56 protein-coding genes and 2 tRNA genes (2 of these 58 running past the window's edge) are annotated in these 55991 nt (G+C 68.6%); 36 read left to right on the top strand and 22 right to left on the bottom strand.

Annotation, left to right across the window (positions count from 1 at the left end):
- The 3 genes in view from ACFYRH_RS34080 to ACFYRH_RS34070 are tightly spaced (at most 13 nt apart) and all read right to left on the bottom strand, a layout consistent with a single transcriptional unit that may run on beyond the window.
- Positions 1-332, bottom strand: partial view of an acetate--CoA ligase family protein gene (locus tag ACFYRH_RS34080; RefSeq protein ID WP_387783860.1) — the 5' end (the start) only. It extends 1816 nt beyond the left edge of the window; the window shows 332 of its 2148 coding nt (coding positions 1-332); the start codon lies at positions 330-332; its stop codon lies off the left edge, out of view.
- 13 nt (positions 333-345) lie between these two features.
- Positions 346-1572, bottom strand: a complete 1227-nt coding sequence (gene frc / locus ACFYRH_RS34075) for a formyl-CoA transferase (protein WP_387783858.1) — start codon at positions 1570-1572, stop codon at positions 346-348.
- Positions 1573-1583: 11 nt separating this feature from the next.
- Positions 1584-3293, bottom strand: coding sequence for a thiamine pyrophosphate-binding protein (locus ACFYRH_RS34070; RefSeq protein ID WP_387783856.1), 1710 nt, complete (start codon positions 3291-3293; stop codon positions 1584-1586).
- A gap of 123 nt (positions 3294-3416) precedes the next feature.
- Here ACFYRH_RS34070 and ACFYRH_RS34065 point away from each other — a divergent pair, with 123 nt between their 5' ends.
- The gene (locus ACFYRH_RS34065) at positions 3417-3686 is read left to right on the top strand and encodes a hypothetical protein (RefSeq protein WP_387783854.1); all 270 of its coding nucleotides are present in this window, start codon (positions 3417-3419) and stop codon (positions 3684-3686) included.
- Here the strand turns inward: ACFYRH_RS34065 and ACFYRH_RS34060 are convergent.
- Both ACFYRH_RS34060 and ACFYRH_RS34055 read right to left on the bottom strand, forming a co-directional pair.
- Entirely contained in the window at positions 3626-4168 is a 543-nt protein-coding gene (locus ACFYRH_RS34060) for a hypothetical protein (protein ID WP_387783853.1), read from the bottom strand. The two genes, ACFYRH_RS34065 and ACFYRH_RS34060, sit on opposite strands and share 61 nt — an antisense overlap.
- Positions 4169-4206: 38 nt before the next feature.
- Positions 4207-5556, bottom strand: a complete 1350-nt coding sequence (locus ACFYRH_RS34055; RefSeq protein WP_387783852.1) for an OFA family MFS transporter — start codon at positions 5554-5556, stop codon at positions 4207-4209.
- Positions 5557-5710: 154 nt separating this feature from the next.
- Between ACFYRH_RS34055 and sucC the strand changes: the two genes are divergently transcribed.
- Both sucC and sucD read left to right on the top strand, forming a co-directional pair.
- On the top strand, positions 5711-6856 hold the full coding sequence (gene sucC, locus ACFYRH_RS34050; RefSeq protein ID WP_387783851.1) for an ADP-forming succinate--CoA ligase subunit beta: 1146 nt from the start codon (positions 5711-5713) through the stop codon (positions 6854-6856).
- 2 nt (positions 6857-6858) lie between these two features.
- On the top strand, positions 6859-7758 hold the full coding sequence (gene sucD, locus ACFYRH_RS34045) for a succinate--CoA ligase subunit alpha (protein ID WP_387783849.1): 900 nt from the start codon (positions 6859-6861) through the stop codon (positions 7756-7758).
- On the opposite strand, the gene ACFYRH_RS34040 is transcribed toward sucD, so the two are convergent.
- Together ACFYRH_RS34040 and ACFYRH_RS34035 are read right to left on the bottom strand one after the other, a co-directional pair.
- Positions 7743-8732: a LacI family DNA-binding transcriptional regulator gene (locus tag ACFYRH_RS34040; RefSeq protein ID WP_387783847.1), complete on the bottom strand. Its 990-nt coding sequence runs from the start codon at positions 8730-8732 to the stop codon at positions 7743-7745. The two genes, sucD and ACFYRH_RS34040, sit on opposite strands and share 16 nt — an antisense overlap.
- A gap of 178 nt (positions 8733-8910) precedes the next feature.
- Positions 8911-9882 (bottom strand): 2-dehydropantoate 2-reductase, encoded by a 972-nt coding sequence (locus ACFYRH_RS34035; protein WP_387783846.1) that lies wholly within the window; start codon positions 9880-9882, stop codon positions 8911-8913.
- A gap of 188 nt (positions 9883-10070) precedes the next feature.
- Between ACFYRH_RS34035 and ACFYRH_RS34030 the strand changes: the two genes are divergently transcribed.
- The 3 genes from ACFYRH_RS34030 (at position 10071) to ACFYRH_RS34020 (ending at position 11745) form a co-directional block, all read left to right on the top strand.
- On the top strand, positions 10071-10625 hold the full coding sequence (locus tag ACFYRH_RS34030; protein ID WP_387783844.1) for a dihydrofolate reductase family protein: 555 nt from the start codon (positions 10071-10073) through the stop codon (positions 10623-10625).
- A gap of 14 nt (positions 10626-10639) precedes the next feature.
- Positions 10640-11446: a hypothetical protein gene (locus ACFYRH_RS34025; RefSeq protein ID WP_387783843.1), complete on the top strand. Its 807-nt coding sequence runs from the start codon at positions 10640-10642 to the stop codon at positions 11444-11446.
- Positions 11447-11541: 95 nt separating this feature from the next.
- Positions 11542-11745 carry a cold-shock protein gene (locus ACFYRH_RS34020; RefSeq protein WP_130381366.1) on the top strand — a complete coding sequence of 68 codons (204 nt, stop codon included), beginning with the start codon at positions 11542-11544 and terminating at the stop codon, positions 11743-11745.
- A 23-nt stretch (positions 11746-11768) separates the two neighbouring features.
- Here ACFYRH_RS34020 and ACFYRH_RS34015 read toward each other — a convergent pair whose 3' ends face one another.
- Positions 11769-12221 carry a GNAT family N-acetyltransferase gene (locus ACFYRH_RS34015; RefSeq protein WP_387783842.1) on the bottom strand — a complete coding sequence of 151 codons (453 nt, stop codon included), beginning with the start codon at positions 12219-12221 and terminating at the stop codon, positions 11769-11771.
- 101 nt (positions 12222-12322) lie between these two features.
- Here ACFYRH_RS34015 and ACFYRH_RS34010 point away from each other — a divergent pair, with 101 nt between their 5' ends.
- The 5 genes from ACFYRH_RS34010 to ACFYRH_RS33990 all read left to right on the top strand — a co-directional run bounded on the left by ACFYRH_RS34010 (position 12323) and on the right by ACFYRH_RS33990 (position 15919).
- The gene (locus tag ACFYRH_RS34010) at positions 12323-13213 is read left to right on the top strand and encodes a class I SAM-dependent methyltransferase (protein ID WP_387783840.1); all 891 of its coding nucleotides are present in this window, start codon (positions 12323-12325) and stop codon (positions 13211-13213) included.
- 50 nt (positions 13214-13263) lie between these two features.
- Positions 13264-13884 (top strand): oligoribonuclease, encoded by a 621-nt coding sequence (gene orn / locus ACFYRH_RS34005; protein ID WP_387783839.1) that lies wholly within the window; start codon positions 13264-13266, stop codon positions 13882-13884.
- Positions 13885-13963: 79 nt separating this feature from the next.
- A tRNA-His gene (locus ACFYRH_RS34000) sits at positions 13964-14036 on the top strand.
- A gap of 615 nt (positions 14037-14651) precedes the next feature.
- Positions 14652-15140 carry a SigE family RNA polymerase sigma factor gene (locus ACFYRH_RS33995; protein ID WP_387783838.1) on the top strand — a complete coding sequence of 163 codons (489 nt, stop codon included), beginning with the start codon at positions 14652-14654 and terminating at the stop codon, positions 15138-15140.
- A gap of 14 nt (positions 15141-15154) precedes the next feature.
- Complete coding sequence (locus ACFYRH_RS33990; protein ID WP_387783836.1) at positions 15155-15919, top strand: hypothetical protein; 765 nt, start codon at positions 15155-15157, stop codon at positions 15917-15919.
- 201 nt (positions 15920-16120) lie between these two features.
- Here ACFYRH_RS33990 and ACFYRH_RS33985 read toward each other — a convergent pair whose 3' ends face one another.
- A complete protein-coding gene (locus tag ACFYRH_RS33985; RefSeq protein ID WP_387783835.1) occupies positions 16121-16732 on the bottom strand; it encodes a MarC family protein in 612 nt (203 codons plus the stop codon).
- Positions 16733-16780: 48 nt separating this feature from the next.
- On the opposite strand from ACFYRH_RS33985, the gene ACFYRH_RS33980 reads away from it, so the two are divergent.
- Positions 16781-17131, top strand: a complete 351-nt coding sequence (locus tag ACFYRH_RS33980; RefSeq protein WP_387783834.1) for a thioesterase family protein — start codon at positions 16781-16783, stop codon at positions 17129-17131.
- A 71-nt stretch (positions 17132-17202) separates the two neighbouring features.
- On the opposite strand, the gene ACFYRH_RS33975 is transcribed toward ACFYRH_RS33980, so the two are convergent.
- Genes ACFYRH_RS33975 through ACFYRH_RS33965 form a run of 3 tightly spaced genes read right to left on the bottom strand, consistent with a single transcriptional unit; the run spans position 17203 to position 20006 of the window.
- A complete protein-coding gene (locus ACFYRH_RS33975; RefSeq protein ID WP_387783833.1) occupies positions 17203-18192 on the bottom strand; it encodes a cation diffusion facilitator family transporter in 990 nt (329 codons plus the stop codon).
- A gap of 9 nt (positions 18193-18201) precedes the next feature.
- On the bottom strand, positions 18202-18822 hold the full coding sequence (locus ACFYRH_RS33970; protein ID WP_387783832.1) for a response regulator: 621 nt from the start codon (positions 18820-18822) through the stop codon (positions 18202-18204).
- A complete protein-coding gene (locus tag ACFYRH_RS33965; RefSeq protein ID WP_387783831.1) occupies positions 18819-20006 on the bottom strand; it encodes a sensor histidine kinase in 1188 nt (395 codons plus the stop codon). The genes ACFYRH_RS33970 and ACFYRH_RS33965 overlap by 4 nt, the downstream gene beginning before the upstream one ends.
- 145 nt (positions 20007-20151) lie before the next feature.
- Between ACFYRH_RS33965 and ACFYRH_RS33960 the strand changes: the two genes are divergently transcribed.
- A complete protein-coding gene (locus ACFYRH_RS33960; RefSeq protein WP_387783830.1) occupies positions 20152-21120 on the top strand; it encodes an SMP-30/gluconolactonase/LRE family protein in 969 nt (322 codons plus the stop codon).
- Between the two features lie 164 nt (positions 21121-21284).
- Positions 21285-22382, top strand: coding sequence for an ankyrin repeat domain-containing protein (locus ACFYRH_RS33955; protein ID WP_387783829.1), 1098 nt, complete (start codon positions 21285-21287; stop codon positions 22380-22382).
- 59 nt (positions 22383-22441) lie between these two features.
- Here ACFYRH_RS33955 and ACFYRH_RS33950 read toward each other — a convergent pair whose 3' ends face one another.
- Together ACFYRH_RS33950 and ACFYRH_RS33945 are read right to left on the bottom strand one after the other, a co-directional pair.
- Positions 22442-23122, bottom strand: coding sequence for a DUF429 domain-containing protein (locus ACFYRH_RS33950; protein ID WP_387783828.1), 681 nt, complete (start codon positions 23120-23122; stop codon positions 22442-22444).
- Positions 23115-24860, bottom strand: coding sequence for an aminotransferase class V-fold PLP-dependent enzyme (locus ACFYRH_RS33945; protein ID WP_387783826.1), 1746 nt, complete (start codon positions 24858-24860; stop codon positions 23115-23117). The genes ACFYRH_RS33950 and ACFYRH_RS33945 overlap by 8 nt, the downstream gene beginning before the upstream one ends.
- 93 nt (positions 24861-24953) lie before the next feature.
- On the opposite strand from ACFYRH_RS33945, the gene tenA reads away from it, so the two are divergent.
- The 3 genes from tenA to ACFYRH_RS33930 all read left to right on the top strand — a co-directional run bounded on the left by tenA (position 24954) and on the right by ACFYRH_RS33930 (position 27293).
- A complete protein-coding gene (gene tenA / locus ACFYRH_RS33940; RefSeq protein WP_387783824.1) occupies positions 24954-25616 on the top strand; it encodes a thiaminase II in 663 nt (220 codons plus the stop codon).
- Entirely contained in the window at positions 25613-27160 is a 1548-nt protein-coding gene (locus ACFYRH_RS33935) for a phytoene desaturase family protein (RefSeq protein ID WP_387783822.1), read from the top strand. Before tenA ends, ACFYRH_RS33935 begins: the two co-directional genes overlap by 4 nt.
- A gap of 60 nt (positions 27161-27220) precedes the next feature.
- Positions 27221-27293 (top strand) — tRNA-Lys (locus tag ACFYRH_RS33930).
- Positions 27294-27367: 74 nt separating this feature from the next.
- Here the strand turns inward: ACFYRH_RS33930 and ACFYRH_RS33925 are convergent.
- Positions 27368-27616 (bottom strand): hypothetical protein, encoded by a 249-nt coding sequence (locus ACFYRH_RS33925; RefSeq protein ID WP_387783820.1) that lies wholly within the window; start codon positions 27614-27616, stop codon positions 27368-27370.
- 117 nt (positions 27617-27733) lie between these two features.
- Complete coding sequence (locus ACFYRH_RS33920; protein ID WP_387783818.1) at positions 27734-28729, bottom strand: helix-turn-helix domain-containing protein; 996 nt, start codon at positions 28727-28729, stop codon at positions 27734-27736.
- A gap of 146 nt (positions 28730-28875) precedes the next feature.
- On the opposite strand from ACFYRH_RS33920, the gene ACFYRH_RS33915 reads away from it, so the two are divergent.
- The 14 genes from ACFYRH_RS33915 (at position 28876) to ACFYRH_RS33850 (ending at position 44911) form a co-directional block, all read left to right on the top strand.
- A complete protein-coding gene (locus ACFYRH_RS33915; RefSeq protein WP_387783816.1) occupies positions 28876-32622 on the top strand; it encodes a S8 family serine peptidase in 3747 nt (1248 codons plus the stop codon).
- 291 nt (positions 32623-32913) lie between these two features.
- Complete coding sequence (locus ACFYRH_RS33910) at positions 32914-33126, top strand: hypothetical protein (RefSeq protein ID WP_387783814.1); 213 nt, start codon at positions 32914-32916, stop codon at positions 33124-33126.
- 684 nt (positions 33127-33810) lie between these two features.
- Positions 33811-34641: a GntR family transcriptional regulator gene (locus ACFYRH_RS33905; RefSeq protein ID WP_387783812.1), complete on the top strand. Its 831-nt coding sequence runs from the start codon at positions 33811-33813 to the stop codon at positions 34639-34641.
- Between the two features lie 46 nt (positions 34642-34687).
- On the top strand, positions 34688-35455 hold the full coding sequence (locus ACFYRH_RS33900) for a GntR family transcriptional regulator (RefSeq protein WP_387783810.1): 768 nt from the start codon (positions 34688-34690) through the stop codon (positions 35453-35455).
- Complete coding sequence (locus tag ACFYRH_RS33895) at positions 35452-36396, top strand: ABC transporter permease (RefSeq protein WP_387783808.1); 945 nt, start codon at positions 35452-35454, stop codon at positions 36394-36396. The genes ACFYRH_RS33900 and ACFYRH_RS33895 overlap by 4 nt, the downstream gene beginning before the upstream one ends.
- The gene (locus ACFYRH_RS33890) at positions 36393-37271 is read left to right on the top strand and encodes an ABC transporter permease (RefSeq protein WP_387783806.1); all 879 of its coding nucleotides are present in this window, start codon (positions 36393-36395) and stop codon (positions 37269-37271) included. Before ACFYRH_RS33895 ends, ACFYRH_RS33890 begins: the two co-directional genes overlap by 4 nt.
- Positions 37271-38254 carry an ABC transporter ATP-binding protein gene (locus ACFYRH_RS33885; RefSeq protein WP_387783804.1) on the top strand — a complete coding sequence of 328 codons (984 nt, stop codon included), beginning with the start codon at positions 37271-37273 and terminating at the stop codon, positions 38252-38254. Before ACFYRH_RS33890 ends, ACFYRH_RS33885 begins: the two co-directional genes overlap by 1 nt.
- Positions 38251-39270 (top strand): ABC transporter ATP-binding protein, encoded by a 1020-nt coding sequence (locus tag ACFYRH_RS33880; RefSeq protein WP_387783802.1) that lies wholly within the window; start codon positions 38251-38253, stop codon positions 39268-39270. Before ACFYRH_RS33885 ends, ACFYRH_RS33880 begins: the two co-directional genes overlap by 4 nt.
- 108 nt (positions 39271-39378) lie before the next feature.
- Positions 39379-40995, top strand: coding sequence for an ABC transporter substrate-binding protein (locus ACFYRH_RS33875; RefSeq protein WP_387783800.1), 1617 nt, complete (start codon positions 39379-39381; stop codon positions 40993-40995).
- 27 nt (positions 40996-41022) lie between these two features.
- Positions 41023-41217 (top strand): hypothetical protein, encoded by a 195-nt coding sequence (locus ACFYRH_RS33870; RefSeq protein ID WP_387783798.1) that lies wholly within the window; start codon positions 41023-41025, stop codon positions 41215-41217.
- Positions 41218-41225: 8 nt separating this feature from the next.
- On the top strand, positions 41226-42647 hold the full coding sequence (locus tag ACFYRH_RS33865; protein WP_387783796.1) for an amidase: 1422 nt from the start codon (positions 41226-41228) through the stop codon (positions 42645-42647).
- The gene (locus ACFYRH_RS33860) at positions 42644-44065 is read left to right on the top strand and encodes an amidase (RefSeq protein WP_387783794.1); all 1422 of its coding nucleotides are present in this window, start codon (positions 42644-42646) and stop codon (positions 44063-44065) included. The genes ACFYRH_RS33865 and ACFYRH_RS33860 overlap by 4 nt, the downstream gene beginning before the upstream one ends.
- Before the next feature lie 17 nt (positions 44066-44082).
- Positions 44083-44733: a cysteine hydrolase family protein gene (locus tag ACFYRH_RS33855; protein ID WP_387783793.1), complete on the top strand. Its 651-nt coding sequence runs from the start codon at positions 44083-44085 to the stop codon at positions 44731-44733.
- A gap of 31 nt (positions 44734-44764) precedes the next feature.
- Positions 44765-44911, top strand: a complete 147-nt coding sequence (locus tag ACFYRH_RS33850) for a hypothetical protein (protein WP_387783791.1) — start codon at positions 44765-44767, stop codon at positions 44909-44911.
- A gap of 9 nt (positions 44912-44920) precedes the next feature.
- Here the strand turns inward: ACFYRH_RS33850 and ACFYRH_RS33845 are convergent, their stop codons facing one another.
- Entirely contained in the window at positions 44921-45595 is a 675-nt protein-coding gene (locus ACFYRH_RS33845; RefSeq protein WP_387783789.1) for a GntR family transcriptional regulator, read from the bottom strand.
- Between the two features lie 154 nt (positions 45596-45749).
- On the opposite strand from ACFYRH_RS33845, the gene ACFYRH_RS33840 reads away from it, so the two are divergent.
- Together ACFYRH_RS33840 and ACFYRH_RS33835 are read left to right on the top strand one after the other, a co-directional pair.
- Complete coding sequence (locus ACFYRH_RS33840; protein ID WP_387783788.1) at positions 45750-46457, top strand: alpha/beta hydrolase; 708 nt, start codon at positions 45750-45752, stop codon at positions 46455-46457.
- 98 nt (positions 46458-46555) lie between these two features.
- Positions 46556-47233 carry a trimeric intracellular cation channel family protein gene (locus tag ACFYRH_RS33835; protein WP_387783786.1) on the top strand — a complete coding sequence of 226 codons (678 nt, stop codon included), beginning with the start codon at positions 46556-46558 and terminating at the stop codon, positions 47231-47233.
- Between the two features lie 36 nt (positions 47234-47269).
- Here ACFYRH_RS33835 and ACFYRH_RS33830 read toward each other — a convergent pair whose 3' ends face one another.
- On the bottom strand, positions 47270-51298 hold the full coding sequence (locus tag ACFYRH_RS33830; protein WP_387783784.1) for a glycoside hydrolase family 2 TIM barrel-domain containing protein: 4029 nt from the start codon (positions 51296-51298) through the stop codon (positions 47270-47272).
- A gap of 179 nt (positions 51299-51477) precedes the next feature.
- Between ACFYRH_RS33830 and ACFYRH_RS33825 the strand changes: the two genes are divergently transcribed.
- Positions 51478-52500, top strand: a complete 1023-nt coding sequence (locus ACFYRH_RS33825) for a LacI family DNA-binding transcriptional regulator (RefSeq protein ID WP_387783782.1) — start codon at positions 51478-51480, stop codon at positions 52498-52500.
- Positions 52501-52586: 86 nt separating this feature from the next.
- Here ACFYRH_RS33825 and ACFYRH_RS33820 read toward each other — a convergent pair whose 3' ends face one another.
- A complete protein-coding gene (locus ACFYRH_RS33820) occupies positions 52587-53060 on the bottom strand; it encodes a CinA family protein (RefSeq protein WP_387783781.1) in 474 nt (157 codons plus the stop codon).
- A gap of 260 nt (positions 53061-53320) precedes the next feature.
- On the opposite strand from ACFYRH_RS33820, the gene ACFYRH_RS33815 reads away from it, so the two are divergent.
- Complete coding sequence (locus ACFYRH_RS33815) at positions 53321-53698, top strand: VOC family protein (RefSeq protein ID WP_387783779.1); 378 nt, start codon at positions 53321-53323, stop codon at positions 53696-53698.
- 20 nt (positions 53699-53718) lie between these two features.
- On the opposite strand, the gene ACFYRH_RS33810 is transcribed toward ACFYRH_RS33815, so the two are convergent.
- The 3 genes from ACFYRH_RS33810 to ACFYRH_RS33800 all read right to left on the bottom strand — a co-directional run bounded on the left by ACFYRH_RS33810 (position 53719) and on the right by ACFYRH_RS33800 (position 55788).
- The gene (locus tag ACFYRH_RS33810) at positions 53719-54657 is read right to left on the bottom strand and encodes an acyl-CoA desaturase (protein WP_387783777.1); all 939 of its coding nucleotides are present in this window, start codon (positions 54655-54657) and stop codon (positions 53719-53721) included.
- Positions 54658-54735: 78 nt separating this feature from the next.
- Entirely contained in the window at positions 54736-55011 is a 276-nt protein-coding gene (locus ACFYRH_RS33805) for a GlsB/YeaQ/YmgE family stress response membrane protein (RefSeq protein WP_387783776.1), read from the bottom strand.
- A gap of 180 nt (positions 55012-55191) precedes the next feature.
- On the bottom strand, positions 55192-55788 hold the full coding sequence (locus tag ACFYRH_RS33800; protein WP_387783774.1) for a TetR/AcrR family transcriptional regulator: 597 nt from the start codon (positions 55786-55788) through the stop codon (positions 55192-55194).
- 55 nt (positions 55789-55843) lie between these two features.
- Here ACFYRH_RS33800 and ACFYRH_RS33795 point away from each other — a divergent pair, with 55 nt between their 5' ends.
- Positions 55844-55991: the beginning of an SDR family oxidoreductase gene (locus ACFYRH_RS33795; protein ID WP_387783772.1), read on the top strand. The gene runs 632 nt beyond the window's last position; the window shows 148 of its 780 coding nt (coding positions 1-148); it begins with the start codon at positions 55844-55846; the stop codon falls past the right edge of the window.

Here is a 55991-nt window from a genome sequence, read left to right as displayed (position 1 = left end):
GTGATCTCCGCCTCGGCCTTGTAGGTTCGCGCGTTGGCCAGGATCTTGTCGAACGCGTCGCGCGCGGCGTCCGCGCTGTCGACGCCGACCACCACACCGCCGGCGTCGGTCTTGTGCAGGATGTCCGGCGAGACGATCTTCAGGACGACGGGGAAGCCGATCCCAGCGGCGAGCTCCGCTGCGCGCTCGGCAGTCGTGGCCAGCCCCTCGCCCGGCGTCGGGATGCCGTACGCGTCGGCGACCAGCTTGGCCTCGGGTGCGCTCAGCGAGGTGCGGCCGTCCGCCAGAGCCTGGTCGAGGACGGTGCGGACTGCTGCCTTGTCGTAGCTCATCTGCTCTCCCACGTCAGATCACGCCGGCGGTCTTCAGGTCGTCGAGCTCGCCTTCGGAGATCCCGAGCGAGCCGTAGATGGCGGAGTTGTGTTCTCCGAGTCCGGGTGAGGTCCGCACCGTGACCGGCGAGTCGGACAGCCTGATCGGGCAGCCGACGGTCTTGAACGTTCCGCGCTGCGGGTGCTCGACCTCGACCACCGCGCCGAGGTCGGCGAGCGTCGAGTCCTCGATCAGCTCCCGGGTGGACATGATCGGCCCGCACGGCACGTTCAGCGCGTTGAGCTTGTCCATCACCTCGAACTTGGTGTGCTGCTCGGTCCATTGCTCGATCAGCGCGAACATCTTGTCGAGCTTGTCGAGCCGCGCGGCCGGTGTCGCCCAGTCCGGGTCCTCGGCCAGCTCCGGCTTGCCGATCAACTGAGCGATCGGCGCCCAGCCCGGCGGCTGCACGATCACGTAGATGTAGTCGTTCGGGCCGCCCGGCGCGCATCGCAGCGCCCAGCCGGGCTGACCGCCGCCGGACGCGTTGCCGGAGCGCGGGACCTCGTCGCCGAAGTTGTCGTTCGGGTACTCGCGCAGCGGTCCGTGGGTCAGCCGCTGCTGGTCACGCAGCTTGACCCGGGTGAGATTCAGGACGGCTTCCTGCATCGCCACGGTGACCCGTTGACCCTTACCGGTGTTCGTCCGCTGGAGCAGTGCGGCGAGGATGCCGGCCACCAGGTGGATCCCGGTGCCCGAGTCGCCGATCTGGGCCCCGGTCGCGGTCGGCGGTCCGTCCTCGAACCCCGTCGTACTCATCGCGCCGCCCATCGCCTGGGCGACCACCTCGTAGGCCTTGAAGTTCTCGTAGCGGCCGGGGCCGAAGCCCTTGATCGAGGCGAAGACCAGGCGCGGGTTGAGCTCCTGCAGGCGTTCCCAGGTGAAGCCCATCCGGTCGATCGCGCCGGGCGCGAAGTTCTCCACCAGGACGTCGGAGTTCTTGACCAGGTCGGTGAAGATCTCCTTGCCGCGGCCGGACTTCAGGTTCAGCGTGATGCTGCGCTTGTTGCAGTTCAGCATCGTGAAGTAGAGGCTGTCGACGTCGGGCAGGTCGCGCAGCTGCTGGCGGGTGATGTCGCCGGTCGGGGCCTCGAGCTTGATCACGTCGGCGCCGAGCCAGGCGAGGATCTGGGTGCAGGACGGTCCGGACTGCACGTGGGTCATGTCGAGAACACGGACACCTTCGAGGGCCTTGCTCATGCGGGTCCCCTTTACTTGTACATGGTCTGGTTCATGGTTCCGGGGGCGTAGGCGTCCGGGTCGACCCAGACGTTGATCAGCGACGGCAGCCCCGACTCGCGGGCCCGGAGCAGCGCCGGCCCGATGTCGGCGGGGTCGCGAACCTCCTCGCCGTACCCGCCGAGCATCCGGGCGAACTCGTCGTACTTGACGTCACCGAGGGTGTTGCCGACCCGGCCGCGGTCCTTGCCGTACTTCGCTTCCTGGCCGTAGCGGATCTGGTTCATCGACGAGTTGTTGCCGACGACACCGACGAACGGGAGGTTGTAGCGCACCAGCGTCTCGAAGTCCCACCCGGTCAGCGAGAACGCGCCGTCGCCGAACAGCGCGACCACTTCCTTGTCCGGTCGCGCGTACTTCGCCGCGAGCACGAACGGGATCCCGACGCCGAGCGTGCCGAGCGGTCCCGGGTCCATCCAGTGACCGGGCGACTTCGGCTGCACGACGCCGCCGGAGAACGTGACGATGTCGCCGCCGTCTCCGATGTAGATCGAGTCCTCGGTGAGGAACTCGTTGATCTCGTGCGCTAGCCGCAGCGGGTGGATCGGGTTCGCGTCCGAGAGCTGCCGCGGCAGCCGCTTCTGGTACGCCGCGTTCTCCTCGGCCCGCAGCTCGGCGAACCAGGCCTTGCGATCCGTCTTCTGCAACCGGCCGGACGCCGCCTGCGCGACCGCGGCGAGGATCGCCCCCGGATCGCCGACCAGACCGAGGTCGATGTCGCGGTTCTTCCCGACGGTGCGGTAGTCGAGATCGATCTGTACGACGGTGGCGCTCTTCGGGAGCCGGCGCCCGTACCCCATCCGGAAGTCGAACGGGGTGCCGACGATCAGGATCAGGTCGGCGTTGTTGAACCCGTACCGCCGCGACAGGTGGAAGTGGTGCGGGTCGCCGGGCGGCAGCGTGCCGCGGGCGGAACCGTTCATGAAGGCCGGGATGTCGAGGTCCCGGACGAAGTCGATCGCCGCCTGACTTCCGCGCGAGGTCCACACCTGCGACCCGAGCAGTACGACGGGCTTCTCGGCGCGGACGAGCAGATCGGCCAGCGCCTCCACGCTCGCGGGGTCGCCGATGCTCTTCGTCGACGCCCGGTAGTGGCCGGCCTCGGGGACCGTCGCGGACTCGACCGGCACCGAGTTGTCCAGGATGTCGCGCGGGATCTCCAGGAACGACGGGCCGGGCGCGCCGTTGTAGCACTCGCGGAACGCCATCGACACCATGTCGGCGGCGCGTGCGGTGTGCGGCACGGTCGCGGCGAACTTGGTGATCGGAGTCATCATGTCGACGTGCGGCAGGTCCTGCAGGGACCCCATCTTGTGCTGGTTCAACGCGCCCTGGCCGCCGATCAGCAGCATCGGGCTCTCGGCCCGGAACGCGTTCGCGACCCCGGTGACCGCATCCGTCGTACCGGGGCCGGCGGTGACGACCGCGCAGCCGGGCTTGCCGGTGACCCGCGCGTACCCGTCGGCCGCGTGCGCGGCGACCTGCTCGTGGCGGACGTCGACCACCGCGATGCCCTCGTCGACGCAGCCGTCGTAGATGTCGATGATGTGACCGCCACAGAGCGTGAAGATCACGTCGATTCCCTCGGCCTTCAAGGCCTTCGCGACGAGATGCCCACCTGAGATCGTCTCCGGCTCCTTGACCTCTGCGACGGGGTGGGTCTCCGACACTGTCTGCGCCATCTGCAGTCATCTCCTCGGAAGGGCCGGGATCCGGCTTGAGTGTAGATTGCATACCGTATGGTGTAGTCGTAGTCTTATCCCAGGCGACAGCGGTTGTCCAGAGCTCGGCACCAGGAGGCTGCGATGACGATTTCCGACGAACTCGACCGGACCCGCACCGCACTGCTCACGCTGGAGAAATCCCTTATGGCGTTGAGGAATCGACTCGGACCGCATTTCGACGTACTGCGCCTGCTGGACGATCTGGAACGCTGTACTACGGACCTCGCCCGACTGGAACAACAGGTCCGCGCCCCGCGCCGGCACGAGCTCGTCGCGATCCCGGACGACGACTACGACCACGACTTCTGGGCCGACGCGGACCACGAGGGACTCGGCCGGACCGCTCCCTGAGTCGCCAGGCACAGCTTCAGCAAGCTCCGCAGTCGCACGTCGGGATTGCCGTCGGATGTCCGGGCGGTGATCGCGACGGCTTCCGCCGCCTGCTCGGTGGCGACGAACGTCCGGTAGAACGGTTCCCCCCATCGCCACCGCTTGACCGTGGGCAACCACCACCGCGCCGCTCCCCCAGGCCGTTCCTCCGCGCCGAGGAGATGCAATGCGGTCCGATGCGCACCGACCATTCGCCGCCGCTCGTCGCCGGTGAGCTCGCCGCTCGCGAGCGCCGTCGACGCACACAGCGACACCAGCCGCGCGGCCGACTCGAAGCCCGGAGCACTCGTGTCCAGGAATCGCGGGGCGAGCGGCAGCAGTTCACGTCGACCGGCCGAACTGCTGTGATCGTGCGCGGCCCGTGCCACCGCGCTCAGGACCGGATGCACGCACGCCGGCCGATCCGTCCATGGCTCCCGCGCCAGCCGCGACACCAGCTCCATCAGACACGGATCCGCCCGCTGCACTCTCCCGTAGCCGTTCACTCGCCCGCCACCGGCGTCCCGAGCTGCGGCCGCACCGGCAGTGCTGGCCGGCCGGGTTGTTTGAGGAACCGCACACTCAGTGCCGTGAGTACGCCGAGCAGCCCAGCGCCGACGAACAACGGTCGATAACCGACTGTCGCTGTCACCGACGCAGCGATACCGATCCCGAGCAGTCCACCGGCAGCCTTGGCGGAGTACAGGATCGCCTGGTTCTGGAGCAGGCTGTTCTCGCCGAAGAACTCGAGGACGAGGTTCGCCATGATCGCGTAGAACGCGCCACCGCCGAGCCCGGCGAACATCGCGCACACCACGAACGCCCATCCCGCGCCCGCCGTCACCAACCCGATGTGAGCGAACCCTTCGATCATCAGCACGGCCGCCAGCACCCGACGCCGGCCGAAACTGTCGGAGAGATGACCGGCGAACGACCGCCCGAATCCGTTGACCGCGGCGAGCATCCCGGCGGCGAACGCGGCAATTCCCATCCCGAGTCCGGCGCTCACCGCGTAACTGACCACGAAGGCGATGCCCAGCAGCGACAGCGCCGTACTGATTGCCAGCAGCAACCACATCAGCGGCAGCGCACCGGTCCGCAGGGCCTCGCCAGGACGATACTGCCGGACGGCGGGTGCGTTGTGCGGAATGCTGCGGTTCAGTTTCCGGTCGACGGCCCACGCCTGCGCGTCGAGCTCCGCGGGCCACCAGTGCCGCGGTGGATCCTTCAGCAGCCCACCCGCGATCAGCACGACCAGCACCGCCACCAGCGCGGTCAGGTCGAACACCGGCCCCAGGTGCGCGGGGAAGATCGCCAGCAGGGCGATACTCGGTACGGCGCCGACCGCGAAGCCACCGGTGACGAAACCGATCGTGGCGGTCCGCCGTTCGGGGAACCAGCGCGCCGACGTCGTGATGCACGCGGCGTACACGAGACCCGCGCCGGTGCCGCCGAGCAGCGCGTAGCCGACGACGAGCAGGAGATAGCTGTTCGCGTGCGCGAGCGTCACGAGTCCGACGGCAGCGAAGGCTCCGCCCAGGACGACCAGTTGAGTCGGCGAGGCGCGTCGTACCCGCTGGGCCCAGGCCGCGGGGATCGCGACGAGCGCTTGGCAGGCGACGAAGACCGCCAACAGCCACAGGGTGGGGGCGGCACCCCAGCCGCGATCGAGACCGAGGGCCGCGGTGCCGAAGGAGTACTGCAACGGGCTGATCGCGACCATGCAGGCCCAGGCCGCCCAGAGTTGCCAGCGCCGGGGGTGACCGGTCAGGTCCCGAGCGTCCTCACCGATCCGGTACCGCCGGCCGTAGACGTCACGTACGTCCCGGGGCGTGGGCATCACGTGATTCATGTCGCCTCCTGACTACTGCATACCGTATTAGATCTACATGTGATCTGTCGTACCCTTCCCGGCCGGAGCTGTCCAGACCTGAGGCGTTGCGACTGGCACTTGTTCGCAGATTGCATACCGAATACAGTCGTCACCACACACTCAGGGAGGCGACGTGGACCTGATGGAGTACCAAGCCAAGGAGCTGTTCGCCCGGCACGGCGTCCCGGTGACGCTCGGCCGCGTGATCGAGGATGCGGCCGATGCCGCGGCGGCCGCCGCCGATCTCGGCGGCCGGGTGGTGGTGAAGGCACAGGTCAAGACGGGCGGCCGCGGCAAGGCAGGCGGCGTGAAGCTGGCTGCCACTCCGGACGAGGCGGTGGCGAAAGCGGGCGAGATCCTCGGGATGGACATCAAGGGTCACACCGTGCGACGCGTGCTGCTCGCACCGGCCGCGGACATCGCCGAGGAGTACTACTTCTCGTTCCTGATCGATCGGGCGAATCGCGAGTACCTGTGCATCGCCAGCACGGAGGGCGGCGTCGAGATCGAGGAGGTCGCGCACACCGACCCGGACGCGATCGCGAAGGTGACGATCGATCCGGTCGTCGGTGTGGACGAGTCCAAGGCCGCCGAGATCGTGACCGCCGCGGGCTTTCCGGACGCGGCGGCGCCGGTCGTGCAGCGGCTGTGGGAGGTGTTCATCGCCGAAGACGCGTCACTGGTCGAGGTGAATCCGCTGGTCAAGCTCGGTGACGGGTCACTCGAGGCGCTCGACGGCAAGGTGACGCTGGACGACAACGCGGCGTACCGGCATCCGGAGCACGCGGACTTCGACGATCAGGCGGCCGCGGATCCGCTCGAGGCCGCGGCGCAGGCGAAGGGCCTGAACTACGTGAAGCTCGATGGTTCCGTCGGCATCATCGGCAACGGCGCCGGGCTGGTGATGTCCACGCTCGACGTGGTCGCGTACGCCGGCACGTCGGACGGCGTGAGACCGGCGAACTTCCTGGACATCGGGGGTGGCGCAAGCGCCGAGGTGATGGCCAACGGGCTCGGGATCATCCTGTCCGACCCGCAGGTGAAGAGCGTGTTCGTGAACGTGTTCGGCGGGATCACCGCCTGCGATGCGGTCGCGAACGGCATCGTGCAGGCGCTCGAACTGCTCGGCGACCAGGCCGGCAAACCGCTCGTCGTCCGGCTGGACGGCAACAACGTCGACGCGGGCCGCAAGATCCTTGCCAAGGCCAACCATCCGCTGGTGACCGTGGCCGACACGATGGACGACGCGGCCGCGCTGGCCGCGGCGAAGGGAGCGTAGGAATGGCGATCTTCCTGACCGAGAAGAGCCGGATCGTCGTCCAGGGGATGACCGGGTCCGAGGGACAGAAGCACACCAGCCGGATGCTTGCCGCCGGCACCACTGTGGTCGGCGGCGTGACACCGGGTAAGAGCGGTCAGTCGGTCGACTTCGCGAAAAGGTCGATCCCGGTGTACGGATCGTGCGCCGACGCGGTCGACGCGACCGGCGCCGACGTCTCGGTGGTGTTCGTGCCGCCGCGGTTCACCCGCGAGGCGGTGATCGAGGCCGTCGACGCCGGGATTCCGCTGGTCGTGGTGATCACCGAGGGCGTGCCGGTGCACGACACCGCCGCCTTCTTCGCCCATGCCCAGGCCAACGGCACCCGGGTGATCGGGCCGAACTGTCCCGGAATCATCACGCCGGGGCAGTCGAACGCGGGCATCATCCCGGCCGACATCGCCGGCCAGGGCCGGATCGGTCTGGTGTCGAAGTCCGGCACGCTGACCTACCAGATGATGTACGAGCTGCGGGACTTCGGGTTCTCGACCGCGATCGGTATCGGTGGTGACCCGATCATCGGGACCACGCACATCGACGCGTTGCAGGCGTTCCAGGACGACCCGGACACCGACGCGATCGTGATGATCGGTGAGATCGGTGGTGACGCCGAGGAGCGGGCGGCCGCGTTCATCAAGGAGAACGTGACCAAGCCGGTCGTCGGGTACGTCGCGGGCTTCACCGCACCGGAGGGCAAGACGATGGGTCACGCGGGCGCGATCGTGTCCGGCTCGTCCGGTACGGCGGCCGCGAAGCAGGAGGCCCTGGAAGCGGCCGGGGTCCGCGTCGGCAAGACCCCCACCGAGACCGCGACCCTCCTCCGAGCAACGCTCGTACCCGTGGAAGGTCAATCCCTGCGCTGACGCGGTGGGGCCGTGCTGAGGCGGAGGACGAGCTCGGTGGGTACGGCGATCGACGCGGGTGGCGGCTCGTCGGTCCTGAGCTCCGCGATCAGCGTGTCGACGCTGCGCCGGCCGATCTCCGCGAACGTCTGCCGGACGGTGGTGAGCGGCGGCCAGAAGTGCGCCGACTCCTCCATGTCGTCGAAACCGACCACGCTCACGTCGTCCGGCACAGCGCGGCCGCACTCATGCATAGCTCGCAACAGACCGAGAGCCATCTGGTCGTTCGCCACGAACACCGCGGTGACGTCCGCATTGGCCGCGAGCTGACACCCGACCTCGTAGCCGGACGTCGACGACCAGTCCCCGTGCAGCACCGGCGGAACGGGCCGACCGTGCTCGATCAGCGTCTGTTCCCAGGACTGCTGCCGGCGTTCCGCGGCGAACGACCGCCACGGTCCCCCGAGATGCCACACCGTCTCGTGCCCCAACGCGAGCAGGTGCTCGGTCGCCAGCCGCGCGCCCTGGTTCTGATCCGCGTCGACCATCGGGTAGCCGTAGTGCACGCTCGCATCCACCACCACGACCGGCAGTCCCGTCGGCAGCTGTACGTCGTCCAGCACATGCGCCTCGTTCAGTACGACGACACCGTCGACCGCCTGCTCACTCAGCCGGTCGAACGCATCGGTCACCGCCCGCTGACCGACCTCGAGCACCGGGCGCAGGTTCACCGAGTACCCCCGCGCGGTCGCCGCCGCGGCGATCGCGTCGAGCGTGCGCGTCGTACCGAAGGTGGACAGTTCGAAGACGATCACGCCGATGCTGCGGAACTCGCCGCTGCGTAGCGCTCGGGCGGCGCCGTTCGGGCGGTAACCGAGCTGGCGCATCGCGTCCTGGACGCGGGCGCGGGTGGCCGCGTCCACGTTCTGCCGGCCGTTCGCCACCCGGGACACGGTCTGCCCCGATACCCCGGCCAGCCGCGCGACGTCGGCCATCGACGGACCTCGGCGCCGCCTGCCTACAGTTCCCTCCACACTCCCGCTGACTGGCACTCCTGCCACCTCCCGTGTGTTTCGCAGTCTAGACATGTTTGCGTCAACACACCGCCATTCGGCGAGCCGGGAGAGATGGAACAGGTGGGCCCGGCGTCGCTGTGGCCGGGCCCACCTGGGCTCAGACGCCGACCTTGGTGGCGAGCAGGTCGGCGACCGCGTGCACGGCGCGCAGCGTCGGAGCCCGGGTGCCGGTGAGATCGGCGAGCTCGACGACGGCGGCGAGAATCACGTCGAGTTCGAGCGGCTTGTCGTTCTCCAGGTCCTGGAGCATCGACGTCTTGTGCCCGCCGACGCGTTCGGCACCGTCCAGCCGCTTGTCGACCGAGATGTCCGGATGGCAGCCGAGCGCGGCCGCGATCTCCAGGGACTCCTCCATCATCATCCGGACCATCTGGCGGGTGCCCTGGTGTGTCGCGATCTCCACCATCGTCGCTCGGGCGAGCGCACTGATCGGGTTGAACGCCGCGTTGCCGAGCAGCTTGATCCAGATGTCGTTGCGGATGTCCGCCTCGACCGGACACTTCAGTCCGCCGGCGATCATCGCCGTACTGAACTCCGCACACCGCGGCGACAGTCCGCCCGCGGGCTCGCCGATCGAGAACCGGGTGCCTTCCAGGTGCTGTACGACGCCTGGACCCGCGAGCTCGGTCGAGCAGTAGACGACGCAGCCGATCGCGCGGTCGAGGTCGAGTACTCGAGTGACGGCGCCACCCGGGTCGACAGATTCGATCCGGCGGCCCTCGTACGGGCCTTTCAGACCGTGGAAGTACCACCAGGGGATGCCGTTCTGGGCCGCGACCACGGCCGTGCGGTCGTGCAGCAGCGGGGCGAGCAACGGACCGGCGGTCGCGTACGAGTTCGCCTTGAGGCCGAGGAAGACGTAGTCGACCGGACCGATCTCGGCCGGGTCGTCGGTGGCCGGCGTCCGGGCCGTGAAGTCGCCGCGCGGGCTGCGGACGACGACCCCGCCGGAGCGGATCGCTTCCAGGTGCGCGCCACGGGCCACGAGGTGGACCTCGGTGCCACCACGGTGCAGTGCCGCGCCGACGTACGCACCGATCGCGCCGGCGCCGAGAACCGCAACTCTCATAGGGGTCCCTGCCTTCCCGGGTGGCTTGGTATACGGAATACAGTAGGCTGGAGGCAGAATGCGGTCAAGGTCACATCAGGCGGTAAGCGCTCGCCAGAAAAAGTTCCGGACGCACCGATGAATCGGGGCCGGCCCGCCGGTATGTACCTGCGAAAGCACTCGAAAGCACTCGAGAAGGAGCAGGAACCATGGGCCACGTCATCGTCATCTCGTTCGTCAGCATGGACGGCGTCGTCACCGACCCGGACGGCTCCGGCGGCACGCCGTTCGGCGGCTGGGCCTTCCGGCACGGGCCGGAGACCCACGGCGGGGACAAGTTCCGCCTCGGCGAGCTGATGGACAGCGGGGTGCTGCTGCTCGGCAAGGACACGTGGCAGCTGTTCAGCAAGCTCTGGCCGAACCGCACCGACGAGTTCTCCACCCGGATGAACAAGATGGCCAAGGTCGTCGCGTCGCACTCGCTGACCGACGTCTCGGTCTTCCCGAACTCGACACTGATGGAAGGCACGCTGACCGACTACGTGCGGTCGGAGCCGCGGACCATCGCGGTCACCGGCAGCCTGAGCGTGATCCACGCCCTGCAGGCCGCCGACCTCGTCGACGAGTACCGGCTGATGACACTCCCGTCGGTCGTCGGCGCCGGTGAGAAGCTGTTCGTGTCGTCGGACAAGCCGGTACACCTGAAGCTCGCCTCAGTGGTCCAGACTGGCGCCGCGTCGCTGGCCACCTACGTGCGGCCCTGAGGCACCATGGGTCGGTGACCTGGCCGGCGATGGTGTGGATCGGTGGAGCCCCGGGCGCAGGCAAGTCGACGATCGCCCGGGCGCTCGCGCGGCGGTGTGACCTCCCGCTGCACCCGATCGATCTGTGGACCTACGCGCACCTGGACCGGTTGCCACCGCTGCGGTCGCTGGCGGAGGACCTGGCCGAGGGACCGGAGTACGCCGCTGACGCGTTCGTCCGCAGCTCGCGATTGCGACTCGAACTGGTGGCCGAGGATGTCCGGGAGCGCGCGCTGGGCGACGTACCTGCACTGGTGGAGGGTCCGCAGCTCTTCCCGTCGATGGCGGACGGGGTCGACGCGGCAGTGTGGGCGGCAGTGTGGTTGGTTCCGGACGCCGAGCAGACCCGGAGGACGCGGGAAGAGCGGCTGGCTCGGGCGGAGGATCCCGCGGGCCGCTCGCGCTTGGAGGGGCTGCTGGCGCGGGACGCCGTACTCGCCGAGCTGATACGGCGGGAAGCCGCAGAGTGTGGGCGGTTGGTCGTAGAGGTCGCGGCTGAGCCGGAGTGGGCCCGTGTCTGTCGGGCCGTCGAGGACGCACTGGGGGCGCTGCCTCGACTACCGGCGGGTGCCGAGCTGAGTTGGCAGCGACGGTACGAGAACGAGGCGGCCTGCCGGCAGGGACGGTTGTGGCAGGCGGACATCGGGCTGGCCGAGCTGCCGCCGTACCCGTTCGCGTGTGAGTGCGGGACGTCCGGCTGCGCAGTGACCTGGTCGGGCACGCCGGACACGTACGAGATTCAGCGTCGGAACGGGTGGCTGGTGGCGCATTCCGCGTGCTAAAGTCTCCGACCGATGCAGTTTTGCAGTTCCACGTTCGTTTTCGAAGCGCCCGCGGATTTGTGATCCGCGGGCGTTTCGGCATTTCAGGAGTAGACATGGCTTTGGGAACAGTGAAGTGGTTCAACGGCGAGAAGGGCTTCGGCTTCATCTCCCAGGAGGACGGCGGTGCCGACGTGTTCGTGCACTACTCGGCGATCCAGACCCAGGGCTTCCGCTCCCTGGACGAGAACCAGCGGGTCGAGTTCGAGATCGCCCAGGGCCCGAAGGGCCTGCAGGCGGAGAACGTTCGCCCCGTCTGAGGTGAGCTGACGGCAGGCCCGGGTCACTCCGGGCCTGCCACCCACAGGTACTCGCCGTCTTCCAGCACGTCGGTGCGGTGAAGTCCTGATGCGGCTGCGACAGCAGCCGACGCGGTGTGATCCGGATGGACATGTGCGATGATCCGGACGATTTTTTGTGTCCGCAGCCAGGTGACCAGTCCCTGCGTTGCCTCTTTCGCGAAGCCCTGGCCCTGCCAGGCGGTGCCGATGACCCACGCGATTTCCGCGGTACTTCCAGTGATGGTTGCCTGGACGTACCCGATCAGCTCACCGTTGTAGTCGAGCACCCAGTTCAGCCACCGCTCGTCCGGACGGCTTGGCCCGGCCAGCTGCCGCCGGTACCGCGCCTCCAGTACGTCGGCACTCGGCGGCTCGCCGCCGGTGAACGTGTAGAGGCCGGGGTCGGACAGCACCTTGGCCATCGCAGCGGCGTACTCGACCTGGAGCGGGAGCATAGTCAGACGGTCTGTCGCGATCACCGGGCCACGGTAGTGCTGTTTGCCGGTCCGGCAACACGAGGTGGGCTGGGCCTGTCAACAGGACCAGACTTGTCGTCATGATCGAGATCGATTGGGGCGAAGAGGCCGGGCGGCTGCGCGCGTCCGCAGCTGGTGAGGCCGACTGGAACGCCGCGGTGGCGAGCCGTCTCGTGCGGGACGGCGACAAGGTCGTGGCGGACATCGGGTGCGGTGGCGGTGGGATGGCCAAGGCGCTCGCCGAGGCGCTGCCTGGTGCGACCGTGGTGGCGATCGACGCGGATCCCGACGTACTGGAGCAGGCGCGGGAGCACACCGCGGGACTCGTTCGGTGCGAGCTGGCGTCGATGGACGAGGGCGCTGAGCCGTTGCGCCGGGCAATCGACGCGCCGGCCGACCTGGTGTGGGCGTCCGCGTCGGTGCACCACGCTGCCGACCAGCAGGCCGCTGTGGACGCGCTGGCGTCGCTGCTCGCCCCAGGTGGGCGGCTGGCGCTCGCTGAGGGCGGACTGCCGGCTCGGCACCTGCCGTGGGACCTGGGGATTGGTGAGCCCGGACTGGAGCTGCGGCTGGATCTCGCGCAGGACCGGTGGTTCAAAGTGATGCGGGAGTCACTGCCTGGGTCGGTGCCGTTGCCGTACGGGTGGACCGAGGCGCTCACGCGGGCTGGGCTGACCGACGTGACCACACAGAGCGTGCTGAGCGAGACACCGGCGCCGCTGTCGCCGCAGCGGCTGGATGACGTCGTACGGCAATTCCAGACGCGGATCGAGCGGCTGACCGGGGCGGGACACGGGCATGGTCACGGGCACGGGCACATGGTTGTGCCCGATGAGGAGTGGCTGAGCCCGGAGGATGTGGACACCTGGCGGCAATTGCTGGACCCGCAAGGGCCGCATTTCCTTGGACGGCGGGTAGACCTCGCCATACTGTCCGTACGGAGCGTCCACCTGGGGAACGCGCCACGCTGACGGGCACGCCGTCGCTGGACTGTCGGAGGCTCGCCGTAAGGTGGGTGCCCATGAACGACCGGCTGGTGTGGATCGACTGCGAGATGACCGGCCTCGATCTGGTGAACGATGCCTTGATCGAGGTCGCGGTGCTGGTCACCGACTACGAACTGAACGTGCTCGGTGACGGGATCGACCTGGTGATCGCGCCGCCCCCGGCCGCGCTCGAACAGATGGGTGACTTCGTTCGCGACATGCACACCACGTCCGGGCTGCTCGAAGAGCTCCCGACCGGCATCCCGCTCGCCGACGCCGAGCAACAGGTCCTCGACTTCATCACGTCGTACGTGAAGGAGCCCCGCAAGGCCGCGCTCGCCGGCAACTCCGTCGGCACCGACCGGACCTTCCTGGCCCGGGACATGCCGCGCGTCGAGTCCCACCTCCACTACCGCAACGTCGACGTCAGCTCCATCAAGGAGCTCGTCCGCCGGTGGTATCCGCGGGTCTACTACGCGACCCCCGCCAAGAACGGCAACCACCGCGCGCTCGCCGACATCACCGAGAGCATCGACGAGCTGCGGTACTACCGGGAGACCGTGTTCGTGCCCCAGCCCGGACCCGACTCCCCCACCGCCCGGGCCGCCGCGAGCCTCTTCACGACCGCGGTCGAGGACACCCCAACAGGCTCCTGACCTGCGGATCCACCCTCGATTTCAGGTCCCGACAGTTCATCGCTATGATTGCTCAGCCGTCGCGGTTCGGACGGCAATGGTGGGTGTAGCTCAGCTGGTAGAGCACCTGGTTGTGGTCCAGGTGGTCGCGGGTTCGAGTCCCGTCACTCACCCGAAGTCGAGGGCGACGTGTGCTCGCGGAAAGCGCGAGCCTCGTCGCCTTCGGCATTTTGTGCGGCTGCGCTTCGCTTGCCGCCGGCGGGGGCTCCGCCACCCGCACCCCCTTGCGCCTTCGCTTCGCTCGGCTCCCTGGCTGGGGTTGTCTTTCGGCTTTCCGGCTGGGGCTGGGGTTGTCTTGCGGCCTTCCGGCTGGGGCTGAGGTTGTCTTGCGGCCTTCCGGCTGGGGCTGGGGTTGTCTTGCGGCCTTCCGGCTGGGGCTGCGGTTGTCTTGCGGCCTTCCGGCTGGGGCTGCGGTTGTCTTGCGGCCTTCCGGCTGGGGCTGCGGTTGTCTGTGGCCTTCCGGCTGGGGCTGGGGTGTCTTTCGGCTTTCCGGCTGGGGCTTGTGGTCGGCTGTTGGCGCTGGCTGCGGTTGTCTGCATGGGAGGATGCCCGGGTGAAGGCCTCTGGGAGTATGTGGTTCGGGTACGGCGTGGTTCTGCTGGTCACGTTTGTGGTGGGGTTCTTGGCGTTCGGGGTTTGGGTGTTGTCGAAGGTTTTCTGAGGTGGGTGTGATCTGACGGGCCTGTCGATGCGTCTTTGGGGGCAGAGGCATCGACGAGAGGGTGTTGATGAGGTCTACCGAGGAATTCGAGGAGTTTGCGCGGGCTTCTGTGGGGAGGCTGTATCGGACTGCTTGGTTGCTGGTGGGGGATCGGCACCACGCTGAGGATCTGGTGCAGGACACGCTCGCGAACCTGCTGAAGGTCTGGCACCGGGTCGAGAACCCGGGGGCCTATGCGCGGACCGCGATGGTGCGGACGTACATCTCGCAGCGGCGGCGGAAGAGTTGGTCCGAGCGGCCGACCGAATCGTTGCCCGAGGTGGTGGAGCGGGCCGGAGATCCGGAGCTGCGGCTGGCGTTGCAGAGCGCTCTGAGCGAGCTGGCGCCGCTGGATCGGGCTGTGCTGGTGCTGCGGTTCTTCGAAGATCGCAGCGTCGAGCAAGTCGCGCTCGATCTCGGCAAGAACACCAGTGCGATCACCACTCGCACCGCCCGCGCCCTGGACCGCCTGCGTGCGGTCCTCGGTGAGGGTGCCGCCCAGCTGATCGCGCACTGAACCGAGGAGAACCCATGAACACCCAGCTCACCGACCTGATGCAGAAGGCCACCGAGAACCTCGAGCCGGTCACACCCGACCTGCTCGAACGCAGCGTCACCCAGGGGCTCCGGCTGCGCCGCCGGCGTACGGCGCTGCTCACCGCGAGCGGCGCCGGTGCAGTACTGGCCACCGCCGGGCTGATCGCGGGCGGCATCCACGTGCTCGGCTCCCCCGCGGACGCCGCGGTCGCCGGCTCACCGGTTCCGCTCACCAAGCCGTCGACCAAGCCGTCCGTCAAGCCGACACCCGCCACCAAACCGGTCGGGGTGACTCCCAAGCAGACCCTGGCGACGCTCAGGTCCCTGCTCGAGGCTCCCGGCCGGACCCTCTCGGCTCCCGAGACCTGGGGTGGCGGCGACTACGCCGGGGCGGCGTACGTCGTCGACGACGGCCACGGTGCCGCCCGCGTCGACGTGATGATCTCCGGCGGCGGCGAACAGAACCCGTGCGTCCCCGCCCGCACGGGCTGCAAGACCCTGCCCGACGGCTCGGTCCTGTTCACCTCCAAGGAGTCCCCGGAGTACTCCGACAGCCGCCAGAAGCAGTACAGCGTCGTCAGCAACCTCGTCGTCCTGTACCGCCACGACGGCCGCAACATCAACCTCACCAGCTACAACGGCCCGGCGGAGAAGGGCAAGCAGCACACTCGCCCCACGCCCATCCTTTCCGTCGCCGACCTCACCACCCTCGCGAAGAGCACCGCCTGGAAGCTGCCGTCGGCCAAAGCCGGCAAGTAGCTCACCGACGGACGGAGCGGACAGCGTCCGCGACGACGTAACCAGTGGGGGTGTCGGTGAGGGTCACCGAGGCGGCGAGACCGGCTGAGGAGGTGTAAGTGCCCAGACTCAGCCCCTCGCCGCCTCGGGGCTTCGCCGCCCGGGAGCAGGATCTGGGTGAGCACGTTGCGCGTGTCCCAGGTATTCCGATCAGCGGGCGTGTTACTTCACCGCGAGCACGCCGTGGGTGACCAGCTCGACCCCGATCGCCAGGGTGAGGAACCCGATGATGCGGCTGAGCGCGCCGAGTCCCGTCGGACCGAGCTTGTCGACCAGCGGCGTACCGAAGCGGAGCAGCACCACGACCAGGGCGGCCATCGCGAGCGCCGCGACGATCACACTCGCCCGGTTCTCGATCCCGGGGTGCCGGGCGGTCAAGGCGATCACCACGCCGATCGCGCCCGGACCGGCGATCAGCGGCAGCGCCATCGGCGAGAACGACACGTCCGGCTTCGCCACGCCGTGCGTCTTCTCGTCGTCGGTCAGCGTCTGGCGGGCCACGATCATCCCGAAACCGGAGTGCGCGACCACGAGGCCGCCGGCGATCTGCAGCGCGGGCAGGCCGATCCCCAGGCCTTCCAGCACGAGCGTCCCGAGCAGCGCGAACACCGTCAGGATGCCGAAGACGTAGACACCTGTCAGTACCGCTTGCCGACGGATGGCGGACCGGCCGACGCCTTGCGTCAGACCCGCGAAGGTAGCCAGCGCACCGATCGGATTCATGATCGGCAACAATGCAGCCAAGGCCGAAACCGCAACGTGTACGGGCTCCACGGACGGGAAGCGTACACGGCCCAGAGAAGGACCAGCGAGGAACCTGCCGTGCGCCACGAGGTCACTGCCGCCGACACCGCGCTCGCAGTGGGCAGCGGCGACGTCGAAGTCCTCGCCACGCCGCGCCTGATCACCTGGCTGGAGCACGCCACCACCGGACTCGCCCAGCGCCACCTCCGCCCCGGCCAGACCTCGGTCGGTACGGCGGTGCGCCTCCGCCACCGGCTACCGACCCGGGTCGGCGACACCGTGGACATCGTCGCGGCGGAGCCCGAGGTCGACGGCCGGCATCTGCGTTTCCAGGTACGCGCCACGAACTCGGCCGGCCAGGTCGTCGCGGACGGCGAACTCGAACGTGTCCTGGTGGACCGCGAACGCTTCCTCGCGAACGTGCCCTAGTGTCCCGAGTCGGAAGTACGGCGGCGCTTTCGATTCAGGACACCAGCGACTGTCCTTCCAGCCGATGGGTTCTAGACCGGCGGCTCGACGTACCAGCGGGGTAGTTGGGCGGGCTCGAGGCTGGTGGGGTCGCCGGGGCGGGAGAGCGTGAGGATCGCCTGCTGGATCTCCCGCCGCGCGTTCAGGGCGTCCTCGATGGCGTACAGCCGGGCCGCGACCTCGGACTCCACGTCGTTGCCGATGACGTCGACCGCGGCGACCAGGAAGATCCGGTCCGCGCCGACCCACTCCATGTGCAGGAAGGTGACCCGCTCGATGTCCTTGTGGTCGAGCAGCGCGCGCAGGACGCGGTTCCGCGCCAGCGGTGTCACGGCCTCGCCGGTGAGGAAGTCCATGTTGCGGCTGATCAGGAACAGGGCGACCACGCCGAGCAGGATGCCGACGACGATCGACCCGACCGCGTCCCAGGCCGCGTTGCCGGTCAGCTGGTGGAGCAGGATCGCGACGCCTGCGATCAGGATGCCGATCAGTGCGGACAGGTCCTCCACGAACACCGCCCGGAGCACCGGGTTCGACGTCAGTCGCACGTAGCGCCACGGCCTCAGCATCCGCTCGAGCGCGCCGGCCTTGGTCTGCCGCAGCGCCTGCGTGAACGAGATCCCCTCGAGCACGAACGAGACGCCCAGCACGGCGTACGCCCAGCCGTACGACGTGCTCTCCGCCTCACCGTGCTCCAGCGACTGGATACCGTGCCAGACCGAGACCGCGGCGCCCACCGTGAACAGACCGAACGCTGCGAACATCGACCAGATGTAACCGACCCTGCCGTACCCGAGCGGGTGCGTCCGGTCGGCGGGTTTACGCGCCCGCCGCTCGCCGACCAGCAGGAAGATCTCGTTGCCGGTGTCGGCCCAGGAGTGCGCCGATTCGGCCGCCATCGACGCCGATCCGGTGATCACCGCGACCACCGTCTTGGCGACCGCGATCAACAGGTTCGCCGCGAGCGCGACCAGGACGGTCAGCAGGCTCTCGCCGCCGTCTGCTTCGTCGGAGCTGCTCACAGTCGAACCCTAGCCGGACGGACGGATGATCCGTTGGTCAATCGCCCGGGCGACGGCCGCGGCCCGGGTGTCGACCTCGAGCTTGGTGTAGATGTGCGCGAGGTGGGACTTGACCGTCGCCTCGCTGACGAACAACCGGCGGGCCAGTTTGCGGTTCGACAGGCCGGTGGCGAGCAGGTTGAGGATCTCGACCTCGCGGTCGGTGAGCGTCGGGCCGGAGCGCCGCACCAGCCGGGCGGCGACGGCCGGGGCGAGCACCGTCTCACCACGTGCGGTGCCGCGGATCGCGCGGAACAGATCCTCTGGCGGCGCGTCCTTCAACAGGTAACCGGCCGCGCCGGCGTCGATCGCACTCATGATGTCCGCCTCGGTGTCGTACGTCGTCAGCACCAGCACCTGAGGCGGCTCGGGAAGGGCGCGGAGGCGGGCCGTCACCTCGGCACCACCCGCCCCGGCACCGAGGTTGAGGTCCATCAGCACGACATCCGGATGGACGGCTGTGACGAGCTGCTCGGCGCTGCGCGCGTCCGAAGCCTCGCCGACCACGGTCAGGTCCTCCTGCCCCTCGACGAGCGCGCGTACGCCGGCGCGCACCACGGGATGGTCGTCGACCAACGCGACCCGGATCATGCGCGCGGCTCCGGTTTCGGTCGCGTTTCGGGTCGCAGCGGAATCGAGACGGCGAGGGCCGTGCCCTCTCCCGGTTCGCTTTCCAGCACGAGCGTTCCTCCCAGTTGTCTCAGCCGTTCACGGATCCCGGCCAGGCCGTGGCCGCGATCGGAATCCATCTTGACTGAAATTCCGGGAAGGCCGCGGCCGTCATCCACAACGTCGAGAACGACCGCATCTGGTTGATACGTCAGGGTCACGACAGCGGTTGTCGCGGCCGCATGCTCGAGCACATTGGCCAGTGCTCCGCGGGCGGTGCGCAGGATTGCTGTCTCCACCTCCGAGTCGAGCGCTATCGGCGTACCGTGCACCAGCACGCGGACCTGTAGGGAGCTGTGCGCTGACAGGCGCGCACACGTCCTGCGCAGTGCTGCCGGCAGTCCGGCGGTCAGCTCTGCCGGCGCCAGGTCGCGGACCACTCTGCGGGCTTCGTCCAGTCCGTCGCGTGCTGTGGCGGCCGCTTGGGCGGCGTGTTCGCGTGCAGCGGCCGGTTTGTCGTCCCACTCGCGTTCTGCCGCCTGCAGGAGCAGGTTGATGCTCGACAGGCCCTGCGCGACGCTGTCGTGGATCTCGCGCGACAGCCTGGCCCGCTCGGCAATGACGCCGGCTTGGTGCTGCGCGTCGGCCAGATCGCCTTGCGCCGCGTGCAGGTCGTCGAGCAGCGCCTGTCTGGCCAGTGCATCCCGCTCCAGCGCCCGATAGGCGCCCACGGCAAGCACTGCGATGCAGACCGGGCCCAGAACGATGGTCGGGTCCAGGCGGTCGGCCATGCGGGACCACTGCACCACGGTGACGACCACCATGCCCGCAACGACCAGGCAGGCCGGCCGGAACGACAGGATCCGCAGAGCGACGAACGACAGCGGCACGGCGCACCAGGCGAACGACGGCGCCACCAGCACCAGGCCGCACCACTCCAGCACCAGTAGAGCCAGCCAGACCTGCCCGGGCAGCACCCGATAGGCGGCGTACGTCGCCAGCAGGAGCACCGCTCCGACCAGCACCCAGGGCGCCCGGTCACTGAAGCCGTGACCGGTCAGGTACCGCACCGCGGAGGCCAGCACCAGCACGACCAGCGCCGCGTGCAGTGCGGTCGCCAGTCTGGTCGCGTGGCTGAGAACAGCCGGGGTGTGTGCAGTGACCATGTCCAACCGATCGTAGGCCCGGCGGACCGGCTTCCGAATCATCCGTTCGGCTATCCGTTGGTGGCCGAACACCCGTCGTACCGGCGGCCTGGACCGCAGAAGCTGGAGGCAGTTCGAAATCCACCGATCCGCTTGAGAGGTCCGCATGTCTGTCCGCATGTCTGTCCGCACGGTGTCCGCCACCCTCGCGCTGTCCGCAACCCTGCTCGGCGCCGGCGCCTCCACGGCGTTCGCCGCCCGGCCGAGCACCTACGACCTGTCTGGCGACCCCGGCGGCTCCAAGTTCGAGGGGATCGGTTTCGACGCCCGCACGCAGCGCTACTACGTCTCGGAGACGACCGGCGGCGAGATCCACCGCGGCCAACTCCGCTCCGCCAACGCCGTCGAGTGGCTGAAGGGCGACGGCACCGACGGCCGCTGGACGGCCCGCGGCGTGAACGTCGACTCGCAGGGCCGGGTATATGTCGCCGGCGGCCCGAACGGGATCGACCACCCGGGCGCGCCAGACCTGTGGGTGTACTCCCCCGACGGCAAACTGCTCGCTGCGCTCCGCACCGGCGTACCGAACGCGTTCCTGAACGACTTGGTGATCGGGCCGGACGGAGCGGCGTACTTCACGAACTCGAACGCCCCGCAGATCTTCCGCGTCGCCGAGAGGCACGGGCAGTGGACCGTCACGACCTGGGCCGACGCGAAGGGGACGATCGAGACCAGCACCGGCTTCAACCTCGGCGGGATCGCGCTGTCACCGGACCGCCGGGCGCTGGTCGTGGCCCAGGGCAACGTGGGCAGGCTCTGGCGGTTCGACCTACGGACCGCGCGGGCGACCGCGGTCGACACCGGCGGCGCCGACCTGGTGAACGCCGATGGCCTGGTCCAGCAAGGCGCGTCACTGTGGGTCGTGCAGAATTTCTCCCGAGTGCTGAGCACGCTTCAGCTGTCAGCCGACGGCAGCTCGGCACGGCTCGTGTCCGCCACGCCGACGGCCGCCGATCGAGTGCTGACGACGGCCAAGCTCGCGCAGGGCCGACTGCTGGTGGTGGACAGCAAGTTCGACGAGGCGACCGCGGTCCCGCCGTACCAGGTCATCGCGCTCACCCCGCCGCGCCGATGAAGCGCCGTCCGATCGCCGTGACCGCCACCGTGCTGATGGCGGTGGCCACCGCGTGTTCAACTGAGACCAGTACTCCGGCCCCTGCACCACGGGCGTCCGCATCATCGTCCGCATCATCGTCCCCGTCAGCATCACCGTCATCGTCACCGTCTAGGAGCGCCTCTGTGCCGTCCACACTCGACAGTCAGCTGATCGCCGCCGCGTGGAAGAACGACGTCCCCGAGGCGAAGCGGCTGATCACCGCCGGCGCGAACGTCAACGCCGTCGACGACACCGTCCAGAGCGCCTTCTTGATCGCCGCGAGCGAGGGCTACCTCGAACTCCTCGACCTGACGCTGGCTCACGGCGCCGATATCCGCAGCCTCGACAGCTACCACGGTACGGCGCTGATTCGCGCGGCCGAGCGTGGTCACGCCGCCGTGGTCGGACGGTTGATCCAGGCCGGCGTAGCGGTCGACCACGTGAACAACCTCGGCTGGACCGCCCTGCACGAGGCGGTGCTGCTCGGCAAGGGCACCCCGGAGTACGTCGACACTGTCCGGCTGCTGATCGCCGCGGGTGCCGACGTCACCAAGCCGGCCAAGCGTGACGGCGCGACCCCGGTGCAGGCGGCCAAGGACCGCAGCCAGTCCGGCGTCAGCACTGCGCTCACGACCGAACGCCCGTCCTCGCCGACCTCGGCGTTGCTCGCAGCCGCCTCCTCCGGCGACGCGGACGCTGTCGCGGCGGCGCTTGCGGCCGGTGCCCCGATCGAGTCACGCGACGACCACCGCCGTACCGCGCTGCTGCTCGCCTCGCTCAACGATCGCGTCGACGTCGCACGGCTGCTCGTCGAACTCGGCGCCGACCCGGACGCCCAGGACGACCGGCAGGACTCCGCCTGGCTTGTGACCGGCGTGACCGGGAGCGTCGCGATGCTGGAGACCCTCCTGCCCGCGAACCCGGACCTGACCCTGCGGAACCGCTTCGACGGCATCTCGGTGATCCCGGCGAGCGAGCGCGGTCACGTGGACTACGTCCGGCGCGTCGTGCGGACCGACATCAACGTCAACCATGTGAACAACCTCGGCTGGACCGCACTGCTCGAGGCGATCATCCTCGGCAAGGGCACCAAGCCGTGGCAGGACATCGTCCAGATCCTCGTCGCCGCCGGAGCTAACCCCAACCTTCCCGACGCCGAAGGCGTAACCCCCCTCCAACACGCCAAGTCCAGCGGCTACACCCAGATCGAAAACATCCTGCGAACAGCGGGGGCCCACTAGCCTCAGCTCGCCGTCACCAAGCGTCTCAGGTGGGACCGGAAACGAGAGAGGCAGGTGCGCTACGCCCAGATCGCGGCAGTGGTGCCGTCGTCGAGGATCTCCGGTGGGTCCGGGTACGAGTGGGCGCGACCTTCGGCGTACCGCTGGGCCGACCAGGCCACCGCGGCCGCGTCCAGGATGTCGTCCGCGGCGGCCAGCGCCCCGGCCAGGCCGATGTCGCCACCGATCGGCATCCCCGAGTCCGCGAGCAGCCTGCGACGCTCCTCTCCACCGGCCCACGTGGACTTCGCATGCGCCAACGGACGGCCCGCCATGGTCGCGAAGCACACCTCGGGATGCACCTCGAGCACCGGACACGGCGCCTTCGGCACCCAGCCGTCGACGTCCAGAATCTTCGCCGCGAGCCCATACGCCTGCCGACTGATCCCGTGCCCCGTCGTCGACTTGCTGAGCGTGTTCGCCGCGTCGTACGCAGGCGCGCTCAACGCAGCCCGGGTCGGCGTGATGAACACCGACGGCCAGCGCTTCCCGACCACCGTGCGCGCAAGCACATCCGCCTGCCGCGACCCGACCGACGGCAGACCGATCGGGATATCGATCCCCACCACCCGCAGCTCCCCATCCTGCTCAGCCGCCGCCACCAACTCCGCGATCGTCACCCCGAAGTACGCCCGCAGATCCCCCGTGATCCCGACCCAGCCCTTCCGGCAGGCATCGACGCCGAGCACGCGCTCACTCATGCGTGAGGCAGCGAGAAGGCAACTCGAACCACCGCAGATGATCGAAGTCGGTATTGACCTGCCCCTCGGTCTCACTCTGTTCCTGCTGACACGTCGACAGCAGGTCCCGAGCCTCGGCCAGATACTCGTCCAGCGCCGACTCAGGCGCAGTGTGATCGTGCCGCGGATACCGGAGCCGGCCGTCGGCGTCGTACCCGACCTGCGAAAGCCGCATCGGCGGCTCGACCGGTCCGCGGTGATGCCGCCACAGACCGTTCGCCGGGTCGAAGCGGTAGTCGCCGAGCAGCCGCCAACCGTCCCGAGCGACGAGCTTGACGGCCTCCACGACGTACCCGAAGACGGCCTCCGAGATGAAGTAGTTGAAGTTAACCCGCACCCAGCCCGGCTTGATCCCCTCGCAGCCGTGCAGGATCTCCTCCTCGAACTCGTGCGAGCGATCCAGGTCGATCCCGAGCAGCGTGTGACCGTAGGGACCGGCGCACGAGCAGCCGCCGCGGGACTGGATACCGAACAGGTCGTTCAGCAGCGCGACCACGAAGTTGTGGTGCAGGTACCGGCCCGAGGGCGCCTTGACCACGAACGACACGATCGACAGCCGCTCGGAGTCGAGGTTGCCGAGGATCTGCAGGTTCGGTTCCGCGGTCCAGGCCTCGACCGCGCGCCGCAGGTACGCGTCCTCGTGCGCCCGGATCACGTCGATCCCGACCGCCTGCTTCAGCTGGAACGCCAGCCCGGCCCGGATCGACCCGATGATCGCCGGCGTCCCGCCCTCCTCCCGGTGCACCGGATCGTCGAGGTACCGATGCTCCAGCGGGTTCACGTACGCGACCGTGCCCCCACCTGGTACGTCGGGCACTCGGTTCCGCAGCAGTTCGCGCCGGGCGACGAGTACGCCAGGAGTCCCCGGCCCACCGATCAACTTGTGCGGACTGAGAAAGATCGCGTCCTTGTACGACAGCGGATCGAGGTCGCGGCCGCCGTACATGTCGATCTCGACGTACGGCGCCGCCGCGGCGAAGTCCCAGAACGACAGCGCACCGTGCCGATGCAGCAGCGCCGACACCCGATGCGTGTTGCTGACGATGCCCGTGACGTTGCTGGCGGCCGAGAACGAGCCGATCTTCAGCGGCCGCTCGGCGTACTCGCGCAGCCTCGCTTCGAGCTGGTCGATGTCGATGTGCCCGTCCGCGTCCTGCCCGATCACGACCACGTCGGCGATCGACTCACGCCAGGGCAACTCGTTCGAGTGATGCTCGTACGGCCCGATGAAGACGACCGGCCGCTGCTCCGGCGGGATCTGGTCGATCAGGTGATAGGTGTCGTCGAGCTCCGCGGGGATCCGCAGGCCCATGATCCCGATCAGCTTGTCGATCGCCCCGGTCGCGCCCGACCCGCAGAAGATCACCGCGGTCTCGGCGTCACCGCCGACGCTGGTGTGGATGATCCGGCGGGCGTCCTCCCGCAGGCGGGTGGTCTGCAGGCCGGTGCCACTCGACTCGGTGTGGGTGTTCGCGTACCGCGGGAGCACCTCCTCGCGGATGAAGTCCTCCAGGAAGGTCAGCGCGCGACCGGACGCTGTGTAGTCGGCGTACGTCACCCGGCGCGGACCGTACGGCCCAGGCATCACCTGGTCGTCACCGATCACCGACGCCCGGATCCTCCGTAGCAGCGGCGTGTCCGCCGGCATCCCGGCGCGCGCGTCCGGCTGCTCCCCCTGGCCGGCCCCCTGGATGGTCATGGCGCCAGGGTAGAGCCGAAGCGTGACGTTCGTCTCGTGTTCCGGCGACGACCTGTGGATAAGGTCGGTCCCAGTCGACGACGAGGAGTGGGGATGACGTTTTCCAGCGAGCTGTGGGACCGCGGAGCAGCCTCCGTGTACGGCGAGATCGTCCGGCACCCGTTCATCACCGGGCTGACCGACGGCACCCTCGACCACGACGCGTTCCGGTACTTCATCGTCCAGGACAGCCACTACCTCCGCGCGTACTCCAGAGCGCTCGCGCTGGTCGCCGGCCGCGCCACCGACGAGGACGCGGTCAGCATGTTCGCACTGCACGCCGCCAACGCGATCGCCGTCGAGCGGGAGCTGCACACCTCGCTGCTGGCGTCACTGGGGCTCACGTCCGAGGACGTCGACGCGGCGGGGTCCGGTCCGACCACAACGGCGTACATGTCCTATCTGACCGCCGTGTGCTCGACGGGGACATACGCCGAGGCGGTGGCCGCCGTACTGCCCTGCTACTGGATCTACCGGGACGTCGGCCGGGAGCTGCTCAAGCGGTCCTCACCGGACCCGCTGTACCGGAAGTGGATCGAGACGTACGGCTCGGAGGAGTTCGACGCAGTGGTCGAGTCGGTGCTCGCGGTGACAGACAAGCTGGACGTGGGCGCCGCGGAGCGGGAACGTTGTCACCAGCACTTCGCTACGACGTGCCGCTACGAATGGATGTTCTGGGACGCCGCGTACCACAAGCTCGATTGGCCGGTGGGATGAAGGACTTCTACGACGTCGTCATCGTCGGGGGTGGGCACAACGGCCTCGTCGCTGCCACGTACCTGGCTCAGTCCGGCCTGTCGACGCTCATAGTCGAGCAGCAGGCGCACCCCGGCGGCGCAGCAGTCAGCGAGCGGGTCTTCCCGGGCGTCGACGCCCGCCTCTCCCGGTACTCGTACCTGGTGAGCCTGCTACCCGACAAGATCGTCACCGACCTCAGTCTCCGTCTGGACCTCCGCTCCCGCGCAGTGGCGTCGTACACGCCCGTACGCCGTGGTGGGCGGGACGTCGGCCTGATGGTCGAGCGGCCGGAAGGCGCCGGCACCAGGGAGTCGTTCCGAACGCTGACCGGCGGCGAAACGGAGTACAACGCCTGGACCGACTTCTACGGGTCCGTCGGGTCCTTGGCCGCCGTTGTCGCGCCGACGCTGCTCGAACCGCTGCAGCCGGCCGCTGAGCTGCGTTCGCGGCTCGACAGCGCACTGTGGGACGAGCTGGTCGAGCGACCGCTCGGAGAGAGCATCGAGCGCCGGTTCGCCGACGACACCGTGCGTGGCGTGGTCGCCACGGACTCTGTCATCGGGACGTTCGCAGGTCTGCATGACGAGTCGCTGATCCAGAACAGGTGCTTCCTGTACCACCTGATCGGCAACGGCAACGGTGAGTGGCGCGTACCCGTCGGAGGCATGGGTGCGGTCACCGACGCGCTGGCAGCGGCTGCACGTCGTGCCGGCGCCGCACTGGTCACCAACGCGGCAGTCACCTCGGTCGAGGTCGACGGGAAGCGCGGATCAGTCACGTGGCTCGGTGGAGACGGTGAGAGGTCCGTCGACTGCACCTGGGTGCTCTCGAACGTCGCCCCGTCCACTCTGGCTGCACTGCGTGGTCAGAGTGGTGTGGAGAAGCCAGAGGGGTCGCAGCTGAAGATCAACCTACTGCTGCGCCATCTGCCCGCACTGAAGTCCGGAGACGACCCGAGGAAGGCCTTCGCGGGCACGTTCCATATCGACGAGGACTACAGCCAACTCGAGTCGGCGTACCGTTCCGCCGCGGGTGGCGAGCTGCCCGCCGTACCGCCGTCCGAGGTGTACTGCCACTCGCTGACCGACCCGTCGATCCTCTCCCCCGACCTGGTTGCCTCCGGCCACCACACGCTGACCGTCTTCGGCGTCCACTTCCCCGCCCGATTGTTTGCCTCTGACAACGATTCGGCGCGCGCCGAGGCGACCCGCCGGGTGCTCGCCGGCCTGGAGTCGTACCTCGCCGAACCGCTCGAGGACTGCATCGCCCGCGACGCCGACGGCAACCTGTGCGTCGAGGCGAAGACGCCGTACGACATCGAGGAATCCGTCGGCATGCCCGGCGGTCACATCTTCCACGGCGACCTCCAGTGGCCCTGGGCCACCGACCCCGCCGACGCCGGCCGCTGGGGCACCGAGACCGACGTCCCGAACCTCCTGATCTGCGGCTCCGGCGCCCGCCGCGGCGGCGCCGTCTCCGGCCTCGGCGGCCACAACGCCGCGATGACCATCCTCACCCGCTAACCGATTTCGCATCTCCCCGATCCCCCTGCTACGATCCTCTTCGTTCGAAGGCAACACCAAGCGCCGCTAGCTCAATTGGCAGAGCAGCTGACTCTTAATCAGCGGGTTCGGGGTTCGAGTCCCTGGCGGCGCACAAAAGCCCTGGTCACGAAGGTGACCGGGGCTTTCGCTTATGTGGAGCCCATGGTTTTGTGTCCTACCGCACACTCACCCGTAGGTGCCTGTCACGTCAGCCGCGTCACCGTGCCCGAGTCGATCGGCGACGTCGGGTGACCGGTTGAGGGCTGTCTTGAAGGCGGCCTCCGCGTCCGGGTTCTTTGCTCGCCGCGCCATGTAGACGTCCTGGGTCAGCGACGGCCGGGCGTGCCCGAGTTGGTCCGCGATGTGCCGAGCACTCTGTCCGGCGTCGTCCAGGATGGTCGCCTCGTCTTCCGGAACGAGTGCGACATGATCCACGCGAGCGCGTCTGCCTGGCTCCCCTCAGCGGTCTCCGTCGCGAGGTCCAGCAGCTCGGCGCGGTCACCGCCCCCCACCCGATACAGGTCGAGCACCGGGCCATCGGATGGCTCTCGGTCAGAGCCAGCCGCGGCGTCCGGCGATGCAGCCGGCTTGGAAGCGGGTGGAGGCGCCGAGCTCGGTCATGAGGCTCTGCAGGCGGCGGTAGGTGGTGCGGGTGCTCCATCCCTTGGCGTGGGCGATTGCTGTGTCGGTCAGGCCGGCCATCATCATGGCCAGCAGGGAGAGGGTCTCGTCGTCGGGCCTGGCCGGATCGTCGATGGCGGTCGGGCTCGCGGCATTGGCGTCGAGCGGGACAGCCTGGGCCCATTCGCCCTCGAACAGGGCTTCCAGGGCCGTGAACAGGGGTGAGCGTCGGACGAGGTAGGCCACCTGGAGGCCGCTTCGACTGAGATCGAACGGGATGAGGGCATCCTGGTCGTCCCGGATGATCATCTTCAGCGGGAGGCTCCGCCGCATCCGTGCGAGCTCACCGCCACGCACCGCGGGGAGGATGTCCGTGTCCAGCTTCCTGGGCCAGGTCAGGGCCTCCTGGCTGTAGATCACGCGATGGACCACGCCGTCGCGCTGGTGGCGCGCGATCTGGACGGCGGTGTTCCGGGCGGCTCCTTCGCCTCCGGGCTCCTGGTAGTACGGCGGCGTGTCGAAGACGCGGATCTGGTGCTGGGCGTCGGACTCGAGGCGAGCCACCGCCGCGGCGATGGTCTCGCGATCGGTCAACTGCTCGATGGCGAGGTCGGGACTGACGCGGTTCGCGTTGCGGTGGATCTCGGACAGCGCGTACGCCTTCGCGCGGGCGGCGCTCAGCTCCCACTCACGGGCCTGGACGAGCCGGTTGATGGCGATGTCCGGCGGAGCCGTCGCGTACCGGCCCGGTCGGCCGCTGCGCGTCACCAGGTGCTTCTCGACCAGCGAGGTCAGCACTCGCCGCAGCGGACCCACATCGCTCTCCAGTTGGTCCGCGAGCGCGGCGGCGGTCGCCCCGGGCTGCCCCACCAGCGCCTCATAGACCCGCTCCTCGTCGGCCGTCAGGCCGAGAACCGCCAGCTCCATGGAAGTGACCACTCCAGGTGTCGACTTGCTGCCAAGTGGCAGTAACCAGCCAAGATACGCCTTGTGTCGGCTACCGGTGCAGTGCGACTGTCGGGCAGCTCCAGTGTGGCGCCCCGCCCGCTCCCCACGAACCGAAGGATCTTCCCTTGAGATCTCCCCGCAGACGCTGGATCCGCGAGCTGGCCGCGGCCACGTCCCTGGCGACCCTCCTTGCGCCCTTGGTCGTTTCCGGTCCGCCCGCGGCGTACGGCGCGGCTCCGGACCGGTCCGTCGCGACCGGGACCGCGACCGGTGGTACGACTGACCACACGGTCACGCTGATCACCGGTGACGTGGTCACGGTGCGCCCGAAAGCCACCGCCGACGCGGCGGGCGGCACGGTGTCCGTCAAGGGACCGGACGGTGCGCCCGCCAACGCAAGGGTCGTCGAGGCGTCCGGCGACCTGTACGTCTTCCCGGACGCGGCGATGCCGTACGTCGCCGACGGCATGCTCGATCGTCGGCTCTTCGACGTCACGGACCTCATCGCCGACGGGTACGACGACGCCCATCGCGACAACCTCCCGCTGATCATTTCCTACGGCCGGCAGGCCGCAGGGTTCCGGGCCGCCCCGGCGCCGGCCGGTACGTCGATGGTCCGAACGCTCGCGAGTGTCGCTGGCGCCGCCGTCACCGCCGACCACTCCCGGGCGAAGGACTTCTGGGCGGCGGTGAGCGGCGGCGGTTCGTCCGCACGGTCCGCGGTCCCGTCCGCAACGCCGTCGTTCCGGAACGGGATCCAGCACATCTGGCTCGACGGCAAGGTGTACGCCGATCTGGCCGAGTCGACCGCTCAGATCGGCGCACCGCACGCCTGGGCGGCCGGTGACACCGGTCAAGGCGTCGACGTCGCCGTCCTGGACACCGGTGTGGACACCGCTCACCCTGATCTGGCGAGCCAGGTCGTCGAGACGCGCAGCTTCGTCGCGGGAGAGGACGTCGAAGACCACAACGGCCACGGGACCCACGTCGCGTCGACCATCGCCGGCTCCGGAGCCGCCTCGGGCGGCGCCGAGCGCGGGGTTGCTCCCGGCGCCCGGCTCCACATCGGCAAGGTGCTGTCGAACGCGGGTCAGGGCAGCGACTCGGACATCCTCGCCGGGATGGAGTGGGCCGCGGTCGACCAGCACGCCAAGGTGATCAACATGAGCCTCGGCAGCCTCGACCCGTCCGACGGCACGGACCCGCTGTCACAGGCTGTCGACCAGCTCAGCACCGAGACCGGTGCACTGTTCGTCATTGCCGCCGGCAACAGCGGCACGTCCAGCAGCGTCGCCTCGCCCGGAGCGGCCGACGCCGCGCTCACCGTCGGTGCGGTGGACAGCGCTGACGACCTCGCCTACTTCTCGAGTCAGGGTCCCCGGGTCGGGGACGGTGCGCTCAAGCCCGAGATCACGGGCCCAGGGGTCGACATCCTGGCCGCGCGTTCGCAGTACGCGCCGGAGGGCGAGGGCTCGTACCAGACACTCAGCGGAACGTCGATGGCCACGCCGCACGTGGCCGGCGCCGCGGCGCTGGTCGCGGCCGCGCACCCGGAGCTCTCCGGGGCCCAGATCAAGGACCTCCTGACCAGCACTTCCAAACAGACTCCGGCGTACACCGCTTTCCAGGCCGGCAGCGGTCGGGTGGACGCGGCCGCCGCGGCCAAGGCAGGCGTCTTCGCCGCCGGCACGGCCTTCGCGGGCGCAGCGCAGTCCGGTTCGGTCCAGCGACCGGTGACGTACACCAACCTCGGTGACAACGCCGTCACGCTCGCCCTGTCTGTGTCGGCGCCCGGTGCGCCCGCGGGTCTCTTCAAGCTCTCGGCCACCAGCATCACCGTCCCCGCCCACGGCACTGCCGGCGCCACCCTCACCATCGATCCCAGCGCCGCCGCAGGCTCGTCAGGCAGCTTCAGCGGGCAGGTCCTGGCCGCGACATCCGAAGGCGTCGTCGGGCACACGGCAGTCTCGCTCGGCGCCATCACGCACAAGATGACCATCACCGTGAAGGACGCGGCGGGCAAACCCGGTGACGCCCTCGTGGTGCTGCTGCGAGCCGGCGACACCGACCCACAACTGATCGGCGTCTCCGGCAGCCTGACCTTCTACACACCGGACGACACCTACTCCGCGCTCGCCTACATGGTCGTACCCGGCGCGCACGGCCCACGGTCGAACGGCCTGGCCCTGGTCGGCGACCCGGACATCGACTTCCGCGCGGACCGCACCGTCACCCTCGACGCCGGCCGCATCCGGCGGGTCGACGAGACGATCCCGCAGCCGGGCGACTCCAGCTACCTACGGCTCGAGTACTTCCGGACCCTCGGCAAGTCGGGGTTCCAGGACTTCGCGCTCGGCGACACGGCGTACGACAGCCTGTGGGTTCAGGCTCAGGGCAAGGTGACGCACGGCGAGTTCTACCTCGGCGCGCGGTGGCGCAAGGAGCAGCCCGCCCTCCGGGTGTCGGCTGGTGGCGTCGACTACACCGACGTACTCCGGCAGTCCGACGTCACTCCCCTGCCGGCAGGAACGCGGTCGTTGCCGCTCGTCTTCGCGAACGACGGCACGGCCGCCGACTACGCCCGTGTCAACGTGCGCGGCAAGGCAGTCGCCGTACGCCGCAGCACCGAGGCATCGCCGGGCGAGCAGGCGAAGGCAGCGGCCGACGCCGGAGCGGCGCTCCTCCTGGTCGCGAACAACGAGGCCGGTCGCCAGCAGCTCTCGTACGGCACGGACTCGCAGCACCCGGCCACGATCGACGTGGGTCTGCTCTCGCCTGACGAGGGCGACAAGCTCATCGCGCAGGCGAGAAGCGGACACGTCGTGCTGCGGGCAGAGTCCCACCCGGTGACGTCGTACGTGTACGACCTCATGCACACGTGGCGCAACGAACTGCCGAAGAACATGGTCTTGCAGGCGTCGAAGAAGAACCTCGTCCGGATCAACGAGAACTTCGCGAGCCCCAGCCCCTCCCCCTATGCGCAGGAGTGGCGGTACGACTACCCCGTCTACTCGGAGTGGGGTATCGGTCCGGACAAGCCGCTGACGATCAACAGCCGCCGAACGGACTGGGTGAGTACGGACGGCGCCAACCGGTGGGCCAGCGAGGCAACGGACGGGACGCACTACGAGTGGGGCGTCCACCGCACCTACCAGCCCGGCACGGTGGTGGACGACGAGTGGTTCAAGCCCGTCCAGCACGCGCTGCTCAACAACAACTACCTCGGCCCCACGCGCACGGACAACCAGCTGCGCATCGACGTACCCGGGTACGGCACGGCCGATCATGTCGGGTCGACCAACGACTACGGCAGCGCTGGGAGCCAGGACGTCACCCTCTACCAGGGCAACACCCGACTGGCCTCGACCGGCAACGGACTCGTCATGAGCCCGGTGCTTCCCGACGCGGCCGCCCGGCAGTACCGCCTCGTCGTCACGGACCAGCACGACACGTCGTACAGCCCGTACTCGACCTCGGTCACCACCGAGTGGAAGTTCACCTCGGCCGCACCGGACGTCCCGGGCCGGCGTGACCTGCTGCCGTTGCTCCAGCTCGGAATCGACCTGCCGACCGACGACGGCGGAACCACGTCACGGAACGCTGCCTTCGACGTAACCGCTTCGCACCGTGCCCCGGTCGCGGTCGGCCTGACGAACGTCACGGTCACGGGCGCAGGCCACCCTGGCCGCCCCCAGGTAGCGGTCTCCTACAACGACGGCACCACCTGGAAGCAACTGACCCCGGACAGAGCCGGCCACTACCGCCTCGACGCCCCCCGAGGAGCCAAGTTCGCCTCCCTCCACCTGACCGCCACCGACTCCGCAGGCAACGCAATCGACCAAACCATCATCCACGCAGTCGGCCTGCGCTGACGCCCGCCGAACGGCCCGGAGCAACCCGCTCCGGGCCGTTCGGCGACGCTCGAGCTACTGGGCCGACCGGGCTGGAGCTGTTACCCGCTGGGTATTACAGAGCGCGGAAGAGGTCTTGGACGCGGTCTGACCCGCTGGGCGTTGTCGTCAGCGAGTGAAGGGAGCGCTGATGAGTGCGACCGGTCAAGCCCGGGATGGATCGGGGGGCGGTGCTGTGGTCGGCAGCCTCCACGAGGTACCCATTGGGTCTCCCCTCGTACCGCGTGGACATCGCCTTGGAAGGTGATGGTCATGGCTGAGGCACGAACGAAGTTTGATCGGGAGGTCCTGCTACTGGACGCCGGGACCTTCACCATCCTCGGGCATCCACTCGCCACCGTCATCGCAGAGAAACTGTCCACCGCACTCGACGCCATCGCAGCGCATCAACGAATCACCTTGCGACCACTCAGCTCGAGCATCACCGATCTCCCCCACCAACGACAGCCCACCTACGCCGCATAGCTACGACGTCAAGGCCCAGCCGCCACCGGCTACCCCACCAGCCTCGCGGTCACGGTCGCCGTGATCACGCCTTCGCAGACCCACTCGTCAGAGGCGATGCTCGCGGCAAGTACTGGGATCCAGAGAACGCCCGGTCGACCTGAGTAACGAGTCACCCCACTGACCGCCAGGACACCCTTCCTCGACAGGTCCGCCAACGGGTCGACCAACCCGCGACGCGCTTCTTTACGCACCTCAATCAGCGCGAGAGATTGGTTGCCGATGAGAACGTATGCGCAACGAGCAGTCGCGGAATCCGTTATCTGTAAGGGATTCCGCGCATCATTGAGCAACGGTGATCACGCTCAGCCGGAAATCAGCGGGCTCGGGGTTCGAGTCCCTGGCGGCGCACAACAGCCCAGGTCACGCGAGTGGCCTGGGTTTCTGCTTGTCGGTCGTGCACCACGAACGCACCGCTTTCCCGGATGCCGCACCGGACTGATCCGCTGGCACTCGCCCCACCTGTTCCTGCCGAAGGCGCCCGTCTGCTTGTGACTGTGCGTCACATCACAACCAATCGCAGCGTCGCGACGACGTGAGCAGGCAAGCAGCAGTGAGATCTGACGTCACCGAAGACAGCCAGGACCGGTGGATGTCACTGCACGTTGAAACATGGTCGTCACAGGTGCGGGTCATCATCGGTTCATGGTGTTTCGTGCTCCTCGGCGTGTTGCCGACCAGACCCGCAGGATCCACGACCTGCTTCGGGCGAGCATCATCGCCGAGGAGTTCGGGTACGGGTCGCTGCCCTCGGAGGAGGAGCTGCGGGCCGAGTTCGACGCACCGCGTGCCTGCGTCCGGGAAGCGCTCACGCTCCTGGAGCACGAGGGATTGATCGTCCGGGTTCGTGGCCGCGGGACGTTCGTCGCCAGCGGCCGGGTTTGGACCTCGTTGCGGGAGATGCACGGCATCGTGCAACCGACCGACGACAGCATCTGGCACGGGCGGATGCGTACTCAGGTGCTCGACTGGTCCGAGGTACCCCTGAGCCCGCCGGTGGCCCGACTGCTCGGACGCGTCGCCGGCGATCCGGTGCTGCGGATCGACTACGTCGCCGTGCTCGACGGCGCGGCGATCGGCGGCGCCACCAACTACGTCCGCTTTCCCGAGGCCGGGAATCTGGAGCGGTCGATGCTACGTGTCGACTTCTACGAGATGCTCCGCCTCGGTGGCATTGCGGTCGCCCGCAGCACGTTCCGGATCGACACCGGGCAGGCGGACGAGCACGACACGGAGCTGTTCGATGTCGATCCAGGTGCGCCGATGCTGGTGTTCGAGCAGATCATCTACGACGACAACGACACCCCGGTCGACGTCGCCTTCTGCCGCACCTGCGCGAGCAGGACGACCTTGTTCAGCCGGGCCGGAATCCCGGCGGAGCCTGGCGGTGAACGGCGCGAACCCGGCGTTATGACGGCGGAGCGGCCCACTCCACGCGGGGAAACCGGTCCCCGGGACGGCGAAACACCGGCGTAATTGCGCGAGTCCCGCGCTGAAACCTCGGGACCCGCCAATGGGCTCCATGACAAGCACGGCACCGACCAGCAACCGAAACCACCGGCGCCACCCGGCCCGCTGGCTACGCGACGCCCTGCGCTCGGAGCTGATGAGCGGTGGCTTCAGCGGCGGGCTGCTGCCGAGCGAGGCACAGCTGATGATGACGTACGGCGCCCCGCGCGCCGCCGTCCGCGCAGCCCTCGACCTGCTCCGGGGCGAAGGCCTGGTCGAGCGTATCCAGGGCACCGGGACGCTCGCCGTCGCACCGCCGCGCGCGGCCAAGCTGGTCGAGATACACGGCTTCCTCGAGGACGGTCAGGTCGCGATCCCGGGCCTGTCGAACCGGATCCTCGCCCACGAGGTGGTGCCGATGCCGCGGGTCGCCGCCCGACGGCTCGGCGTACCGGCCGGTGCGGACTGCCTGCTGATCGAGTACATCGGCTACCTCTACGGCCAGATCCTCGGCGTCTACACCAACTACATCCGATTCCCGGAGGCCGAGGCGGTGCTGGCCGCGCCGTTCGAGAGCGACTGGTACACGATGCTCGGCGCCGCCGGCCTCACCATCGGCGAGACGGACTTCCTCATCGAGGTGCTCCCGTCCGACGAACTGCTGGCCCAGGTCCTCGACCTCGAGCCGGGGCGCCCGGTGCTCGCGTTCGAGCAGGTGATCAGGGACCAGCAGGGCGAGGCCTACGACTATGCGATCCTGCGCAGCCGCGGCGACCGCATATCGCTGATGTCCAACGCGGTCAGCCCGCACGTCGGCGTCCGGCAGGAGGAGGCCCGATGACCGGCTTCGTGCTCCGGCGGCTGGGCTACGGCGTCCCCGTGCTGCTCGGCGTCGCTCTGGTTGTCTTCCTGACCGTCAAGCTCGTCCCGGGCGACCCGGTGGCCCTGCTGGCCGGCACCGGTGCATCGGAGCAGACCAAGGACGCGCTGCGGCACAGCCTCGGTCTCGACCAGAACCTGTTCGTCCAGTTCTGGCGCTGGCTCACGAAGGCGCTGCACGGAGACCTCGGCACCAGCATCGCCCAGCACCGCCCGGCCCGCGAGCTCGTGGTTTCCGCCTTCGGCAACACACTCGTGCTCGCGGCGTACGCGCTGATCCTCGCTCTGGTCCTCGGGGTGATCCTCGGCGGGGTGTCGGCGCTGCGGCCCGGCACCGTGCTCGGACGGATCTGCTCGGCGATCAGCTCGATCTCCGTCTCGGCGCCCCAGTACTCGGTCGCTCTCCTGTTCATCGTCTACGTGTCGCTGGGGACCGGCGCCTTCCCGGTCTCCGGCATGCACGGCGCGACCGGCGGTGGCCCCGGCGACCTGCTGTGGCACGGTTTCCTGCCTGCGCTGACCTCCGCGCTGGTCCCGGCGGGCATGATCGGCCGCGTCTTCCGCGCCTCGCTGATGGACGTCCTGCGGCAGGACTTCGTGGAGGCGCTGCGCGCCCGCGGGCTGCCACGCCGGACGGTGCTGCTGCACGCGGTGCACAACACCCTGCCGTCGCTGCTGACCATGGCCGGCCTGCAGGTCGGCTACCTGCTCGGCGGGGTGGTCTTCGTCGAGACGATCTTCAGCTGGCCCGGCCTCGGGCAGCTGCTGTTCACCTCGATCTCCACCCGCGACCTGCCGGTGACCCAGGCCGGCGTCCTCGTCAGCGCGGCCGTCTTCGTCGGAGTCAACATCGTCGTTGACACCGCTCACGCGCTCATCGACTCCCGAGTGAGGAACGCATGACGACCACTACCCTGGCGGCCGACGCGGCCGCTGTCCCCGTACGCCGGACCACGCGCCGGTCCCGCGACATCCCGCTCGCTGTCTGGATCTACGGCAGCATCGCCGGCCTCCTGGTCCTGCTCGGTGTGGTCGGTCCGTGGCTCGTCGGCGACGTCACCACCAACGTGTTGTCCCAGCGGCTGCTGCCGCCCGGATCGGCCGGTCATCTGCTCGGCACCGACGGTCAGGGTCGTGACGTACTGGCCCGCCTTGTCGCCGGTGCCCGCCCGAGCATGGTCTCGGGCATCCTGCCGGTCCTGATCAGCACCGCACTCGGCAGCGCGATCGGCATCCTCGCCGCGATGGCGCCCGGCTGGGTGCACTCGCTGGTGATGCGCACCCTTGATGTCTTGTACGCCTTCCCGGCGGTGCTGCTCGCGATCGCGATCGCGGCCGCCATGGGGCCCGGGACGACGACGACCGTGGTGTCGCTGTCGGTCGTGCTGGTCCCGCCGATCGCCCGGATCGCGGAGACCGAGACGATGCGGCTCAAGGGGCTGGACTTCATGGAGAGCGCGGCGGCCAGCGGCGCCGGCATCCTCGCGATCGCTTACCGGCAGGTGCTGGCCAATGTCCTGCCGACGCTGCTCGTCTACGCCACCAGCCTCGTCGGGCTGGCCCTCGTGTTCGCCGGCGGTATGTCCTTCCTGGGCCTCGGCGTCGCGCCGCCGCACCCGGAGTGGGGCCAGATGATCAACGAGCAGCGCCAGAACATGTACACCGCACCGATGACCGCGCTCGTGCCGGCGTTGGTGATCTTCGGCGCCTCGCTGGTCTTCAACCAGCTGGGCGACGCGCTCCGCGACCTCCTCGACGTACGGCGGAAGGGACGCTGATGAGCACCCAGCTGAAGGTGCGCGACCTCCGTACGACGTTCGGCTCCGGCGAGCGTGATGTCCGGGCCGTCCGTGGCGTCGACTTCGACCTCGCACCCGGCGGTACGTTCGTGCTGCTGGGCGAGAGCGGCAGCGGCAAGTCCGTCACCGCTCGCTCGATCCTGCGTCTTTACGACGCCTCCGCCACCATCGCGGGGAGCGTGCTGCTCGGCGACGACGAGCTGACCGCGATGCCGGAGCGGTCGATGCGCGCGGTTCGCGGAGCCCGTATCGCCATGGTCCCGCAGGACCCCACCGGTGCACTCGACCCGCTGCGCAGCATCGGCGCGCAGATCATTGAGGTACTCCGGGCGCACGGGCTCGTCCAGGACCGGCGGACCGCAAGGGCGCGGGCGGTCGACCTGCTCGAGCGGGTCGGCATCGCCGATCCGGCCCGGGTGATCGGCGCGCGCCCACATCAGCTCTCCGGTGGTATGCGCCAGCGTGCGGTGATCGCGATCTCGATCGCGTGCCGGCCCGAGGTACTCATCGCGGACGAGCCCACCACGGCGCTCGACGTCACCGTCCAGGCCGCAGTGATCGAGCTGTTCACCGAGTTGCAGCGCGACCTCGGGATGTCCCTGCTGATGGTGACCCACGACGTCGGCGTGGCCGAGGAGCTCGGCGGACAGGTCGGCGTGATGTACGCCGGCAGGCTGCTGGAGACGGGGCCGGTCGGCGACGTGCTGGCCGACCCGAAGCACCCCTACACCCAAGGCCTGCTCGCGTCTCTCCCGGTGCCAGGCGTCGAGCGCGGCAAGCTGCCGGCGATCCCTGGACGGCCGCCGCTGACCGGCGAGGTCTCCGACGGCTGTGCCTTCGCGGCCCGGTGCCCGCTGGCGCAGGACTCCTGCGGGTCCGCCGTCCCGGTACTGGTCGACGTCGCCACCGGACGGCAGGCCGCCTGCCCGGTGGTGAATCCGAGCGAAAGGTTGAGCGCGTGAACGCCCTGGCGGCAGCCCTCGACCCCACCACGACCGGCTCGCGCCCGCTGATGGAGGTCAACGGGATCGGCATAACCTTCAAGAACGGCGTCCGTGCGGTGTCCAACGTCAACCTGACCGTGAACGCGGGCGAGACGCTCGGCATCGTCGGGGAGTCGGGCTGCGGCAAGTCGACCACCGCGAAGATCATGCTGCGCCTGCTGGCACCTGACGAGGGCCGCGTCTTCTTCGACGGCGAGGACATCTCCCGGCTGCGCGGCGCGAAGCTCAAGAAGCTGCGCCGCCGGTTGCAGGTGGTGCCGCAGAACCCGCAGACCAGCCTCAACCCACGGCTGTCGGTCGGTGACTCGATCGCCTTCAACATGAGGGTGCACGGCTACGGCGCCAAGCAGCGCGCCGCGCGCATCCCCGAAATGCTCGACCGCGTCGGCCTCGACCCGTCGTACGCCGGTCGCTACCCGCACCAGTTGTCCGGCGGTCAGCTGCAGCGCGCCGCGATCGCCCGGGCACTGGCCACCGAGCCCGAGGTCGTCGTCTGCGACGAGGCGGTCAGTGCGCTCGACAAGAGCGTCCAGGCCCAGGTACTCAACCTGCTCGCCGAGCTGCAAGCCAACCTCGGCCTGGCCTACGTCTTCATCAGCCACGACCTCGCCGTTGTGGAACACATCTCCGACCGGGTCGCCGTGATGTACCTCGGCCGCGTGGTCGAGGAAGGTCCGGCCCGGGAACTCTGGGACAACCCCCGGCACCCCTACACCGCGACGCTGCTCTCCTCGGCGCCCGGTCTGGGGCAGCGCCGGATCGTGCTCTCCGGCGACCTGCCCAACCCTGCGAATCCCCCGAGCGGCTGCGGATTCCGGAGCCGCTGTCCGGTCGCGGACGAGCGGTGCGCCACCGAGTGGCCACTGCTCACCGTGCGCACGAAGCAGCATCACGCGTCCTGCGTACACGAAGACCCGGTGACGCTCCTGGACATCCCGGGTCGTGCTCCGACCGGATCGGAGCCGGCCGCCTAGCGCGGTACCCGGGCGGCAGCGCCGCCGCACCCGCAGATCCCACCCGGACCGACCTCGGCCGCGCCTTTGCGGTCGTGCGATCGCCCCTGCCCGAAGGGACTGGACACGATGAAGCCCCACGACCCCGTACGTCGACCACCGCACCGCAGGAACCGCGGCCTGCTCGCCACACTCGTCCTCGCCCTGCTGACTCTGATCACCGCCTGCAGCGGCAGCGCCGGGGCCGCCTCCAGCGGCACACCTGGCGTACTGACCATCGGCATGACCGCCGCCGACATCCCAAACCTGGACACCGTCCTGGCCGGCGGCCAGGGCTACGAGGGGTACCGGTTCGTCGGCAACCAGCTCTACGACTCACTGACCAAGTGGGACCTGAAGCAGGGTGACCAGACCCCGAAGATCATCCCCGGCCTGGCCACTTCCTGGAACGTCGACGCGACCAAGACCAGATGGACCTTCCACCTGCGCGAGGGCGTGAAGTTCTCGGACGGTACGCCGTTCGACGCGGACGCGGTGATCTTCAACCTCGACCGCTACAAGAATCCGAAATCCCCCCAGTACGACGCCACGGTGGCCGCGCAGGCAGGCCTGCTCGGCGCCGGCATCAAGTCGTACAAGAAGATCGGCGCCGGCACCGTCGAGATCGACACCAACGGGGTCTGGTCGCACCTGCTGGAGGACATCGAGTTCCTCTACATGGCCAGCCCGACCGCGGTCACCAAGTACGGCAAGGACTACAACCAGCACCCGTCCGGGACCGGACCGTTCGTCTTCAAGTCGCTGACCCGCGGCCAACAGGTCACGTTCACCGCGAACAAGGACTACTGGAACGGCGCCCCGAAGATCGACCAGCTGGTACTCAAGGCGATGCCGGACGTCTCCGCCCGCCTGGCCGCACTCCGCTCGGGTGAGGTCAACTGGATCGAGGCGCCGAACCCCGACGACCTCAAAGGTCTGGAGTCGGGCGGGTACCAGGTGCTGACGAACTCCTACGACCACATCTGGCCGTGGATCTTCGACCTCACCAAGAAGCCGCTGAACGACCCGCGGGTACGGCGGGCGCTGAACCTGGCGATCGACCGCGAGACGATGACGAAGACGCTGCTGCAAGGAACCGCCGACCCCGCGTACCAGACGGCGCCGAAGGCCAGCGCGGCGTACGACGCGGCCAACGACACCTTCCGCGACAACCCGGCCGAGGCCAGGAAGCTGCTCGCCGAGGCGGGCGTGCCGAACGGCTTCACGATGACGGTCTCCTACCCGACGTCGGGCTCGGGGAACATGCAGCCCGGCCCGATGAACCAGGAACTGCAGAGCGACCTGGCCAAGATCGGGGTCAAGGTCGAGCTGAAGCCGATCGAGTGGGCCGCGATGCTCACCGACTTCGGCGGCGGCAAGATCCCGGACGGCGCCGACGCGGTGAACATCTCGCTGACGTTCATCCAGGAGTCGTTCTGGGGGCTCGCGTTCGGCACCGGCGGCGCCGTGAACGTGGGCCACTACTCCAACCCGAAGGTCGACGCGCTCCTGGCCCAGGCCCAGCACGAGCTCGACCACACCAAGCGGTACGCGATCTACAGCCGGATCACCAAGCTCGTCGACGCCGACGCGCCGTGGCTCGACGTGGTCAACGACCGCAACCCGCGCGCCCTGGCGCCGGGCGTCAAGGGCTTCGTTGAGCCCAAGTCCTGGTTCGTCGACCTGACCACCGTGTCCGTCGGCTGACTTACCTCGTCCCGAAAGGAACACCCGATGACCGACAACACCCCCACCGACGCCGAGATCGTCGACGCCCTGCTCGCGATGAACGGCATCTCGCCGACCCCCGAGGAAATCGAACAACTGGTCGCGGCGTACCCGGTCAGCCGGATGGGCGTCGAGTCCCTCTACACGATGCCCGGCGTCCGCTACGCCGAGCCCGCAGTCACCTTCGACCCCCGGATCTGAGGACGCTGATGACCACGACTGAGACAGCCTTGACGATCACCGAAGCCGCCACCGCGCTTCGGGCCGGTACCACCACCAGCGTCGACCTGGTCGAGCAGTGCTACGCGACCGCCGACGCGTACGACGGCGAGGTCGGGATGTTCCTGGCCCGCTACACCGAGTCCGCCCTGCAGGCGGCGGCTGAGGCCGACGCCGACCTCGCGGCCGGCAAGGACGTCGGCCCGCTGCACGGGATCCCGCTCGGGATCAAGGACATCATCACCACCCGCGAGGGTCCGACGACCGGACAGAGCCTGGTCCACGACCGGACCGCGATGAGCGGCGACGCCGTCGTGGTGGACCGGCTCCGGTCGGCCGGCGGTCTCGTACTCGGCAAGCTGACCACGATGGAGTTCGCGATCGGCGCCCCCGACGACACCAAGCCGTTCCCGGTCCCGCGGAACCCGTGGAGCCTGGAGCACTGGGCCGGCGGGTCGAGCTCGGGGTCGGGCAGCGCGGTGTCCTCGGGCGCGGTACTCGGCGCGCTGGGCACCGACACCGGCGGCAGCATCCGCATCCCGGCCGCGTTCTGCGGGATCTCAGGCCTGATGCCGACGTTCGGCCGGGTGCCGAAGTCCGGCTGCATCCCGCTCGGCTACAGCCTCGACCACATCGGCCCGATGGCCCGCTCCGCCGCCGACTGCGCCCTGATGCTCGACGTGCTGGCCGGGTACGACGCGAGCGACCTGTGCGCGATCGACGTCCCGGTCGACGAGTACAGCGGTGCCCTGACCGGTGACCTCACCGGCGTCCGGATCGGCGCCGATCGGCTCGCCCGGATCGCCGGCGACAAGGAGGACCCGGCCGTCGCCGAGGCCTTCGCCGCCGCTCTGGCCGCGCTGGAGAGCCGGGGCGCGACGGTCGTCGAGGTCGAGCTGCCGTTCTACGCCGAGATGTCGACCGCGGACATGGTGATCCTGGTCAGCGAGGCGTTCGCCTACCACCGACCGGATCTGCAGAAGCGGTGGCTCGACTACGGTGCCGCGACCCGGGAGATCCTGGGCACCGCGATCTTCTACTCCGCAATGGACTTCGTGCAGGCCCAGCGAGCGCGGACGGTCGGGACCCAGGCCTTGACCGCCCTCTACGCCGACGTCGATCTGATCGTCACGCCGACCTCAGGAGTGGGCGCGATCTCGTTCGAGGACCTGGCCGGCGGCATCGCCAACATCATGACGCCGATCTACACGGGCTACTGGGACACCACCGGCAACCCGGTGCTGAGCGTCCCCATGGGCTTCACCGCCGCCGGTCTCCCGCTCGGCCTCCAGGTCGCCGGCCGCCCGTTCGAGGAGGGGCTGGTGCTGCGCGCGGGCGACGCCTTCCAGCAGGTCACCGACCACCACTTGCAAGTGCCGGCGGCACCGGACGCCGAGGAGGTGGCGGCATGAGCGTCGAGGCCCTCCCGAGCACCGACCTGCTCACCGTCACCGAGGCAGCGGCAGCGCTGCGGTTCGGCTCGGTCACCAGCATGCAACTGGCGCAGGAGTCGATCTCGCTCGCGAACCGGCTCGACCAGCGGGTCGGCATCTACATCAGCCGGTACGACGAGTCCCTGCTCGCCGCCGCAGCGGACGCCGATGCCGCGCTCGCGGCCGGCGACGAAGTCGGTCCGCTGCACGGCATCCCGCTGGGCATCAAGGACATCATCACCACTCGTGAGGGCGAGACCACGGCACAGAGCCTGGTACTCGACCGCGCCTGGGGGCAGGGTGACGCGGTCGTGGTGCAGCGGCTTCGCGACGCCGGAGGTCTGGTCACCGGCAAGCTCACCACGATGGAGTTCGCGATGGGTGCACCGGATCCGGACAAGCCGTTCCCGATTCCGCGGAACCCCTGGAACCTCGACCACTGGGCGGGCGGTTCCAGCTCGGGCACCGGGAGCGGTGTCTCGGCCGGCGTCTTCCGCGCCGGCCTGGGCACGGACACCGGTGGCAGCATCCGGATCCCCGCCGCCTTCTGCGGGGTCACCGGGTTGATGCCCACCTTCGGGCGGGTGCCGAAGTCCGGCTGCGTCCCGCTCGGGTACAGCCTCGACCACATCGGCCCGCTGGCCCGGTCGGCCGAGGACTGCGCGTTGCTGCTGGACGTATTGGCCGGGTACGACGCCGGCGACCGCTGCTCGATCGACGCACCCGTACCGGACCACAGGGCCGCGCTGACCGGTGACCTGACCGGGCTGCGGATCGGCGTCGATCGGACCAGTGGCCGGGCGATGGCGCCGTACGTCGACCCGCGGCTGGATCCGCTGCTCGACGACGCGATCGCAGTCCTCGTCGCGCGCGGCGCTGAGGTCGTCGACGTCACGCTGCCGTCCTTCGAGCAGACCGTCGCCTGCCTCTGGCCGATCAACGCCGGCGAGAGCGGCGCCTACCACCTGCCCGATGCCCGGACCCGGCTCGCCGATTACTCGGCCTCGATCCGCACCGGACTGGCCGGCGGAACCTTCTTCAGCGGTGCTGACTACGTCCAGTCCCAGCGGGTACGCCGGGTCGTCACTCAGGAGCTCGCCCGGATGTTCGCCGACGCCGTCGACCTGATACTGACCCCGTCGGCGTTCCAGGGGGCGCTGTCGTTCGAAGAACTGCAGGGCGACACCACCGCCTGGTTCCGGGCCGTGAACACGCCGTACTGGGACGTCACCGGCAACCCCGTGATCACCGTCCCGATCGGCTTCACCGACGTCGGCCTGCCGCTCGGCCTGCAGCTCGCCGGGCGTCCGTTCGACGAGGCGACGGTGCTGCGCGCGGCGCACGCCTACCAGCTCGACACCACGTGGCACCGCGCCGTCCCGGCGCTGGCAGCCTGAGAGCAGAGGAACAGCACATGAGCACCGCCGTACTGGTCATCGACATGCAGAACGGGTTCGTCCACCCCAAGGGATCGCTGCCCACCAACGGGATGGGCCTGCCGCGGAGCCCCGAGGTCATCGCCGAGAACGCGGCCCTGATCGCGCATGCCCGCTCGCTCGGTCTCCCGGTCGTCTACACCCGACACGTGTACCGACCTGACTTCGTCGAGCTGCCGCCGCGAATCGCCGCGGTGCTTCCGATGGACCCGCTGCCGCTGGTCCGCGGCACCTGGGACGCCGACGTGGTCGACGAGCTGGCGCCCGAGGCCGGCGACAAAATCATCGACAAGAGCCGGTTCGACGCCTTTCTCTACACCGACCTGGAGACGGTGCTGCGCGCGATGGGGATCACTCGGCTGCTGGTGACCGGCGTCGTCACCAGCGTCTGCGTCGAGTCCACAGTCCGCTCCGGGCAGCAGCGCGACTTCGAGATCCTCGTCGCATCCGACTGCTGCTCGGCACCGGAGGATCAGCACCAGGCAGCGCTGAACATCATGGCCGCCGTCTTCGCCGACGTCGCACCATGGCGCGACCTGCTCGCCGGCCACTTGTCCGACCGACCCATGGACACGGTAGCTGCTCCGCACCTTCAACAGGATCGGGTGCTGAATGCAGAAAAATGGTGAGGCCAACGTTTGACAGCTCGGAAGTGCATGGGTGGTCCGGTTGTCGCTGATCGAGCCGGGGCGCGGCGGCGCGGAGCGCACGGCCCAGCGGGTCTGCGAGGGGCTCGCGTTGGCGATGCCGACATACGGCGTACCGGAGGAGATCGTGAACAACGGCAAGGGGTTCACCGGCCGGTGAACCCCTTGGTCACGGCCGCAACTCCCCGGCGGCTTCGGCGTCGTCGGAGACCGAGAGGCTGTGCCAAGTGTCGAATGCCACCGATGCGGCGCCTTTCGCGTCCCTCGCCTCGATGAGATTGATCAGCTGCTCGTGCCGGTTGACGGAGGCGTGGCCATCGACACCGAAGCGCATCCGCTCCGCGCGGCGGATCAGGGGGTCGAAGCGCTCGATCACCGCTTCGAGGGCCTGATTGCCGAGCGCGGCGACCGGGATCCTGTGCAGTTCCTCGTCTGCTTCCAGGGCGGCTTTGACGTCGCCTGATGCCACGGCACCAGCGAACCGGCGGTTCGCGTCCCGCATCCGGTCCACGTCCTGCTCAGTGAGCCGGCCCGTCACTTCTCGCACGGCCAACTCATGCATCGCGGCGACGACATCTCTCGCGTCCCGCACCACCTGAATGTCGATGGCGCTGACCGTCGTGGATCGACCCGGCAGCGCCACCACCAATCCACTCGCCGCGAGGCGCAGCAGCGCTTCGCGCACCGGGGTCCGGCTGACCCCCAGCCAGGCAGCAAGGTCGCCGTCCTTGAGTTGCTCTCCCGGCCTGAAGGTTCCATCGACGATGGCGTCGCGGAGGCGGCGGTAGACATCGTCGCGCAGGAGAGTGCGGTCTACGGCAGGGGTGTTCGCAGGGATCGGCACAGCAACATATTGCACACACATCCCGCCATCTCCTAACCCCAAGCGTGGCTTGTGAGGATGTACAGGTGGCGATATATTGCATATCAGAGCCGAATCCGTCGAGCTCATCATCGATCCGCTCGGGCATTCCCGGCGGGAAGAGGGGGACCCGTTCATGAGCACCGACCAGGAGATCAAGAACGTCGTACTGGTGCACGGCGCGTTCGCTGATGGCTCGGGATGGCGTGGCGTGTACGACAACCTGACGGCGCGCGGCTACCAGGTGACGATCGTGCAGAACCCGCTCACCTCACTCGAGGACGACGTCGCAGCGACCACACGGGTGCTGAACCAGCAGGACGGCCCGACGATCCTCGTGGGCCACTCCTGGGGCGGCACGGTCATCACCGAGGCCGGTGTCCATCCGAACGTGGCCGGTCTGGTCTACGTCTCCGCTCTTGCACCCGATGCCGGCGAGACCACGGCCGAGCAGTACGCCGGATTCGCGGCGACGCCGGACTTCGTCATCGATGTCGCGGACGACGGGTACGGCTTCCTCAACCACGACAAGTTCAAGGCCGGGTTCGCCCACGACGCCACCGACGCGGACGCCGCCTTCTTGCGTGACACGCAGATCCCGATCAACATGTCGGTCTTCGACACGCCGCTGAAGAACGCCGCCTGGCGCGACAAGCCCAGCTGGGCCGTCATCGCCACGGAGGACAAGGCGTTCGATCAGGCCATGCTGCAGCACATGGCGACGCGGAGCGGTGCGAAGATCACCAACGTATCCGCCAGCCACGCCCTGTTCATCACGCAGGCCGGCGTCGTCTCCGACACCATCGATGCCGCCGCGAAGGGCGCTTGCAACGCCGGCCGGTGAGCCGCTGATCCGTTGTCGACCCAGGGGGCCGGCCGCGCCAATCGCGCGCGCCGGCCCCAGTTCTCCGGAAGGATCACCTAGTGATCACCCCGTTCCAGGTGACGCTCTGGATCGAGCTCCTGGCCGCTGGACTCGGCGGCCTTCAAGGGGCGCTCTTCGCCGCCGGCGTCAGGTCTCGCCGCATCGACGTGCTCGGCGTCATCGTGATCGGACTCGCCGTCGCTCTCGGAGGAAGCCTGCTTCGCGACACCGTACTCAATCAGCCGCCGGTCGTTGTCTGGAGCAACTGGTACCTGACCGTGGCCGGCGCCTCGGCGATCCTCGGCATGGTGCTGCAACCCCTCTTGTCACGAGCGGAATGGCTGATCACCGTGCTCGACGCCGTCGTGATGGGGCTGTTCGGAGCGATCGGAGCCTCGAAAGCGCTCTCCCTCGGAGTAGGCGTGGCCGGGGCAGTAGTGGTCGGCGTCATCGGCGCCATCGGGGGCGGGATGCTGCGCGATGTCATGCTCAGCTTGTCATTCTCGTTCCTGCACGTGGGTACCCTGTACGCCGTCGCCGCGGGTGCCGGCACCGCATCGCTAGCCCTGCTCGCCGAGCTCGGCACGCCCATCCCGATCGCGGGAGTCGTCTGCGTCACGGTGACCACGCTCGTGCGCCTGGCCGCCGTCCGCTTCGACTGGACCTTCCCGGAGCAGTTCGTCGTGCGCCCTCGACGTCCACAGGCGCCCTCGAGACCCGAGGACGGACGCCACGGAGCTGGCTCAGCGGAGTGACTGCGGCGGCCCGGAGCGCTGACGAGGACCGGTCCATCAGCTCGCCTCGCTGCGGCCCTCGAAGCGGCTGATGATCTGCGTACCGGCATTGCTGCGCAGACCGGTGGCGTAGTGCCAGCCGTCGAGTGCCCCGGGTTGGGTGAAGTCGATCCGGCCCTGGGTGGTGGTCGTCATGATCTGGGACCAGCCCCAGCCGTGGCCGTGGTCGACCCAGACGCCGATGGCGTTACCGTCCAGGATGAACGCCCAGCGGTCGCCGGATTGGAGCGGCGCGCTCGAACAACAGGAGGTGGTGAGCTTGCCGTCGATCTTGATGTCGACGCCGTGCTGGCCCTTGATACCGGTCCACGCCAAGACGTAGTTGTCGGCATCCTTGACGAGTCCGTTGAAGTGCGCGTCCTGTCCCTTCCCGGTCCCGGCCCACTGGTCGTGGTCGACGACGACGACCGCGCGGGCGCTCTTCGGTCCGGACTTGTGAGCGACCAGGCCGTAGTACGCACCGGGCGCGTAGGCCCGCAGACTCCCGCCGCCGAAGGTCAGCTGCGGCAGAGCTTCGTTCGCCGACGCCTTGTAGACCGTGTAGTCGGCGCTCGAGTCAGCATCGAAGGTGTCATCGACGCCGACCTCGGAGTACGCGTCCGGGTCGAAACTCACGGTCGACCTGCCAACTACCTGGATCGCGTGCTCGCCCCAGCCGGCCGTGGCGGTGAAGGCAACGGTTTGCCCGGTCCGCACGGGTGAGCCGGAACGGACGGCGAAAGCTATGTGTTTCGCCTGCCCCGGTTCGAGCCTGCGGACGAGACTTGGCTCAGCGCCGACCGACGTCCAGCCGTCGGGACCGCTCAGCCTGACGCGGACGTTGTCCGCTGCCCGGCCGCTGTCGTTGACAACCGAGACGATGACGGTGCCGGTTCCGGTCGCCGGAGCTATCACTGCGGGAGCCTGGTACACCGACAGCCTGGTGTCGACGGCCCGAACCGAAGGCCGCTCGTCCGGCACCTTGACGGTGCCGCTGACCAGAGCCGGCGGTGTGCCGTGGCGACCGGAGCGAGCACCGATGATCGACAGCCCGCCGCCGTCGGACGCGAACCGGAGCGTGGCGGTGTCCGCGTCGCCGAGCTGATCGGCTGTGATCGGAACAGCGATGCGATAGCCGTACCGGTTTCCATAGTCGCCGCCGATGGAGCCACGCGAGCGGCCGGCGAGGGCGCGCGGGCCGTTCGGGTCATCGGGAAGTACGACCGCCGGCAACGTCTTGCCGTTCACCGAGACCGTGAGATTGGTCGGATACCGACGGGCGGTCGTCACGTTGTTCGCGTCGTACCACCCAGGCGCCTGGGCGGACGCGACCTCGGCGACAAGCGTGGCACCGTCGCGTACGTCGTTCGGTACGTCGACCTTATACTCGAAGTACCCCCGACCGTATCCGGTGACCCAATCGGACCCGCCTGTTGTCCGCGCTTGAGCACCACCCGTCCAACCTTGCGAGACCACGTTGCCAGGCGAGAAGCCGGCTCCACCGACCGGGCCCGGGGTGTCGAACGTCAAGTAGTTCTCGGCAGTGGTCTTTCCCTGCGCCTCGATCCAGATCCACACGTAGCCGACGCGCACCTGCGCGGGTGCCGCGGCCGATACTGTGCCGGCGTCGCTGACGCCGTACCGGCTCGGGCTCACGGGCCGGGATCCTTGCCCGGCGTCGGCGATCCAGCGGCCCTGGTCGTCGTACCCGCCGATCTTCCAGTGCAGCACGGCCCGAGAGAGGTCGAGGTCGCTGAAGTGGCTGATCTTGACCGGTACGTCGATCGTGTAGCCGCGGTTGACGGTGCGTCCCGTCGTACCCATCAAGGAGACTGCGTCGTCGCCCTGGAAGAGATCGATGCCGCGCGCCGCTCCGAGGTGGTCGACGAACTCCGGCTGGTTGGGCTGGCGGTCGAAGGTGAAGGGGCTGTTGACCTCCTGCTCGGTCTCGGCCAGCTGTACGCCGACGTACCCGTCGAGCTTGGGATAGGCCCGGAACAGGCTTGCCGTGTGGGGGAACTGACCGGACTTGATGGCGAACTCGGAGTTCAGCCATGGCTGTCCGCTCTGCACTCCGTCGTTGAAGTTCCAGGCGGATCCGGGCGCGACCTGCGCGTCGAAGCCGTCGAGCAGCTTCTTCCACTCGTCGTACGTCGACAGGTAGTAGTGGAAGTCGTTGAGATCAGTGTCGAGATGGCCGTTCTGGCAACAAGCGGAGTTGTCGACGACCAGTCTCGACGGGTCGAGGTCGTGGGCCAGCGTGACCATACGTCGTACGTACGGGAAGGAAGCGGCCGGGATCGGCTGCTGCCACGGCTGATCGTTGATACCCCAGGACTCGTTGAAGGTCGTCCAGATGACGATCGACGGGTGGTTGTGGTCGCGCTGGAAGGTCGTCCGCAGCAGACCCTCGTAGAGTTCCTCGGCCCGGTCACCCAAGGAGTTCCAGCCGGCGTTGGGCAGGTCCTGCCAGATCATCAGACCGAGCTTGTCGGCCAAGTGGTAGTAGGCCGGCTCGTTGATCTTGACGTGGGTGCGGACGACGTTGAAGCCGAGCTGCTTGGCGTTCTTCAGATCGAGGAGCATGGATCCGCGGCCCGGCTGCGCCTCGGACCCGGTGTGCAGGTCCGGGCCGGCGGTGACACCGGTGTAGGTGTACACACCCCATGGGTTGTAAGCCTGGTCGAGTACGCCGCGGACATAGATCGGCCGATTGTTCAGGTAGATGTACTGATACTCGTCGGTGTGTCCGGGCGCCCATTTGCGTTCGACCTTGCGCATCCCGAACGTCGTCCGGAGGCCGTCGGCGTGCCCCACCTGGAAGTCGGCGGTGTACAGCGCAGGATCGGCCGGCTCCCACAACCTCGGGCGCGTGATCGGTATCCGCGCCGTACCCTGCCCGTTGGTGAGGGGTACGACGGCCGTGCCGGCAGGTCGTCCGTGCGGATCCCTGATCGTGACGGTCGCCGACGTAGCTCCGATCGCCGTCACGTCGACTTTCGCGGCTGCCGTCGACGGCGTGCGCCCTGTCCCCTCGAACGAAAGCTCAGGGGTCACGTGGGTCTGGGTGAGCCGCGCATCGGCGTACGGCTCGATCCACACGGACTGCCAGATGCCCCCGATATCCGTGAACCAGCCGGTGTTCTCGCCGTCCGGAACGCCGGTCTGCTTGCCCATCGGGTACGGCGAGTCCGCGGTCGTCGGCGGCGCGACCACCCGGATCGTCAGCGTGTGCGTCGATCCCGGGACCAGTGCGCCGAGACCTGCGGTGATCTCGGTGTACCCGTCACCGGTGTACGGGAGGACAGGCTTGCCGTCGAGCCACGCCGCCGCACCCCAATCGGCCGCTCCGATGCGAAGCCGTGTCTGCTGATGACCGAAGTTCTTCGGGACGGTGAAGGTACGCCGATACCAAACCGTGCCACGGTAGCTGGAGAACGCGCTGCGGAAGACCTCCTTGGTCGCCAGATCCTCCTCACCCCAGGCGGCCAGTGACTGGTAGCCGAACGGCACCCGGATCGCTTTGCCGAACGAGTGGGCCGGATCGAACCACCGCTCGTTCTCGCCGTCGTTGCCGGGGTCGAAATCGAACGACCAGGTCCCGTTCAGCGTCATCCACTTGTTGCCCGTGAACGGACGCCGATCCGCGTCCGGGCGTGGGTACTCTGCCCGCGCCGGCGCGGTGTCGCGTTGCAGCCTCAGAGTGACCGACGACGCAACGGCCGCCGAGGCGAAGGCGTACCCCTCCTTCGCAGCGATCACCAGAGCGCTGCTCTCAGGTACGCCGGTCAGGACGAACGTGCCGTCCTGGGCGGAGTTGGCGAACAGGCTGGTTCGGGAGGCATGAATGCTGGCGTTCGCGATCGGCGCGCCGCTGTGCGCATCCACGACCCGTCCGCGAACGTCCGCCGCAGCACCGGCGGCTGCCGGCGACGCGTTGGGGTGCGGATCGGCCGCGAGGGCGGGAGCCGATGGGGACAGCAGAGCCACGACGGCGACCAAGGCGACGGTGAGCTTCCGGCGCGATGTGCTGGCTGGGGTCGACATGCCCCGGACAGTAGCGATGCCGACCGAAGTGCGCAATAGTTCATTTTGACGTTGTAACCTGCCGCGAAGTGCCCGGAACCCGCCTAGATTGGTGGTATTTCTCAGGAATCCAGATCACCATGTACAACGTTACACACGCTGCCGCCGAGATGGTTGCGCGATGCTGCGAGAATGCGTGCATGCTGAGTGCAGGACCGCCGCGCCCCACCGTCGGCATCCGTGACGTGGCCGCGCTGGCACGGGTGTCACCGACGACGGTGTCGAACGTGCTGTCCGGGAACCGCCCGGTGAGCTCGGCCACCCGGGAGCGCGTCGAGTGGGCGATCGAGCAGCTCGGGTACCGGCCGAACCTCTCCGCTCGCAATCTCCGGCTCCGCCAGGGCGGACTCATCGCGGTCGCTGTGCCTGAGATCGACGTGCCGTATTTTGCCGAGCTGATCGGCCACGTCGTCCAGGACGCCCGCGAACGCGGCTACACCGTCCTCGTCGATCAGACGAACGGTCGCCTCGAGGCGGAACGCTTCGTCCTGAGCGGTATGAACCCAGGCATGGTGGACGGCATCATCTTCAGCCCCCTGGGCATCCAGCGTGCCGAGTTCGAGACCCGTCGCGACACGACGCCCCTGGTGCTGCTCGGCGAGCGGATCACCGGGGCCGGCCTCGATCACGTTGCCATCGACAACGTCGCGGCAGTCGCTGACGCGACCGGCTATCTCATCCAGCAGGGGCACCGCCGGATCGCTGCGATCGGCCACCAGGACCCACGCGGCGGCGGTACGGCGCCGCAACGGACCGAGGGCTATCGGCAGGCGCTGGACAGAGCGCGGATTCCGTACGACGCCGCACTCGTCGTTCACACCAAGAAGTACCACCGGCGCGACGGCGCGGTCGCGACGGCTGAGCTTCTCGACCGGGGAGTCGACGTCGACGCGATCTTCGCCTACAACGACCTGCTAGCCCTCGGTGCCATCCACACCCTCCACGAACGCGGCCTCCGGGTGCCCGAGGACGTCGCCGTCATCGGCATGGACGACATCGACGACGGCCGCTACAGCACGCCGACCCTCAGCACCGTCGCTCCCGACAAGCCCACCATCGCGCGCACCGCTCTGGACCTTCTCCTCGACCGGATGGCCGGCGAACCCCAGGCCCCCCGCCAGATCGTCATTCCCCACACCCTCGTAGTCAGGAACAGCACCTGACCAGGACTCGTCCCACGGCATCCCCCACACCGGCGAGCTGAAATGACCTGACCGGGCGGGTACGCCACCGCGGAGACTGTGGGCCGTCAGAGCCCGGCGAGAAGCTTCTCGAGTGCGGCAATGGTTGCGTGGGCAACAACCTCCGACGGTCCTCCCTCGAACAGGTGCTGATCCACGACCTCCCCCGCCCCACTACTCACAGCCACGTAGACAGTTCCCGGCGGGTGCCCCTCTTCCGGATCCGGGCCACCAACCCCAGTCACCGCGACTGCGAGGTCCGCTCCAAGCAGCTCCGCGCATCCCTTCGCCATCTGTACGGCGCAGCGCGCGTTCGCCACCGGCCCGCGATCAACTTTCAGAACACGGAACTTCGTTTCCGCCGCGTAGGCAACAACCGCGCCCGCGAACCAGACGCTCGAGTTCGACGCCGCCCCCAGCCGCGTCGCGATCGCACCGCTCGTCAACGACTCCGCGACCGCCACCCGCAGCTCTCTCGCCATCGCCCCTTCGCCAATCCGCCCTGCCAGTTCCGATGCAATCCTCGCCAGATCGTCAGCCATGGTGTGCCCGTCTGCTCCGTCCGTTTCGGGGTACCCCAAGGCTAAGGCAGCGCCACGATCTCGCAGGCGGCGTATTTCGGCACGGCTGGGGTACCGACGAGGAATGACGATCGGCGTACTGGATGCGGTGGATCCGCCAAGAACTTCTAGGGATGAGGACATGAGCGCCAAGCTGCTGAACCACAAGCGCGAAGACAAGTGCTCCGGTGCACCGACCCGCACCGGGACGAAGTACGACGCGGCCGGCCCGGAGGCGTGACGTGCCCGGCAGACTCGTCGCCACCGTTCTCGGTACGCCGGACCCGCCCGCGCTGGCCGCGTTCTACCGCGACCTGCTCGGCTGGGAGATCACCAGCAGCGAGCCGCAGTGGGCTCGCCTCCGGCACCCCGATGACGACCGTCCCGGTCTGAGCTTCCAGCTGGAACGAGACCACACCAGGCCGGTCTGGCCGCAGCATCCCGGAAGCCAGCAGATGCAGGCGCACCTCGACGTACAGGTCGATGACCTCGAAGCCGAGACTGCCCGCGCCGTGCGCCTCGGCGCGACCGTCGAAGGCCACCAGCCCCAGCCCGACGGCGTACGAGTCATTCGCGACCCCCACGGCCACCTGATCTGTCTTTTCCTGCAAGGCTTCTAGCCGACAGCCGCCTTACCTGGTCAAGATGACGTCATTCCCTCGGCACGCTTCCTCTGCAGGCGTAGCTGGTCGGGCCATTTGACGTTGTACGCCCATCCGAGCCGCTCGAACAGCTTGATGAAGCCGGCGTTGATGTCCAGCTGTCCTTTGAGTACGCCGTGACGTGCACAGGTCGGATCGGCGTGGTGGAGGTTGTGCCACGACTCGCCCTGACTCAGGATGGCCAGCCACCAGACGTTTCCGGAGCGATCGCGAGCTGTGAAGGGTTTGTCGCCTGTGACATGACAGATCGAGTTGATCGAGAACGTGACGTGATGCATCAGGGCGACACGGACCAAAGTTGCCCAGAAGAAGCCAGTCGCGGCGCCGCGCCACGACATGTCCCACAGTCCGCCGATGACGGCAGGCGCCAGGAGTGAGAACGCCGCCAGTTCGCGGAAGTGCCTCGAAATCGCTGCCATGTCGCGGTCGTTCAGGAGATCGGGCGCGTACTGCCTCGGATCGGCACGGTCTTCTCCCCACAGAACCCATCCCGCGTGCGCGAAGACGAAGCCCTTTGTCACCGCCCATCCACTGGTGCCGTACCGCCAGGGCGAGTGCGGATCGCCATCCCGATCAGAGAACTTGTGATGTTTACGATGGTCCGCCACCCAGCGGATCACCGGCCCCTCGAGCGCCATGCTGCCGGCGATCGCGAGCGCGATCTTCAGACCCCGCCTGCTCTTCAGGGCGCCATGAGTGAAGGCTCGGTGGTACCCGACGCCGATGCCCGTGGTGGTGATCACGTAGAAGACGACCAGCAGGACGATGTCGTGCCAGCCGATCAGACCGCCCCAGGCGAAGAAGATTCCCGGGACGAGGGCGAGCGTCGGCACGACGATGAAGACCCAGATGAGCGCACGCTCGAGGGTTCCGCCGACGGCTTGGAAGTCATCCGGCGGCGAGGTGCCCGCATCCACTGCTGAACCCATGGTCCACTCCTGGAGAAACCCGTTCGAGCCGCTGACGCGGACCCGACCGGGGAGCCTGCTAGGGGGTCATCGTCGGGACGTGTTCCTGCTGGTCACCGTGGACGCGATGACAACCAGGACGGCCGAGATCACAATAGCCACGATCCAGCGGACCCAGTCGATGCCGGGGCTGCCGTTCCCGCCGAACGCCGTGTAGACGAACCAGCCGATGACCACTCCCCCGATCCCGCACAAGATCGTGAGCCAGATCGGAATGTTGTCCTTGTCACCCGGAGCGACGAACTTACCGAGCAGACCGATGATGATGCCGGCGACGATGACTCCGATGATCTCCATGGCCATACCAGTACCCAAGCACAAACCACGTTCTTCACCCCGGGCCGAAGGCATGACGGGACGGAACGAGAGTCCGTAGGGGCCTGCGGCAACAGTCTTCGGCTTGTGCCCACGAACGTGGTGGCCGGACTTGATGGCGTGCCCAGGCGTCACCTGCCGGAGCTCATCAGCGACGTCGGCTCCCGCTTACAGCGTTGACACCGACGCGGTCTTCTGGGAGATGCTGGTGATCGCCGCGTCGGCGATGCGGTTGCGCGTCGTCGGGTCGACGCCGGCCTTTGCGAGTGCCTCCAGGCCGCGATGGGTGGCGACGACCAAGCCGCCGAGCGCCTCGGCGTCCGCCTCTGCGTCGACGAGGCCGGAACGCTGGGCCTGCTCGACGAGCTGGCGACAGGTGTTCAGCAGGGTCTCGTACGCCGCCAGCGAGCGCGCGGCGACTGCCTCGTTCTCGGACGCGAGCTCCGCGGTGCCCTTCGCGAGCAGACAGCCGAACCGGTCGGTCGTCTCCGGTGCGTGCAGCCATGCCTGGAGCCGGATGAGCGCTTCGTCCTCAGGTCCGTCGATCAGGGCGGCAGCCATCGCGTCCGATCCTGCGCAGTAGTCGTCGAACACTCGCTGGAAGAGCGTCTCCTTGTCACCGAACGCTCCGTACAGGCTGCCCTTGCTCAGCCCGGTCGCGCGCGACAGGTCGTCGACGGAGGTGCCGTGATAACCGGTCTCGGTGAACTGTTGCCGCGCAGCATCCAGTACTTCGGCTTCGTCGAACTTCCGCGGCCTGGCCATGCAGCAAGCCTACGTCGTTCTGGACAATCGGTCCAGAACTTGTATTCTGGACCGCATGTTCAAAACTCTTCCACAGTCCGACCCCGCGGAGTTCGCCGGCCGGCGGGTTGTCGTCACCGGCGGCTCCCGTGGCATCGGAGCGGCGATCGTCCAGCGGTTCCTCGACGGCGGTGCGATCGTTGTCGCCTCCGCGCGGAAGGCGA

It is taken from the genome of Kribbella sp. NPDC004875 (genome assembly GCF_042873375.1).
GTDB lineage: Bacteria > Actinomycetota > Actinomycetes > Propionibacteriales > Kribbellaceae > Kribbella.
Note: the sequence above shows the minus strand (reverse complement) of the source record. Positions and strands in the feature narration are given on the sequence as shown.

Bases quoted from the DNA above. Each gene is read 5' to 3' on its own strand.
- frc (WP_387783858.1), bottom strand. From the start codon at position 1,572: ATGAGCAAGGCCCTCGAAGGTGTCCGTGTTCTCGACATGACCCACGTG.
- ACFYRH_RS34070 (WP_387783856.1), bottom strand. From the start codon at position 3,293: ATGGCGCAGACAGTGTCGGAGACCCACCCCGTCGCAGAGGTCAAGGAG.
- ACFYRH_RS34065 (WP_387783854.1), top strand. From the start codon at position 3,417: ATGACGATTTCCGACGAACTCGACCGGACCCGCACCGCACTGCTCACG.
- ACFYRH_RS34060 (WP_387783853.1), bottom strand. From the start codon at position 4,168: ATGGAGCTGGTGTCGCGGCTGGCGCGGGAGCCATGGACGGATCGGCCG.
- ACFYRH_RS34055 (WP_387783852.1), bottom strand. From the start codon at position 5,556: ATGAATCACGTGATGCCCACGCCCCGGGACGTACGTGACGTCTACGGC.
- sucD (WP_387783849.1), top strand. From the start codon at position 6,859: ATGGCGATCTTCCTGACCGAGAAGAGCCGGATCGTCGTCCAGGGGATG.
- ACFYRH_RS34040 (WP_387783847.1), bottom strand. From the start codon at position 8,732: ATGGCCGACGTCGCGCGGCTGGCCGGGGTATCGGGGCAGACCGTGTCC.
- ACFYRH_RS34035 (WP_387783846.1), bottom strand. From the start codon at position 9,882: ATGAGAGTTGCGGTTCTCGGCGCCGGCGCGATCGGTGCGTACGTCGGC.
- ACFYRH_RS34030 (WP_387783844.1), top strand. From the start codon at position 10,071: ATGGGCCACGTCATCGTCATCTCGTTCGTCAGCATGGACGGCGTCGTC.
- ACFYRH_RS34020 (WP_130381366.1), top strand. From the start codon at position 11,542: ATGGCTTTGGGAACAGTGAAGTGGTTCAACGGCGAGAAGGGCTTCGGC.
- ACFYRH_RS34015 (WP_387783842.1), bottom strand. From the start codon at position 12,221: ATGCTCCCGCTCCAGGTCGAGTACGCCGCTGCGATGGCCAAGGTGCTG.
- ACFYRH_RS34010 (WP_387783840.1), top strand. From the start codon at position 12,323: ATGATCGAGATCGATTGGGGCGAAGAGGCCGGGCGGCTGCGCGCGTCC.
- orn (WP_387783839.1), top strand. From the start codon at position 13,264: ATGAACGACCGGCTGGTGTGGATCGACTGCGAGATGACCGGCCTCGAT.
- ACFYRH_RS33995 (WP_387783838.1), top strand. From the start codon at position 14,652: ATGAGGTCTACCGAGGAATTCGAGGAGTTTGCGCGGGCTTCTGTGGGG.
- ACFYRH_RS33990 (WP_387783836.1), top strand. From the start codon at position 15,155: ATGAACACCCAGCTCACCGACCTGATGCAGAAGGCCACCGAGAACCTC.
- ACFYRH_RS33970 (WP_387783832.1), bottom strand. From the start codon at position 18,822: ATGATCCGGGTCGCGTTGGTCGACGACCATCCCGTGGTGCGCGCCGGC.
- ACFYRH_RS33965 (WP_387783831.1), bottom strand. From the start codon at position 20,006: ATGGTCACTGCACACACCCCGGCTGTTCTCAGCCACGCGACCAGACTG.
- ACFYRH_RS33960 (WP_387783830.1), top strand. From the start codon at position 20,152: ATGTCTGTCCGCATGTCTGTCCGCACGGTGTCCGCCACCCTCGCGCTG.
- ACFYRH_RS33950 (WP_387783828.1), bottom strand. From the start codon at position 23,122: ATGAGTGAGCGCGTGCTCGGCGTCGATGCCTGCCGGAAGGGCTGGGTC.
- ACFYRH_RS33945 (WP_387783826.1), bottom strand. From the start codon at position 24,860: ATGACCATCCAGGGGGCCGGCCAGGGGGAGCAGCCGGACGCGCGCGCC.
- tenA (WP_387783824.1), top strand. From the start codon at position 24,954: ATGACGTTTTCCAGCGAGCTGTGGGACCGCGGAGCAGCCTCCGTGTAC.
- ACFYRH_RS33935 (WP_387783822.1), top strand. From the start codon at position 25,613: ATGAAGGACTTCTACGACGTCGTCATCGTCGGGGGTGGGCACAACGGC.
- ACFYRH_RS33920 (WP_387783818.1), bottom strand. From the start codon at position 28,729: ATGGAGCTGGCGGTTCTCGGCCTGACGGCCGACGAGGAGCGGGTCTAT.
- ACFYRH_RS33910 (WP_387783814.1), top strand. From the start codon at position 32,914: ATGGCTGAGGCACGAACGAAGTTTGATCGGGAGGTCCTGCTACTGGAC.
- ACFYRH_RS33905 (WP_387783812.1), top strand. From the start codon at position 33,811: ATGGTGTTTCGTGCTCCTCGGCGTGTTGCCGACCAGACCCGCAGGATC.
- ACFYRH_RS33900 (WP_387783810.1), top strand. From the start codon at position 34,688: ATGACAAGCACGGCACCGACCAGCAACCGAAACCACCGGCGCCACCCG.
- ACFYRH_RS33895 (WP_387783808.1), top strand. From the start codon at position 35,452: ATGACCGGCTTCGTGCTCCGGCGGCTGGGCTACGGCGTCCCCGTGCTG.
- ACFYRH_RS33890 (WP_387783806.1), top strand. From the start codon at position 36,393: ATGACGACCACTACCCTGGCGGCCGACGCGGCCGCTGTCCCCGTACGC.
- ACFYRH_RS33885 (WP_387783804.1), top strand. From the start codon at position 37,271: ATGAGCACCCAGCTGAAGGTGCGCGACCTCCGTACGACGTTCGGCTCC.
- ACFYRH_RS33875 (WP_387783800.1), top strand. From the start codon at position 39,379: ATGAAGCCCCACGACCCCGTACGTCGACCACCGCACCGCAGGAACCGC.
- ACFYRH_RS33870 (WP_387783798.1), top strand. From the start codon at position 41,023: ATGACCGACAACACCCCCACCGACGCCGAGATCGTCGACGCCCTGCTC.
- ACFYRH_RS33865 (WP_387783796.1), top strand. From the start codon at position 41,226: ATGACCACGACTGAGACAGCCTTGACGATCACCGAAGCCGCCACCGCG.
- ACFYRH_RS33860 (WP_387783794.1), top strand. From the start codon at position 42,644: ATGAGCGTCGAGGCCCTCCCGAGCACCGACCTGCTCACCGTCACCGAG.
- ACFYRH_RS33855 (WP_387783793.1), top strand. From the start codon at position 44,083: ATGAGCACCGCCGTACTGGTCATCGACATGCAGAACGGGTTCGTCCAC.
- ACFYRH_RS33840 (WP_387783788.1), top strand. From the start codon at position 45,750: ATGAGCACCGACCAGGAGATCAAGAACGTCGTACTGGTGCACGGCGCG.
- ACFYRH_RS33830 (WP_387783784.1), bottom strand. From the start codon at position 51,298: ATGTCGACCCCAGCCAGCACATCGCGCCGGAAGCTCACCGTCGCCTTG.
- ACFYRH_RS33825 (WP_387783782.1), top strand. From the start codon at position 51,478: ATGCTGAGTGCAGGACCGCCGCGCCCCACCGTCGGCATCCGTGACGTG.
- ACFYRH_RS33820 (WP_387783781.1), bottom strand. From the start codon at position 53,060: ATGGCTGACGATCTGGCGAGGATTGCATCGGAACTGGCAGGGCGGATT.
- ACFYRH_RS33805 (WP_387783776.1), bottom strand. From the start codon at position 55,011: ATGGCCATGGAGATCATCGGAGTCATCGTCGCCGGCATCATCATCGGT.
- ACFYRH_RS33800 (WP_387783774.1), bottom strand. From the start codon at position 55,788: ATGGCCAGGCCGCGGAAGTTCGACGAAGCCGAAGTACTGGATGCTGCG.